Origin of the sequence: Pseudomonas sp. BF-R-01, assembly GCF_019946615.1 — a bacterium.
GTDB classification, from domain to species: Bacteria; Pseudomonadota; Gammaproteobacteria; order Pseudomonadales; family Pseudomonadaceae; genus Aquipseudomonas; species Aquipseudomonas migulae.
The window spans coordinates 1-56518 of sequence record NZ_JAGYFX010000015.1 but is presented as its reverse complement, the minus strand read 5'-3'; the positions used below and the strand labels follow the sequence as shown (position 1 = coordinate 56518).

At 56.9% G+C, this 56518-nt stretch carries 55 protein-coding genes and 2 tRNA genes; 17 read left to right on the top strand and 40 right to left on the bottom strand.

Annotation, left to right across the window (positions count from 1 at the left end):
- Positions 1-282 precede the first annotated feature (282 nt).
- Positions 283-2022, bottom strand: a complete 1740-nt coding sequence (locus KGB27_RS08880) for a dipeptidase (protein ID WP_223554033.1) — start codon at positions 2020-2022, stop codon at positions 283-285.
- 286 nt (positions 2023-2308) lie between these two features.
- Here KGB27_RS08880 and KGB27_RS08875 point away from each other — a divergent pair, with 286 nt between their 5' ends.
- The 11 genes from KGB27_RS08875 (at position 2309) to KGB27_RS08825 (ending at position 15979) form a co-directional block, all read left to right on the top strand.
- Positions 2309-3478 carry a DUF1624 domain-containing protein gene (locus KGB27_RS08875; protein WP_223554030.1) on the top strand — a complete coding sequence of 390 codons (1170 nt, stop codon included), beginning with the start codon at positions 2309-2311 and terminating at the stop codon, positions 3476-3478.
- 338 nt (positions 3479-3816) lie between these two features.
- On the top strand, positions 3817-6378 hold the full coding sequence (gene nirB, locus KGB27_RS08870; protein WP_223480409.1) for a nitrite reductase large subunit NirB: 2562 nt from the start codon (positions 3817-3819) through the stop codon (positions 6376-6378).
- Entirely contained in the window at positions 6378-6755 is a 378-nt protein-coding gene (gene nirD, locus KGB27_RS08865) for a nitrite reductase small subunit NirD (protein ID WP_223554028.1), read from the top strand. Before nirB ends, nirD begins: the two co-directional genes overlap by 1 nt.
- A gap of 40 nt (positions 6756-6795) precedes the next feature.
- Positions 6796-7236, top strand: coding sequence for a CBS domain-containing protein (locus KGB27_RS08860; protein WP_008029579.1), 441 nt, complete (start codon positions 6796-6798; stop codon positions 7234-7236).
- A 251-nt stretch (positions 7237-7487) separates the two neighbouring features.
- Positions 7488-7561: transfer RNA gene (locus KGB27_RS08855), tRNA-Cys, on the top strand.
- 195 nt (positions 7562-7756) lie between these two features.
- Positions 7757-7843, top strand: a tRNA-Leu gene (locus KGB27_RS08850).
- A gap of 172 nt (positions 7844-8015) precedes the next feature.
- Positions 8016-9338, top strand: a complete 1323-nt coding sequence (locus tag KGB27_RS08845) for a tyrosine-type recombinase/integrase (RefSeq protein ID WP_223554026.1) — start codon at positions 8016-8018, stop codon at positions 9336-9338.
- Positions 9339-10737: 1399 nt separating this feature from the next.
- Entirely contained in the window at positions 10738-13068 is a 2331-nt protein-coding gene (locus KGB27_RS08840; RefSeq protein WP_223554024.1) for a nucleoside 2-deoxyribosyltransferase, read from the top strand.
- A 259-nt stretch (positions 13069-13327) separates the two neighbouring features.
- Positions 13328-14581, top strand: a complete 1254-nt coding sequence (locus KGB27_RS08835; RefSeq protein ID WP_223554022.1) for a DUF4071 domain-containing protein — start codon at positions 13328-13330, stop codon at positions 14579-14581.
- Positions 14582-14636: 55 nt separating this feature from the next.
- Positions 14637-15116 carry a TIR domain-containing protein gene (locus tag KGB27_RS08830; protein ID WP_223554020.1) on the top strand — a complete coding sequence of 160 codons (480 nt, stop codon included), beginning with the start codon at positions 14637-14639 and terminating at the stop codon, positions 15114-15116.
- Positions 15116-15979 (top strand): DUF4231 domain-containing protein, encoded by an 864-nt coding sequence (locus KGB27_RS08825; protein WP_223554017.1) that lies wholly within the window; start codon positions 15116-15118, stop codon positions 15977-15979. Before KGB27_RS08830 ends, KGB27_RS08825 begins: the two co-directional genes overlap by 1 nt.
- Positions 15980-16056: 77 nt before the next feature.
- Here the strand turns inward: KGB27_RS08825 and KGB27_RS08820 are convergent, their stop codons facing one another.
- The 6 genes from KGB27_RS08820 to mobH form a co-directional block, all read right to left on the bottom strand.
- On the bottom strand, positions 16057-16524 hold the full coding sequence (locus KGB27_RS08820; protein WP_123334328.1) for a TIR domain-containing protein: 468 nt from the start codon (positions 16522-16524) through the stop codon (positions 16057-16059).
- A complete protein-coding gene (locus KGB27_RS08815) occupies positions 16514-17116 on the bottom strand; it encodes a 7-cyano-7-deazaguanine synthase (RefSeq protein ID WP_020300929.1) in 603 nt (200 codons plus the stop codon). The genes KGB27_RS08820 and KGB27_RS08815 overlap by 11 nt, the downstream gene beginning before the upstream one ends.
- A complete protein-coding gene (locus tag KGB27_RS08810) occupies positions 17113-17811 on the bottom strand; it encodes a DNA lyase (protein ID WP_223554015.1) in 699 nt (232 codons plus the stop codon). The genes KGB27_RS08815 and KGB27_RS08810 overlap by 4 nt, the downstream gene beginning before the upstream one ends.
- The gene (locus tag KGB27_RS08805) at positions 17808-19190 is read right to left on the bottom strand and encodes a toll/interleukin-1 receptor domain-containing protein (RefSeq protein ID WP_223554012.1); all 1383 of its coding nucleotides are present in this window, start codon (positions 19188-19190) and stop codon (positions 17808-17810) included. The genes KGB27_RS08810 and KGB27_RS08805 overlap by 4 nt, the downstream gene beginning before the upstream one ends.
- 73 nt (positions 19191-19263) lie before the next feature.
- Positions 19264-20418, bottom strand: coding sequence for a carbohydrate kinase family protein (locus KGB27_RS08800; protein WP_223554010.1), 1155 nt, complete (start codon positions 20416-20418; stop codon positions 19264-19266).
- Between the two features lie 398 nt (positions 20419-20816).
- Positions 20817-22547: a MobH family relaxase gene (gene mobH / locus KGB27_RS08795; protein WP_223554007.1), complete on the bottom strand. Its 1731-nt coding sequence runs from the start codon at positions 22545-22547 to the stop codon at positions 20817-20819.
- A gap of 612 nt (positions 22548-23159) precedes the next feature.
- Between mobH and KGB27_RS08790 the strand changes: the two genes are divergently transcribed.
- The gene (locus KGB27_RS08790; RefSeq protein WP_223554005.1) at positions 23160-25322 is read left to right on the top strand and encodes a methyl-accepting chemotaxis protein; all 2163 of its coding nucleotides are present in this window, start codon (positions 23160-23162) and stop codon (positions 25320-25322) included.
- Between the two features lie 223 nt (positions 25323-25545).
- Positions 25546-25743: a hypothetical protein gene (locus KGB27_RS08785; RefSeq protein WP_213551390.1), complete on the top strand. Its 198-nt coding sequence runs from the start codon at positions 25546-25548 to the stop codon at positions 25741-25743.
- 132 nt (positions 25744-25875) lie between these two features.
- On the opposite strand, the gene KGB27_RS08780 is transcribed toward KGB27_RS08785, so the two are convergent.
- Together KGB27_RS08780 and KGB27_RS08775 are read right to left on the bottom strand one after the other, a co-directional pair.
- Complete coding sequence (locus tag KGB27_RS08780) at positions 25876-26838, bottom strand: ArdC family protein (protein WP_223554002.1); 963 nt, start codon at positions 26836-26838, stop codon at positions 25876-25878.
- 130 nt (positions 26839-26968) lie between these two features.
- Positions 26969-27298, bottom strand: a complete 330-nt coding sequence (locus KGB27_RS08775) for a hypothetical protein (protein ID WP_223554000.1) — start codon at positions 27296-27298, stop codon at positions 26969-26971.
- A gap of 457 nt (positions 27299-27755) precedes the next feature.
- On the opposite strand from KGB27_RS08775, the gene KGB27_RS08770 reads away from it, so the two are divergent.
- The gene (locus KGB27_RS08770) at positions 27756-28121 is read left to right on the top strand and encodes a DUF3742 family protein (protein ID WP_223553997.1); all 366 of its coding nucleotides are present in this window, start codon (positions 27756-27758) and stop codon (positions 28119-28121) included.
- Positions 28122-28129: 8 nt separating this feature from the next.
- Here KGB27_RS08770 and KGB27_RS08765 read toward each other — a convergent pair whose 3' ends face one another.
- The 5 genes from KGB27_RS08765 to KGB27_RS08745 form a co-directional block, all read right to left on the bottom strand.
- Positions 28130-29686, bottom strand: coding sequence for a conjugal transfer protein TraG N-terminal domain-containing protein (locus KGB27_RS08765; protein ID WP_223553995.1), 1557 nt, complete (start codon positions 29684-29686; stop codon positions 28130-28132).
- A 10-nt stretch (positions 29687-29696) separates the two neighbouring features.
- The gene (locus KGB27_RS08760) at positions 29697-30005 is read right to left on the bottom strand and encodes a hypothetical protein (protein WP_223553992.1); all 309 of its coding nucleotides are present in this window, start codon (positions 30003-30005) and stop codon (positions 29697-29699) included.
- Between the two features lie 4 nt (positions 30006-30009).
- Positions 30010-31392, bottom strand: coding sequence for an integrating conjugative element protein (locus tag KGB27_RS08755; RefSeq protein ID WP_223553989.1), 1383 nt, complete (start codon positions 31390-31392; stop codon positions 30010-30012).
- Entirely contained in the window at positions 31389-32345 is a 957-nt protein-coding gene (locus tag KGB27_RS08750) for a TIGR03756 family integrating conjugative element protein (protein ID WP_223553986.1), read from the bottom strand. The genes KGB27_RS08755 and KGB27_RS08750 overlap by 4 nt, the downstream gene beginning before the upstream one ends.
- Positions 32346-32450: 105 nt before the next feature.
- Positions 32451-32705, bottom strand: a complete 255-nt coding sequence (locus KGB27_RS08745; RefSeq protein ID WP_003174132.1) for a helix-turn-helix domain-containing protein — start codon at positions 32703-32705, stop codon at positions 32451-32453.
- Between the two features lie 169 nt (positions 32706-32874).
- Here KGB27_RS08745 and KGB27_RS08740 point away from each other — a divergent pair, with 169 nt between their 5' ends.
- Positions 32875-33147: a LasR-specific antiactivator QslA gene (locus KGB27_RS08740; RefSeq protein ID WP_223553983.1), complete on the top strand. Its 273-nt coding sequence runs from the start codon at positions 32875-32877 to the stop codon at positions 33145-33147.
- 131 nt (positions 33148-33278) lie between these two features.
- On the opposite strand, the gene KGB27_RS08735 is transcribed toward KGB27_RS08740, so the two are convergent.
- The 10 genes from KGB27_RS08735 to KGB27_RS08690 form a co-directional block, all read right to left on the bottom strand.
- A complete protein-coding gene (locus tag KGB27_RS08735; protein ID WP_090454301.1) occupies positions 33279-33551 on the bottom strand; it encodes an HU family DNA-binding protein in 273 nt (90 codons plus the stop codon).
- A 123-nt stretch (positions 33552-33674) separates the two neighbouring features.
- Entirely contained in the window at positions 33675-36425 is a 2751-nt protein-coding gene (locus KGB27_RS08730; protein ID WP_223553980.1) for a conjugative transfer ATPase, read from the bottom strand.
- A complete protein-coding gene (locus KGB27_RS08725; protein ID WP_223553978.1) occupies positions 36425-36841 on the bottom strand; it encodes a TIGR03751 family conjugal transfer lipoprotein in 417 nt (138 codons plus the stop codon). Before KGB27_RS08725 ends, KGB27_RS08730 begins: the two co-directional genes overlap by 1 nt.
- On the bottom strand, positions 36804-38321 hold the full coding sequence (locus tag KGB27_RS08720; protein ID WP_223553975.1) for a TIGR03752 family integrating conjugative element protein: 1518 nt from the start codon (positions 38319-38321) through the stop codon (positions 36804-36806). Before KGB27_RS08720 ends, KGB27_RS08725 begins: the two co-directional genes overlap by 38 nt.
- On the bottom strand, positions 38311-39123 hold the full coding sequence (locus KGB27_RS08715) for a TIGR03749 family integrating conjugative element protein (protein WP_223553972.1): 813 nt from the start codon (positions 39121-39123) through the stop codon (positions 38311-38313). Before KGB27_RS08715 ends, KGB27_RS08720 begins: the two co-directional genes overlap by 11 nt.
- Positions 39120-39761: a PFL_4703 family integrating conjugative element protein gene (locus tag KGB27_RS08710; protein ID WP_223553970.1), complete on the bottom strand. Its 642-nt coding sequence runs from the start codon at positions 39759-39761 to the stop codon at positions 39120-39122. Before KGB27_RS08710 ends, KGB27_RS08715 begins: the two co-directional genes overlap by 4 nt.
- Positions 39758-40171, bottom strand: a complete 414-nt coding sequence (locus tag KGB27_RS08705) for a TIGR03750 family conjugal transfer protein (protein WP_074844896.1) — start codon at positions 40169-40171, stop codon at positions 39758-39760. The genes KGB27_RS08710 and KGB27_RS08705 overlap by 4 nt, the downstream gene beginning before the upstream one ends.
- A 7-nt stretch (positions 40172-40178) precedes the next feature.
- A complete protein-coding gene (locus tag KGB27_RS08700; RefSeq protein ID WP_020300904.1) occupies positions 40179-40550 on the bottom strand; it encodes a TIGR03745 family integrating conjugative element membrane protein in 372 nt (123 codons plus the stop codon).
- Between the two features lie 17 nt (positions 40551-40567).
- Complete coding sequence (locus KGB27_RS08695) at positions 40568-40807, bottom strand: TIGR03758 family integrating conjugative element protein (protein ID WP_029290855.1); 240 nt, start codon at positions 40805-40807, stop codon at positions 40568-40570.
- Entirely contained in the window at positions 40804-41139 is a 336-nt protein-coding gene (locus KGB27_RS08690) for an RAQPRD family integrative conjugative element protein (RefSeq protein WP_223553967.1), read from the bottom strand. Before KGB27_RS08690 ends, KGB27_RS08695 begins: the two co-directional genes overlap by 4 nt.
- A gap of 307 nt (positions 41140-41446) precedes the next feature.
- On the opposite strand from KGB27_RS08690, the gene KGB27_RS08685 reads away from it, so the two are divergent.
- Positions 41447-41818, top strand: coding sequence for a histone-like nucleoid-structuring protein, MvaT/MvaU family (locus KGB27_RS08685; RefSeq protein ID WP_069787764.1), 372 nt, complete (start codon positions 41447-41449; stop codon positions 41816-41818).
- Positions 41819-42104: 286 nt separating this feature from the next.
- Here KGB27_RS08685 and KGB27_RS08680 read toward each other — a convergent pair whose 3' ends face one another.
- The 12 genes from KGB27_RS08680 to KGB27_RS08625 all read right to left on the bottom strand — a co-directional run bounded on the left by KGB27_RS08680 (position 42105) and on the right by KGB27_RS08625 (position 51677).
- A complete protein-coding gene (locus KGB27_RS08680) occupies positions 42105-42836 on the bottom strand; it encodes a TIGR03747 family integrating conjugative element membrane protein (protein ID WP_161549010.1) in 732 nt (243 codons plus the stop codon).
- A 90-nt stretch (positions 42837-42926) separates the two neighbouring features.
- Entirely contained in the window at positions 42927-45032 is a 2106-nt protein-coding gene (traD, locus tag KGB27_RS08675; RefSeq protein WP_223553965.1) for a type IV conjugative transfer system coupling protein TraD, read from the bottom strand.
- A gap of 9 nt (positions 45033-45041) precedes the next feature.
- Positions 45042-45557, bottom strand: coding sequence for an integrating conjugative element protein (locus KGB27_RS08670; protein WP_223553964.1), 516 nt, complete (start codon positions 45555-45557; stop codon positions 45042-45044).
- Positions 45554-46102, bottom strand: a complete 549-nt coding sequence (locus tag KGB27_RS08665) for a lytic transglycosylase (protein WP_223553961.1) — start codon at positions 46100-46102, stop codon at positions 45554-45556. Before KGB27_RS08665 ends, KGB27_RS08670 begins: the two co-directional genes overlap by 4 nt.
- Positions 46084-46803 (bottom strand): TIGR03759 family integrating conjugative element protein, encoded by a 720-nt coding sequence (locus KGB27_RS08660; RefSeq protein WP_223553959.1) that lies wholly within the window; start codon positions 46801-46803, stop codon positions 46084-46086. Before KGB27_RS08660 ends, KGB27_RS08665 begins: the two co-directional genes overlap by 19 nt.
- A 9-nt stretch (positions 46804-46812) precedes the next feature.
- Positions 46813-47484: a chemotaxis protein gene (locus KGB27_RS08655; protein ID WP_223553957.1), complete on the bottom strand. Its 672-nt coding sequence runs from the start codon at positions 47482-47484 to the stop codon at positions 46813-46815.
- Positions 47481-48023 carry a PilL N-terminal domain-containing protein gene (locus tag KGB27_RS08650; protein WP_223553954.1) on the bottom strand — a complete coding sequence of 181 codons (543 nt, stop codon included), beginning with the start codon at positions 48021-48023 and terminating at the stop codon, positions 47481-47483. The genes KGB27_RS08655 and KGB27_RS08650 overlap by 4 nt, the downstream gene beginning before the upstream one ends.
- Before the next feature lie 106 nt (positions 48024-48129).
- Complete coding sequence (locus KGB27_RS08645) at positions 48130-48876, bottom strand: ABC transporter substrate-binding protein (protein ID WP_223553952.1); 747 nt, start codon at positions 48874-48876, stop codon at positions 48130-48132.
- A 52-nt stretch (positions 48877-48928) separates the two neighbouring features.
- The gene (gene radC / locus KGB27_RS08640) at positions 48929-49423 is read right to left on the bottom strand and encodes a RadC family protein (protein WP_223553950.1); all 495 of its coding nucleotides are present in this window, start codon (positions 49421-49423) and stop codon (positions 48929-48931) included.
- A 100-nt stretch (positions 49424-49523) separates the two neighbouring features.
- Positions 49524-49781, bottom strand: coding sequence for a hypothetical protein (locus KGB27_RS08635; protein WP_223553948.1), 258 nt, complete (start codon positions 49779-49781; stop codon positions 49524-49526).
- A gap of 71 nt (positions 49782-49852) precedes the next feature.
- Positions 49853-50434, bottom strand: coding sequence for an STY4534 family ICE replication protein (locus tag KGB27_RS08630; RefSeq protein ID WP_223553945.1), 582 nt, complete (start codon positions 50432-50434; stop codon positions 49853-49855).
- Positions 50435-51335: 901 nt separating this feature from the next.
- Positions 51336-51677, bottom strand: coding sequence for a helix-turn-helix domain-containing protein (locus KGB27_RS08625; protein WP_223553943.1), 342 nt, complete (start codon positions 51675-51677; stop codon positions 51336-51338).
- 209 nt (positions 51678-51886) lie between these two features.
- On the opposite strand from KGB27_RS08625, the gene KGB27_RS08620 reads away from it, so the two are divergent.
- Entirely contained in the window at positions 51887-52144 is a 258-nt protein-coding gene (locus KGB27_RS08620) for a hypothetical protein (protein WP_133076199.1), read from the top strand.
- A gap of 43 nt (positions 52145-52187) precedes the next feature.
- Here the strand turns inward: KGB27_RS08620 and KGB27_RS08615 are convergent, their stop codons facing one another.
- The 4 genes from KGB27_RS08615 to KGB27_RS08600 all read right to left on the bottom strand — a co-directional run bounded on the left by KGB27_RS08615 (position 52188) and on the right by KGB27_RS08600 (position 56123).
- A complete protein-coding gene (locus tag KGB27_RS08615) occupies positions 52188-54155 on the bottom strand; it encodes a DNA topoisomerase III (RefSeq protein WP_223553940.1) in 1968 nt (655 codons plus the stop codon).
- A gap of 230 nt (positions 54156-54385) precedes the next feature.
- The gene (locus tag KGB27_RS08610; protein WP_223553938.1) at positions 54386-54856 is read right to left on the bottom strand and encodes a single-stranded DNA-binding protein; all 471 of its coding nucleotides are present in this window, start codon (positions 54854-54856) and stop codon (positions 54386-54388) included.
- Positions 54853-55371, bottom strand: coding sequence for a DUF3158 family protein (locus KGB27_RS08605; protein WP_223553936.1), 519 nt, complete (start codon positions 55369-55371; stop codon positions 54853-54855). Before KGB27_RS08605 ends, KGB27_RS08610 begins: the two co-directional genes overlap by 4 nt.
- Positions 55368-56123 carry a PFL_4669 family integrating conjugative element protein gene (locus KGB27_RS08600; RefSeq protein WP_223553934.1) on the bottom strand — a complete coding sequence of 252 codons (756 nt, stop codon included), beginning with the start codon at positions 56121-56123 and terminating at the stop codon, positions 55368-55370. Before KGB27_RS08600 ends, KGB27_RS08605 begins: the two co-directional genes overlap by 4 nt.
- Between the last annotated feature and the right edge of the window lie 395 nt (positions 56124-56518).

The following is a 56518-nucleotide window of genomic DNA, read 5'->3' as shown; positions in this document are numbered from 1 at the left end:
ACTCTTGTTTTTATTAGACATGACTCTCCCGTAGGCCCTCTGTCGGGGCTTGTGCGCGTGCGGGGGAGGTAAGACAGCCGGCAGGATGTGGCGCTCGCAGCCGCTCCGGTGTCGAGAGCGATGCTCGCTCCATTGACCAATGGCAGCAAGAGCAACTTTATTCAGAGATCGTTGCTCTGGAGGCAACGATGATGGCAAGGCGTGAAAAGACTGCTTCAGGAAAGTGGGTCAGGACGTTGTAAACGTCGGACCCGCCAGAGCAGCGGGTCCGAAGGGGAGGGCTTAGAGTTTTGGCAGCTGGCCGATGCGCCCGAACATCTCGGTCACGATTTGAAGGTCCAGCAGGAACTGGTCGACGGTCTTGAACTCGTTGTCGGTGTGGCCGGTGTATTTGACTTCGGGTCGGGCCAGGCCGAACTGCACGCCGTTGGGCAGTTCATGGACCGAAGTGGCGCCGGCCGAGGTGCCGAATTTGTGTTCCATGCCCAGGTTTTCGCTGGCCACGGCGAGAAGCGCCTTGACCCATTCACCCTCGGGATTGCGGTACATCGGTTCGGCGATCGAGTAATCGAAGGCCACCGCAACCTGGGATTTCTTGCTCCAGGCGTCCAGCTTGTCGGCGATTTCGCGCTTGAGCACTTCCGGGGACTTGCCCTTCGGTACGCGCAGGTTGACCGCGAGTTTGAAGGTGTTTTCATCCATCCCGACAAAGGTCAGGGAGGTGGTCAACGGCCCCATGAACGCATCGGAAAAACCGACCGCCAATTTGCCACCCAGATAATCGAGCCCCCAGTTGTCGGCAGCGTAGCGGGCCGCGTCGGTGATGTGGTTGTGCTTGAGGGCGACCTTGCCGTCGAGGCTGTTGATGAACACCAGCATTCTCGCCACCGGGTTGATTCCGGACTCGGGCTCGGAGGAGTGGGCGGAAACGCCGGTGACTGTCAGCGTGACGTCTTTGCCGACGACCTTGGCCGTCACCTCGAAGTCGCCGCCATTGCGCTTGGCGTACTCGGTACCGGCCTTTTGCAGGCTGGCGGCCAGCTCGGCGGGTTTGTCACTCAGCAGGGTGGCGACCGACGCCGACGGAATCTGGTTGGTGGCCAGGCCGCCAGTCATCGAGACGATTTCAGCACCCTTGCCGTCAGCCTTGCGCTTGGGGAAGTTGGCCATGACGGTGCCGTAGCCTTTCTCGGCGATCACCACCGGGTAGCCGCCATCCAGCGCCAGGTTGTAGTTCGGTGTGGGGTTGTGTTCGAAGTAATAGGGGATGGCGTCGCCGCTGGTTTCCTCGGTGGTGTCCACCAGCAGTTTGAAATTCCTCGCCAGCGGCAGCTTTTCTTCCTTGATGACTTTCATGGCGTAGAGCGCCACCACGATGCCGTTTTTGTCATCTTCGGTACCACGGCCATACATGCGATCGCCAATCAGGGTGACCTTGAACGGATCGAGGCGGGTGCCGTCTTTCAGGACCCAGTTTTCCGGTGTCACGGGCACCACGTCGGCGTGGGCATGAATGCCCACCACTTCATCGCCGCTCCCCTCGAGGGAGATTTCATAGACGCGGTTGTCGACGTTGCGAAAGGTCAGGTTGAAGGCCTGGGCCAGGCTCTTGATCTTGTCGGCGATCTTGATGAATTCAGGGTTGTCGTGCTGGGCAACGCCGTCCACGCGGAAGGTCGGGATGGCCACCAGTTCGCGCAGCGTCTCGGTGGCGGCGCTGCCGTATTTCACCCGCGCATAGAGGCCGAGCAGGCGATGGATTTCGTTCTGCTGGTCGGCGGAAAGGCTCTTGTTGTCGAGGAAGGCAGAGATTGCCGTGCCGAGGTCGTCGGTTTTGGCCAGGTCGCTCTTGGCCACGCTTGTCAGGAACTGCCTGAAATCCGTGATCGATGCGTCACTGAACGTCTTGAGAATGGCCGCGCCTTGCTGCGGGGTGATGTTGGCGTGCGCTGCTGAGGTGAACGACGAAAGACTGGCCAGCATCAACGTTGTCGCGGCCAGGTGCTTGAGTGAGAAGTCCATTGTTGAAGGCATTCCTTTGCAGGTGTCTGATTAATGAAACAAAACATTTCAACATTAACACTGTAGGAGCGAGCCTGCTCGCGATGGTTTAAAGGACGCTGCGTTTACCCAGGCAACACGCGTTTTCGTTAACGACCATCGCGAGCAGGCTCGCTCCTACATGGTTTCCTTCTAAATGTGCACAAACTAAAAAAATGCTTTGAGATGTTATAGGGTAACAATATAAGGTGCCCGGCAGGCTGTCCTGCGGGACACGTTTATTCACCCCTTGCGTTGTGAAACATCCATGACCCTTGCACCTTCTCGCTCCACCGGCACGGCAGTTGGCCGGCTTCTTTCCATCGATGCATTGAGGGGCATGGTGATTCTGTTCATGCTGCTCGATCACGTTCGCGAAACCTTTTTCCTGCATCGGCAAGTGTCCGATCCGATGGACATCACCACGACCGAGCCGGCGCTGTTTTTTAGTCGCACGCTCGCTCATTTATGCGCGCCGGTCTTCGTGCTGCTCACCGGTCTGTCGGCCTGGCTGTACGGTGAGAAGTACGCCGGCAAGGCCGACGTTTGCAGCTTCCTGTTCAAGCGAGGGCTGTTTCTGGTGGTGCTTGAGTTCACCCTGGTGAACTTCGCCTGGACGTTCCAGTTTCCGCCGACCGTCATTTACATGCAGGTGATCTGGGCCATCGGCTTGAGCATGCTGGCCCTGTCGGTGATGGTCTGGCTGCCGCGTCCGGTGTTGCTGCTCCTGAGCCTGGCGATCATCGCCGGTCACAACGTGCTGGACGGTCTGCATTTTCCGATCGAATCGGCGATGCACGTGCCATGGGCGATTCTCCATGATCGCGGCTGGATCGAACTGTCCGAAGGGTTTCGGCTGCGCACGTCCTATCCGGTGCTGCCGTGGATAGGAGTCATTGGTTTGGGTTACGCCATGGGCCCGTGGTTCGGGCGAGCGGCGCAGGCCACGGGGCGCCAACGCAAATTGCTGCTGTGTGGCGTTTTGGGGCTGGCCGGTTTCGTCGCACTGCGGCTGCTCAACGGCTATGGCGAGAAGCCATGGAGCGTTGGCGATACGTCCGTGCAAACACTGATGAGTTTTTTCAACATCACCAAATACCCGCCGTCGCTGCTGTTTATTGCGCTGACCCTGAGTCTCGGATGCTTGCTGCTTCTCTGGTTTGAGCACTTGCAGAAGAGTCGATGGTTGCGTCCCTTGACGGTGTTTGGATCAGCGCCGATGTTCTTCTATCTGTTGCACCTTTACGCACTGAAGGTTTTGTATCTCATCGCTGTAGCGCTGTTCGGATTGAATCAGGGCGCGTACTTCGGTTTCGACTCGGTAGGCGCGGTTTGGATCGCCGCAATCCTGTTGGCCATTGCGCTTTATCGCCCGGTCCGGTGGTTCTCCGGGCTGAAGGCCCGACGTCGCGACATCGCCTGGCTCAAATACCTGTAATGCCCATGAATGCACTTTTATAAAGCCGTGAGGCCTCGGTCTGCACTATGCGAAGGCAAAAGTCTGGAGCCTGTTCGCTGCTCGCGCCTGAAAAACGCTGAGCAATCAGCGTTTTCGCGATCTGGCACAAACACTGCAATACACCGGACAGGCCCACCATAAACGCAGTCGAGTGGGCAGCCCCCTCGGTCAACGACGATCGAATCATGGGCAACATCGGTGGATCAGGCATAGACGTCTGGTGCTAACACCGCAAAAGAACAGGCAAAGACGCCTGGAACCGCAAGGTTTCAGGCGTTTTTTTTTGCTTTTTGAACCGTTTTAGCCGGGTGCTTCTTATGAATTCCAATGTTGCCGCGTTGAACAAAGTGCAAACGCTGATCGTGATCGGCAATGGCATGGTCGGACATCATTGCGTCGAGCAGTTGATTGAGCGGGGCGCGCTTGACCAGTATCGGCTGCACGTCTTCAGCGAGGAGCCGATGCGTGCCTACGACCGCGTGCATCTGTCCGAGTACTTCTCGGGGCGTGATGCCGAATCGTTGGCGCTGTCCGATGCGTCGCTTTACCAGACGCCGGGCGTCACCCTGCATTTGGGTGTGCCGGTGCTGGAAATCGACCGCACCCGTCGCCAGGTGATTACCGCGCAAGGCAGCATCCCTTACGACAAGTTGGTGTTGGCCACCGGCTCTTATCCGTTTGTGCCGCCAGTCGAAGGTGCCGAAGGCGATTCGCGCCTGGTGTATCGAACCCTTGAAGACCTCGATGCGATCCGTGCCGCAGCAGCCAATGCCCGACGCGGCGTCGTGGTCGGCGGTGGCCTGCTGGGCCTTGAAGCCGCCAATGCCCTGAAAAGCCTCGGCCTGGAAGCGCATGTGGTGGAATTCGCCCCGCGCCTGATGCCCGTGCAGCTAGACACAATGGGTGGGCTTGCGCTCAAGTCGCAGATCGAAAGACTCGGTGTCGGTGTGCACCTGTCGCGCTCTACTCAATCGATCAGCGCGGGCGAGGAATATCGCTACCGCATGAACTTCGCCAATGACGAGTTTCTTGAAACCGACCTGATCGTGTTCTCGGCGGGCATCCGCGCACAAGATGCGCTGGCCCGGCAATGCGCGCTGGAGATCGGCCCGCGCGGCGGCGTAGTGATCAATGACGAATGCCTGAGCAGCGATCCGGACATTTACGCCATCGGCGAATGCGCCTCCTGGAACGGCAGTCTTTTTGGCTTGGTCGCGCCGGGCTACCAGATGGCGCGCGGTGTGGCGGCACGTCTGTGCAACGACACGGCCGAGCCGTTTCTGGGCGCCGACATGTCGACCAAACTCAAACTGCTGGGCGTTGACGTCGGCTCCATCGGCGATGCCCATGGCAACACGCCAGGCGCACGCAGTTATCAGTTCATCGACGAAACCACGGCCAGCTACCGACGGCTGGTGGTGGATGCCTCGGGCAAGCATGTCATCGGCGCGGTGCTGGTCGGCGACAACAGCTACTACGACACGCTGCTGCAATACATGCAGAACGCGATTGCCTTGCCGGGGGAACCCGCCAGCCTGATCCTGCCGTCATCCGAAGGCGCGCCGACCCTGGGCCCGGGCGCGTTGCCCGAATCGGCCACGGTTTGCTCGTGCCACAACGTCACCAAGGGTTCCATCTGCTCGGCCATCGATGGCGGCTGCACCGACCTGGGCCTGCTCAAGTCTCAGACCAAGGCTTGCACCGGCTGCGGTGGCTGCGCCGGCCTGCTCAAGCAAGTGTTCGAACATGAGTTGATCGCCCGGGGCGTCAGTGTCGACAAAAGCCTGTGCGAACACTTTGCCTATACCCGTCAGGAACTGTATGCGCTGGTCCGCGTAGAAGGGGTCATCACCTTCGAAGAACTGCTGGCCAAACACGGCCGTGGCCACACCGGTTGCGACGTCTGCAAACCGGCCGTGGGCTCGATTCTCGCGTCGTGCTGGAACCAGCCGATCATGGATGCATCGCTGGTGCCGTTGCAGGACACCAACGACACCTTCATGGCCAACATGCAGAAAAACGGCACCTATTCGGTGGTGCCGCGCATTCCCGGCGGCGAAATCACCGCCGACAAACTGATCGCGATCGGTGTCGTGGCGAAAAAATACGACCTCTACACCAAAATCACCGGCGGTCAGCGGATCGACCTGTTCGGCGCGCAGTTGCATGAATTGCCGGACATCTGGGCCGAGCTGATCGAAGCCGGTTTCGAAACCGGGCACGCCTACGGCAAATCGACCCGGACGGTGAAGTCGTGCGTCGGCAGCACCTGGTGCCGTTATGGCGTGCAGGACAGCGTGCAAATGGCCCTGACCATCGAGGATCGTTACAAGGGATTGCGCTCGCCGCACAAGCTCAAGTTCGCAGTGTCCGGTTGCACCCGTGAGTGCGCCGAAGCCCAGAGCAAAGATGTCGGCGTGATCGCCACCGAGAAGGGCTGGAACCTCTACATCGCCGGTAACGGCGGCATGCGCCCGCGCCACGCCGAGCTGTTCGCCACAGACCTGGACGATGCCACGCTGATCCGCTACATCGACCGCTTCCTGATGTTCTACATCCGCACCGCCGACAAACTGCAACGCACCTCGGTGTGGCGCGAAAGCCTGGAGGGCGGCCTCGACTTCCTCAAAGAGGTGATCATCAACGACAGCCTCGGGCTCGGCGCCGAACTCGAATCGCAGATGCAACTGGTGGTCGACCGCTACGAATGCGAGTGGGCCAACGCCCTCAAAGACCCGGAAAAACTCAAGCGCTTCCGGACCTTCGTCAACGATAAACGCCCGGACCCGGACATCCATTTTGTCCAGGAACGCGGCCAACGGCGCCCGATCATGGCCGCCGAACTCAACCTGATCCCTGTCACCGAGGAGATTGCCTGATGAGCCAGTCCACTACCCAACGCATCGATTCCCTGGCCGACAGCGATGTCTGGCAAAACGTGTGCGAGCAGCAGGACCTTGTCTCTAACTCCGGCGTCGTCGTGTGGCTCGACGGCGCACAAGTGGCGCTGTTCTACCTGCCGGGCGCGGAGGGGCGAAGCCTCTACGCCATCGACAACCATGACCCGCAATCCGGGGCGAACGTCATCGGGCGCGGGCTGGTCGGCAGCATCAAGGGGGACCTCGTGGTTGCTTCACCGATCTACAAACAGCATTTCCGTCTTGAGGACGGCAGTTGCCTGGAGTACCCGCAGCAACGTTTGCGGGTCTGGCCGGTGCGGCTTAACGGCGGCGTGGTGGAAGTCGGGCTGGCTTGAGGTCAAGCATCGGCAATGAGCAACGATAGCGGAGGCAACCATGAAAACAGCCGCACAGCTGCTGAAACTGAAGGTCGTGCAAAACCAGCACGTGCATAGCATTGCGCCAGACCAGATGGTGCTTGAAGCACTGAAAATGATGGCCGAGAAGAATGTGGGCGCGCTGCCGGTCATCGAAGCGGGGCAGGTGGTCGGCGTTATCAGCGAGCGCGACTATGCGCGCAAAGTCGTTCTACAGGGACGCTCCTCGGTCGGCACGCCGGTGCGCGACATCATGAGCGCGCCGGTGGTGACAGCCGACAGTCAGCAGAGCATCGAGCGCTGTATGGAAGTCATGACTGACAGCCACCTGCGGCATCTGCCGGTGTTGGATAGCGGCGAGTTGATCGGGTTGTTGTCGATTGGCGACCTGGTCAAAGAGGCAATTGTCGAGCAGGCCGATTTGATCCGGCAGTTGGAGTACTACATTCGCGGGCACTAAGCGGGCCGGGGGCATGCTGAAGCCGTATTGGCGCGCGCGGGCGAAGCGTTGAGCCTGCGTCGCAACATGCAAAGCACCCGGCAAATTTTTTTTGAAATCAAGGGGTTGCCAGCCTTCGGAAATCAGTACATAATTCACGCCATCGAAAGCACTGACCGCTGAAAAAGCTCAATGTTTTCAAGGAGTTAGATCTAGATCTTCTCCAAGACTGTACGCGTTTGGTGTTGTGCTACATGACATCAGATGTTTGAGGCCGAGTAGCAAAATGGTTATGCAGTGGATTGCAAATCCACCTACGCCGGTTCGATTCCGACCTCGGCCTCCACTTTAAACAAGCTCCGTAGATCGATGATTTACGGAGCTTTTTTATTTGCGTTGCCCTGCAAGATTTAGTCTTGAAATGGGCGTTTGCAAACTTGCTTCACCGGGACGGGATGTATATATTTCGTCCTCTGCTGCACAGGCGTCAGAACTGACAGATCATCATTTGTCAGCCATCAGACTGCCTGACCGCGCTACCGCCCGAATGGCGAAACTGGTAGACGCATGGGACTTAAAATCCCCCGCTCGTAAGGGCGTGCCGGTTCGATTCCGGCTTCGGGCACCATCTTGCATTCCACAGAGCGCTTTTGAGTTCTTTGGAAGCCTTGAAAAACCTGCCTTCTGGCGGGTTTTTTCGTTTTAGCATTCCGTCGGATTCTTGTCCAATCTTCTGGAATCCGGTCATTTAGAGGGTAAAGTTAGGGGTAGTCTTTGGTTCGATTAAGGATAGTACCCTTATGTCGCGCACAACTGCTCCGCTTACCGACGCTGCTTGCCGTTTAGCCAAGCCAACAGACCGTCCCTACAAGCTTTTCGACGGCGACGGTCTCTATCTCCTAATCCAAACCAATGGCCGTAAAGGCTGGCGTCTCAGGTACGTAAAGCCTGACGGCCGGGAGGGGTTGACCTCCCTCGGCAGCTATCCTGTGATTGGCCTTGCCGATGCGCGCCAGAAGCGTTTAGATGCGAAGCGAATGCTCGCAGCCGGCATTGATCCCGTTGAGAGCAAGCGTAAAGCCAAAACGGAAGATGCTGTTAACGGCCGTACCTTTGAAAGCGTTGCGTTGGACTGGCACAAGAACATGTCGGCCAGATGGACACCCGACCATTCCAAGAATGTGTTGAACCGTCTGAAAAACTATGTTTTCCCGTTTATCGGTGCCCGCGCTATTGCTGATCTCGATACTTATGATCTGATGCAACCTTTGGAGGCGATCAGAAAACGAGGAACGATTGACGTCGCCTTAAGGGTACAAAGATACCTGCAAAGTATTATGCGTGAGGCAAAACGCCTTCGTCTTATTCCGATAAACCCTGCGTACGATCTTCAGGGCCTGATCAAAGCGCCGCGAGTCTCCCATCGGCCTGCATTGCCCCTATCACGCCTGCCTGAATTGCTGGCACGAATCAATGCCTACAAGGGCCGAGAGCTGACCCGGCTGACGCTCATGCTGTCGCTGCACGTGTTTGTTCGCTCGAGTGAATTACGTTTCGCTCGCTGGTGTGAGTTCGACCTCAAGCGTGGCGTATGGGAGATCCCGGATACTCGGCCGGAGCTAGAGGACGTACGCCATTCAACGCGGGGGACGAAAATGGCGGGCGATGTTCATCTTGTGCCTTTATCGCCGCAAGTTGTGGCCGTGCTTGAACAGATCCACACCCTCACAGGCACATTCGACCTGGTATTTGCCGGTGATGCTAGGGCCTGGAAGCCGATGTCAGAAAACACCGTGAACAAAGCGTTGCGTACCATGGGGTACGACACGAAGACGGAGATTTGTGGTCACGGCTTCCGCTCAATGGCATGCAGCGCACTGGTTGAGTCAGGGCTGTGGTCAGAGACGGCTATTGAAAGACAGATGAGCCATCGAGAGCGGAACAGCGTTCGTGCCGCCTACATTCACAAGGCAGAGTTCATTGAAGAGCGCAGGCTGATCATGAACTGGTGGAGCCGGTACCTTGAGGTCAATCTTCAGGAGCATGTCACCCCTCACGAGTTTGCGAATCAGGCCGACGAGAATGTTACTCGGTTAAACGTAAAACGTAGCGCAATGAAGTAGGCGTACCGGTAATGCTTTGTTGGGGGGGGCGATTAAAAGGTCGTTCGCCAATTGATGTCCTCACTTCGGATAATTTCGACGTGACCACGCGGTTCGTGTGCAGTGCCCTGGGCTCAAGCTGAGGTGTTAACTTCGAGCGGTGGCAAAGGATGTTACCGTTACAGTTGAGTGCTTCTGATGGTCGTTTGTTGTTCTTCGAGTTGCCACTGGAGGGCTGGACTTCACATGCCACCTGAGGCATCGGGAGAAACTCGAAAAATGACGGTCAGCATCTGATTTCTACGGGCTAATGATCACGATATGCTGCCCTTGAGTCGGATTTTTTATTGCGCAGGAGAGCACCAGTTGACAATATCTCGCCCCCACACTCTCTTATCAGCTCTCCATCCCTCTCATTTGGTGGCTGCGTCTCGGAGAGGGTGGGTAACCCGGCCTTCGTGTCGGGTTTTTTATTTACAAGCCAACTACAGCCCTGTGAGTTCACGCCGCTTTTGGCCCTTTTTCGCGCTGCCTTTGGCACCAATCCTGTCTCCTGTCTGATATTTCTCTTCCTTTCTCCGCTTTTTCGCATGTCAGATAGCCTTGCCAAACGCCCTGTTTCCGGGCGATTAGGGTGTTTTTCCTCACCTGTTCCGCGGCGCGAAACCCTGGAAGCTCAGTTCCGATTCTTCGTTCTTAAAGGTCACCATCCCAAATCAGCGAAACCGGCTGTACGTCACGCGGGCCGTGCCTTTGAAGACAAACGGAAGCAGCGAAAGCACCTTTAGGCCGGACTTCCGATTGTGCGCTAGGGAAACGGAACAGAGCGCGGGGAAGCGGGGGAGGGTGGTTGGGCAATCGCCAGGTCTGTGGAAGGTCTCTAGTCGCCGGCCGAGCCCTTTGATCACAAGGCCCAGGGGCCGATTTGGAATCAAACTATCGCGTCCGAGAGCCTTATTCATACCTCCAAATTCGACGTTTTTGGGCCCAAACCGCAGTGCCAAACAGACCGCAAATTCACCCGACTTCTTGCTGTTTTGGTGACAAACCATTTTGCAGGTAGTTGGCACCGATTGAGTGCCGCTGAACCCTCGAAAGATCCGTCGGCCGAGGCTTCTAGCGGTCAGCTCGGAATCTCTTGCAAGGTCCTGGTCGGTGCCAAATCCGCTGCTAACTCACACTCTGTCGTGGAGACGCAAAGCAAGCGGCTGAGAACTATAGCCCAAGAGAGGTGGCCGCTGAACCTGTGACTGCCTGGAAGCCAGGCTACGTGTACGATCCGGAGAGCCTTCGACACCAGCTAGTGGTCTTGATCCTAGCTCTAGCATGTGACGGGCATACTGATAGCCATTTACCATCGGCATGGTGGTCGTTATCCTGAAGACACGAGAACAACCGGTTGTTATTTCAGGGAAAGGATATGAAGGACGTCATTGGCTTTTTTGCTTACGCGTCAACGCCTGCCGAGATAGGGCAAACCATTGAGAGTGCTGTTGCTACCAGCTCAAGAACCAATACGAAAACGGTTGTGTCTACCTGGAGGGCCTTGGACATCGTCGGTCACTTCATCTCTGACGAAGTGCTGGCAAGTATTGATGCAGCCGATTTCCTGGTTGCTGACATCAGTGAGCTAAATTTCAACGTCACGTATGAAATTGGCTACGCCCTTGGTAAATCAAAGCGCGTTCTGCTTGTCAAAAACAAAAGCCTTCAGTCGCAGGGGTTGAAAATTTCCGATGTCGGTATTTTTGACACCCTTGGGTTTCAGGAATACCAGAACTCGCCTGAGCTGAGCGGTTTTTTGAACAACGCGTCAGCCTGGAAATCGATTGACGTGTCTGCTGCGCTCAATCTCAAGGCACCGGTTTATTTGTTGGATACACCGCACAAAACCGACTGGTCGACCCGCATCATCTCGAGGATCAAAAAGGGCGGCTTCATCTTCCGTAACTTTGATCCAAACGAAACTCCCAGGCTTTCGGCCTATGACGCGATCAATCAGGTCGCACAATCCTATGGGGTTGTGGTTCCGTTGCTATCTACTGGGGCGACAGGAGCGGCCATCCACAACATGCGAGCCGCCTTCATTGCTGGTTTGGCCGATGGCATGGGCAAGGCGATGTGCATTCTTCAGTCAGGCGATGAGCCGGTCCCAGTGGATTATCGAGACTTTGTCCAGGTCACCTACCATCCGAATGATGTTAACCGCGCCATTGAGGTGTTTGCGTCCGATGTGACCCAAGCGTTTCAGCAGCTTGAGGCTTCTGGCGCGAAACCCGAGCGGTCATTTATCAAAAAGCTCAACCTCGGCGCGACATCTGCCGAGAACGAAATGCGGGATCTCGAACGTTATTATCTGGAGACCGATCAGTTTCTGAAATCGTTGCGTGGCGAGGCGCATTTGGTCGTCGGTCGTAAGGGTTCTGGAAAATCAGCCATCTTTCTTCAAATCAGGGATGCCGAGCGCGACAAAAACCGTAACAAGAATATCGTTTTGGATTTGAAGCCAGACGGCTACAAGCTCATCAAATTCAAAGAACGCATCCTTCAGTTTCTTTCCGAAGGCACCTACCAGCACACGATCACGGCGTTTTGGGAGTACGTGCTACTGCTGGAAATTTGCTACAAGATTTTGGAAAAAGACAAACAGCGTCACATCCATGATCATCGGCTGTATGAAGGCTATCGCGAGCTCGCCGAGCTGTATCGGGGAGAAGATTACGATTCAGAAGGCGATTTTTCTGAGCGCATGTCGATGCTCATGGAGAAAATCTACTCCGAATACCAATCCAAGTACGGTTCAACCGAAAGCGTCAATCTGAGCTCATTCGAAGTGACCGAACTCCTGTACAAACATGACGTCAAGCAACTCAAACAAAAGCTGGGACGTTACCTTGAGAACAAGCAGGTGCTATGGCTTCTCTTCGACAATATTGATAATGGCTGGCCAACGTCCGGACTGAAGCATGAAGACCTGCTTATGGTCAGAGCTTTGATCGACGCTACGCGAAAAATTGAGCGTCAGTTCAGCAGCGACAACATCAAGGTGCGCTCGGTAGTGTTCCTGCGCAACGACGTCTACGAGCTGCTGGTCAAGGAGACGTCTGACCGCGGCAAGGAAGCCAGTGTGGTGCTGGATTGGACGGATTCTGACTTGTTACGCGAGCTCGTTCGTTTGCGAATCGTGTCCAACGGTCTTGAAGAAGACCTGGACTTCAAGTCGGCCTGGCTGCGGCTTTTTGTAAGCCATTACAAGGGCGAGGAAACGTCTCAGTTTCTGATAGAGCGTTCCTTGATGAGACCACGCTTTCTCTTGAATCTGATCAATCATTGCAAGAGCTTTGCCATCAACCTCAACCACGAGATTATCGAAGGCAGCGACATCGAGAAAGGCATCGCGGCCTATTCAGCGGATCTGCTGCGCGATATTGGCTACGAGCTTCAGGACGTGTCCGATGAGACTGATGGCCTTCTCTACGCTTTCGTCGCATCATCCGCCGACCTTTCTGAGCAGCAGGTGATGGATACTCTCCTTAAGTCTGGGCTTGATCAGCAGAAGGCGAGTCGCGCGGTAGATCTGCTGCTTTGGTATGGATTCCTGGGCATTCGAATCAACTCGGACGATCCTAAGTTTATTTATGATTTTAGCTACAACAAAGCGCTCATGGACGGGGTTAAGAAGAACTCGAACCAAGCGGTCAGTCTTGTAATTAACCAGGCGTTTTGGCCAGCATTGATGATCAACCAATAATCTAAAAATCATCTGCCAGATGGTAGGAATAGCCCCGTCGTCTGCCTTAGCCGCCGTTGGCCTGACAGACCTCAAAACAATGCTCTATGTGCGTCGCACGATTCAGATTTGCCCTTTTGCCGGAGATCGAATTCGCGGTTGCTTCATATCTTTCCAGGGCTCATCGATGAGCCTTGCATGGGCTTAGCTTGTGCTCGAACAGGATCGATAGACAGCCGCGATTTTGATCAAACATTTTTGCGAGTAAGAGATCGCTGTGATGAAGTTATGCTTTGTCGTGATGGGGTATGGCAAGAAAACCGAGTATGAGTCTGGTCGCACGCTCGACCTGAATGCAACGTACGAAACGATTATCGAGCCCGCTGTCACCAGCCGCGGCTTACGCTGCGTTCGGGCTGACGAGATCATGCAGTCGGGACTTATCGACGTAAAAATGTACGACCTGCTGCTCAGGGCTGATCTGGTCATCGCCGATATTTCCACGGGAAACGTAAACGCCGTCTACGAACTGGGAGTACGTCACGCGCTGAGACCGAATTCGACCATCGTCATGAGCGAGGACAAGGGCAAGCTGTACTTTGACCTCAATCACATCAGCACTTTCCAGTATTCGCATTTTGGTGAAGACATTCTTGCACGTGAGGCGCGGCGCGCCACGGAGGCCCTGGGTAACCTGATTGAGGCCGTGATGGCCGCCCAGGCTATCGACAGTCCAGTTTATACGTTCCTGCCCAGGTTGCGCTCGCCGAGTATGTCGGATGAAGAGTTTGAAGAGTTGGTCGATGAAGCAGAAGCCGCTCAACAACGACTTTTTCATCACATGCGCGAAGGTGAAAAGTTGATGCGGCAGAGTCAACATCATGCTGCCAGCGTAGAGTTTGCTGCTGCAAGGGATATGAAGCCTGGTGAGCCTGATATTTTGCAAAAGCTTGCACTGAGCACCTATAAGTCAAAGATTCCTGATGAGCTCGCCGCGCTGCGAGCTGCCATGGAAGTGCTTAGCCCCCTCAATCCTGAAAGCTCGAATGACCCCGAGACTGTTGGCATTGCGGGAGCGATCGTCAAGCGAATCTGGCTGCTTGAGGGTGATAGAGCTTCACTTGACTCAGCTATTGCTTTTTATCGCCGAGGCTTTGAGGTCAAGCGTGACTATTACAACGGCGAAAACCTTGCGCTGTGCTTCGAGTTTCGAGCGCAAATACAAACAGAAGACGCGGAGAGAATGTTCGACTTCATGTGCGCGCAGAAAATCCGTGAAGCGATTTTGAGGATTCTGTTGCCCGTGCTGGAGTCTCCCGATTTCATTGAACGCAGCGACAGACGCTGGGTGTATGCGACTTTGGCCAACTGCTATTTTGCGGTCGGAGACGCCACGCAAGCCGAGACGTTCGAGAATCATTTTATGGGAGCCTTCATTGCTCAATGGGAGGTTGATACTTATCAGGCGGGCAAAAGTCACGTGTTAGCAACCCGAGAGAAACGGCTCGCAGCGCTGGCCCCGGCTCAGCACTAACCGTTTGAGGTTATCGACAATGCTCAACCAACGACTTCAAGAAAGGAACAGCGAAATGGGGTTGCCCAGAACATTCGTCGGCTTCAGCAGCACAGACCGCCACATGTATGAACTGATGGGGGCGTGGAAGAAAAACACTCGGATCGATTTTGATTTCGCCGACTGCCAGTTGAACATGGCGTTGAACTCGGAAGACGAGGATTACATCAAGCGCAAATGCCGGGAAAGGATTGATATGGCCGGCACCTTCGCACTGCTGATTGGCAGGGACACGCGTTCGAAACACAAATACGTGCGTTGGGAGATACAGGTAGCGATAGAGAAGGGGTGCAAGCTCATCGGCATCAACCTGGACGGAGCCCGCCAGGTGAATGCTGATCTTTGCCCTCCCATCCTGCAGGACGTCGGGGCAGTGTTCGTCCCGTATTCCCCTGCCATTATTGCTCATGCCCTGGCGAACCCCACGGCAAGTGAACGTGGCAACTATTTCTATCCGTCAGCCGTGTATCAAAAGCTCGGCTATGAGGTTCCTTGATGCAGATTTCTGATTTCCCTGGTCTCTATCAGGCCGCCGATGAGCTGTCGGGTTCCGCTCAGAAGCATTTTCTTGCCGCGCTGCTCACTAACCTGGCGCTGTTGGTGGTGGCCGCAGTCGTCTCCGTTATCAATTACCCTCACTGGGGTGCAGCGGCCCTGCAGGCGGCTCTTTTAGCCGGCGCATTAGCCAGCTCTGTGTATTTGGCGACACAGCGGCCTGAGCGGCTTTGGTATTCGGGGCGTGCCGTCGCCGAATCAATCAAAACCATGGTGTGGCGCTACGTGTCCCGCGCAGAGCCTTTTCATGAAAGCGACGAGGCGGCCAAGAAGCATTTGCTGGCAAAGCTTACGCAAGTGGTTGAGCAAAACCCAGGCGTGTCGAACAAGCTGCTCACGCATCTGCCGGCCCAGCAAATTACGCACAAGATGAAGCTGATGAGGGCCGGTGATTTCGAAACCCGGCGCGATACGTACATCGAATCCCGGATCAACGACCAACTGGGATGGTATTCACGTAAAGCTAACTTCAACGCCCAGGCCGCCAAGTATTTCTTCATTGCATTGATCGCCGTTAACGCCATCGCTTTTGGATGTGCGCTGATCAAGATCGCCAACGTGGAATACCAATACTTTCCGACTGACGTGCTGATCGCTGTTGCAGCAAGTATTCTGACGTGGATGCAGGCAAAACGCTTCACTGAGCTATCGGCGTCTTACGCACTTACTGCGCATGAGATCACGCTTATCCGTGAACAGGCCGATGAGCTGAAAAAAGATGAGCATTTGTCGACATTTGTAGGTGACGCTGAGAACGCGTTTTCTCGTGAGCACACTCAGTGGGAGGCAAGGAAGGACAACTGACAGCGCCTCGCGCGCGAACGACTACCGGCAGGAGTAGGGCGCTAGTTTCAGAAGCTAAACACCTTCCTGCCGGCAGCTTATTTAAGCTCGTCGGAGAGCTTCGACCAGGGTACGGTTTTGATCTTGTGTTCCGATACCCATTTAGGCTCAGTTCCGCTGAACTGCTTACCGGAATGCACAGCTACAACCTTCTTGCCAAGCTCTAAGCTCTTTTCTACCTCCCATTTCACCCACTTGCTCTGGGCAGTGTCCTTGGAAATGAAGACCACAGTGATAGATGAGCGGTTGATGCGCTCGGCGATCTTGCGCTTGATGTACTCCGCCTGCTCACTGTCGTAGGGTTCGCGGACTGAATGATCATTGAACTCGATGTCATTGTTATCGTTTTTTGCCTGTCCCCTGAGCAGATTGACCTCAGCCATGTCCTCAGTGGCAAAACTGATGAACACGTTGCGCTTGCCCTCATTTAGAGCAGCCTTGGCTTTTTGCTCCAGTGACCTGACATCACCGAGTCGGCTCCATCCACCTGTGCTGCTACCGCCCATCATTGGCACCCTCAAATTTGAATTCGTTGCAGGCGATACAGTTGCCGCACGGCTGTTCTTCACCCAGGTGGCACGAGTAGGTCTGAGAGATGCCTTTCTCGGCTGCCAGCGTCACGACGTCAGGTTTGGTGAACGATGAGAGCGGTGCAAGCACCTTGATATTCCGGCCCATGCATAGAGTTATCATGCGCTCAGCCTCCTCGAGGAATCCGGAGGTCTGATCAGGAAAAAGGCTGGTGCTTTCGTGAAGCAATCCGATGGAGATCGCATCGGCGTTTTTCTGATGGGCGTAAGCGGCGGCGGTTAACAGAAACAGCATGTTCCGGCCGGGAGTGAAGGCGTCGTCAATGATGTGCAAAGTCGGGTCGGTGAGTCCCGAGCGAATCAACCTGCCAAATCCCGACAGACCGGCAATCTCGGGCTCAGGAAGTCCAAGCTTCTGCATGGCCAGCTTGCAGGCTGCGAGCTCTCGGTCGCGGGCTCGTTGACCATAATCTACAAAGAGTGGAAATATCTGCAGGCCTTGCTCCTGTGCCAACTTGGCGACGAGCGTAGAGTCTAGGCCTCCAGAAACCAGTGTCACGATACTCATACTAAAACAGCCTCCTGCTTGCGATTTGCAACGCGCATAACGATCCATATGGCCCAATCCAAAAGACCAACCGGGCAATCCATTTCCCGGGCATGGTCACGAAGCCTGTCTTCATGCCTGCCATATTGATTCAGTCCGGATATGGATACCTGAGTGCCTGAATATATCCCCTGAGCAGACATGTAATTGAGCACGTGCCGATCAAGGATTGCCAAGTCATAAGTAACCCCGCAATTGCGCAAAAACATACTGGCTTGCTTGGGCCCCATACCGGATGCATGGGCCACTAGCCACGCGCGTACGTCACTGACGTCACCACTGATCAGCGCCTTGAGTGAGCCGCCAATGCTTGCTACGGCCGTCCACGTGGACGCTAAGTGACCGGCTTTTGCCCTGGGAAACCTGTAAGTGCGCTTTTTACCGTCGACAACGAGAGGGGTTCTGAGCACTTCAAACAATTTCTCGGCAAGGTGCTCGCCGTGTTGGTTGTTGTGATAAAGATAGCCACGTTCATCGATGGCATCGGCGGCTGCCATAGCGAGCGGGTAGGGGACCTGGCTACTGAGAATGCAGCAAGAAAGCTCCCACCATAGATGACGCTCGTCAGACACTGCGCCGGCTTCGATGCGTGTGCGAATATCTGGACAGACCGCAGCGACAGCTCTGCAGAGCGCTTCAGCGCTATAAGTGGTCATAGAAAAATTCCTGGGAATAGCGATCGAAGCTCGGCGCTTTTCATGCCGGTAACTCCCATTGCGAACGGTTCTTCGCGGCCTTTCGAATACATGTCACGCATGATTCGGCCAAACTCCGCATAATACTCTAGATTGTGGAACGCAACCTTGCCTGCGTAGCCTATGTTGTCGTTTGCCATCACCCTATCCATAAATTCACTTCGGATCCTTTTCGTTTTGAAAAAGTCGAAGTGTTGGAAGTGGTGAAGCCGCTCAAGCTCTGGATCTACCGCAAACCGACACCACTCAAGACCGTCGAACGTGTCCGCGCCAGCGGCCGCCAGTAGTGCAATGCTCCACGGGTTTCCAGTGCCCAGTAGATGAATGGGTTGATAATAGGGCAGCTTGTCCAGTTCATCCCTGATATGTCTGACAGTCAATGCACGCTGCGCAAGGCCCGCACCCAGTTCCCTTTCCGGAATGGCGATGATAGGCGGTTGCAGGTGCTCGGATATCGCCCTGACGATCCGAGGAAGTCTTTCGAGCCCCTTAGGGGTCTGCTTGACGTGAATGATGGGTAGCACCGGAGCAGAGGTGTGCTTGGCGTCACGCTCCACTGCTTTTATGACCTGCCTGACCGCCACTTCGAATTTGTCACTGGGGGTCATGTTGTCAAAACAGAACGCCCAATCGTGTGGCGTATCGGTTAGCGCGCGCTTCAGGTTCGATGGCTTCCACTGTTTGTCATTCAGGCGGTAGGCCTCATAGTTGCCCGAGTCGATGAGAACAAAACCGCCTTGGTCTCGATAGGTCGTTATTTCAGCAATCATCTCGTGTCGCGATTCAGAATTAACCAGGTCATAGGCAGAAACAAGAATCGAGCGCGTCGGATACACCGTTAATGCTTCCAGCGCTTCTACGGGATCGAACTGTGTCTCGTGTGACGAAACAGACATGAAGACATTAGGAAGGGCAAGCGCACCGTCAGCTATCGTGGCTAACCGGACGGGCTTACCCTGAGGAGGTACAACGAGCCCGATTTTCTTCTGCAGCAACTGAAAGCATGAGTGATCTGCTTCGCCCTGCCATGACCGGAAATCAACACTGCTGAAGTGACCATATGGGTACGGCGGATCACTGTCATCCAAAATGAGAGGGACGACCTTCTTTTGATATTTTTCTGCCAAGCTCAACTCGCCAGTGATGGTGTGCTTGTGAGCAAATGAGGAATACAGAGCAACGACGCATTTCGCTTCTTTGAGATTCTCTGTAATCGCGACACTGAAGTCGCCAACTATCAAATCGTCCAGCCACACGCTCCAGGACGCGGAAAGGAGATCGCGAACCTTCAGCGCTGTCTTGCTATTTTCTTTGGCATATATGATATAGACGTCCGCCATGGATCGATCTGGCCTCAGCTGGTTACATTCCGTTGCATGACCCTGCGGGCGATGCCAATTATTGTTTTATCTTTCAGTGAGTGGCAGCGGCTTCGCCAGCAGCCCAGGCTGCGAGGTACATTGCTGTCGTGAAGTCATCCGTTGTCTCTGTTGCAACGGTTAATACACTCGCGGCAGTAGTGCGCTCGTGAAGTGTGATGATCGGAATTGATCGGGCTCGGTCTTCTGCAATTCGTGCCAGGGACTCCACCGACAACTCATCATTTATTACCAAGGTCGCATCCGTATTCCAGCCAGCGTTTGCCACTTCAATCTGTGGACATGTCACATCAACACCCAGTTCGCGCAATGCAAACCGGGCTTCTTCCATCGTGTATCGCTGTCCTAGTGAATCAACACCACCTTCAAGACGAACTCTGCCACCTCTCCAAGATGAGATAGGCTGACGTTGCTTGAGGATGGATTCATCAAACTCGAACGCACGGGTATCGCAATAGACAGATACCGACCGTGACGCCAGATCTGCAGCTTGGTGAGGCGGCAGTTCGCCTTGCGCCCAATGAACCGCAAATACGGCAGTAAATATGTCACCTGTTCCGATTTTAAAAACACTGCTGGAACGATAAGCCGGTATGTGTGAAATCTTGCCTACACCCTCGTAAACTGAGGCACCACGTGCACCTTGTTTGATCACGACAACCTGTGCGCGTTGATTTTTCAGCAGGTGTTGCGCCGCTAAGTGCAACTCATCGATTCCAGTTATCTGGCGCGCTTCCAGTTCATTCATTACTAGGGCCAATTCTCTGGCCGTCGACCCATTGGCTCCAAACGATGGCGGGTTATGCCAGGTTTGCGGGTCGTATACGGCCCGATTCGCCGTGACCACCGCATCTCCCTCAAGAAAGCCGAAGCGCAAAACGGCGTTCCCAGTCACCGATATCGAGTTTTCGCGGTTGATGGACGCGCGCGGTGGCTCAATATGGGGCGAAGAAAGAGGGTGGAAATACGCAAAGACTATTGGCGATGGCCTGGTAGCGGCATGCGTGATGATTCCCTGCGACTCCAGCGAAACCAATGCGGAGCGATCAGCGGGGGAGGCATAAGTGGAAAACTCGACACCCGAAACCAGTGCGTTGGCGGCCAAGGCAGCGCGACCTCCAGAGCCCAGCGTAGAGTCCCAGAACGGTACATCACATAACTCGCGATATAGACCACCAACGATGTGCATTCCTTGCCCTCGGTCAGTCTTACGTCGGATCGGCAGCCAATGCATCGCTTCAGAGACTGAAGTTCAGATGATTTGCTCTTTAACGCATATCGCATCATGCCCTACAAAAAAAGCCTGAAAACCAGCAGCCACATAGTCGCTGCGCGGCGAACGACAACGATCGTCGATTGACTCTTCGGTCGATCAAGCTTACGTCCTCGAGGCCCGATGATGCTGCACGAGTATAGGTGTCATGATGATATTATCGTCAAGCAGGGCGCCCCAAAAAACTTTGAGACTAAGCCAATCAACCATCGAACTCTATGAACTCCTGGAGAGCGGCAACGGAGCGGTTCAGTAATGAGCGCTGCCACGAGTTGATTCTGCATGTCGAGCACCCAATGGGATGCTACGGAGATTTAAGCTTTTTCGAGCTTAAGAAAGGGATTATCGGCAGGTACGGCCGCAGCTTTGAACAATAGTGCTGGTTCTTCTAGCAAATAGCCTTTGAGTTTTGCCTTCTTACGGGGACCTTCGACCTGACAAGCCCAGATATTTAGACCGTCGTCACGCTTCCTGTGGACCTTCAATTTTTCGAATTGCTTCTGCACCCAACGCCATTCTTCAGTCTCTTGATTGGCACCCTGAGAGATACCAGGGAACTCCTGCGCATAGCGTTGGAAGAGACCAGGCGTGACCAGAAATACGCTGCCACTCACCGTGTGGATTTTGGCCTTGCTGTCATTGATGACCAGTTTGTGGCTCAGGATGCTTTCCTTGACCCAATTCAAGAATGCCTGGCCAGGGTTATTCGAAGGAGGATTTGAGATTTCGAGAGCGTTTGCTGACGGTGCATCACGTGCCTCGGGTTCTGCCATTTCGAACATGTCCAGCAACGTTCCTAAGTAGTCGGCATCTTCCGTGGCTACGGGATCTGGCTGTGATGGGCTTTGATCTGATCCTCTACTGACAGCCTTGGGGGCTAGTGGCGATGCCGGAGCGTCAGTTGAGTGGTCATCGACTGCGAAGCTTACCGTTCCGCTGAAAGCTTCAGGCCGGTCTTCGTTCGCCCAAATCAACGCCGGTTGAAGGCGCAGAAAGGTAAAGCTCTGCTGCCAGTTTCCCTGCGTGACAAGCGCGGTCCAGATGGCTTTGCCTTCCGGCGTGGACTCAACCAATCCATGCGATTGCAGTTCGTCGAACACAGCAATGTTGGACGACGGAATGCCTTCTATCGCTTGTGAAAGCAAATAAGCTCGGAGCTTGTCCGTGACTGCCTTACTAACCAGCCACAGGGCGTCCTGGGTCAGCCATCCCGCGGCCCCTGGCTGGTTGAGTTTCAGCTCGTGCTGAACCAGATGACGCAGTCCGCTGATCAAGTGATGTTGCAGCGTATGAATCGGCGCTTGCAGCGCCTTGCTTGGGTTGCCACCGATGTTCTGTGCGGTGGAGACCCGGTCGGCTTGAATCACCAACTCGCCCAGCACGCCGGCGCGTTCGTACTGGCCGGCTAGGACATACAGCAGACTCGCCCACAGCGGCGGAAAGCCACTGAGCCAGTCCAAGATCGGCCGGTCGAGAATCTGGGTGTAGAGCAAACCCGCGGCGGCACCATGCAGGTGATAGTCGCGACCTTTGAGGTAGCGAAAACGGTAGGGCTGATCCAGGGGACCCTGCCAAGGATGCCAAAGACGACCATCCTTGCGTTCGACCTGCAGGTCTACGGCGATCTTGCCGATGTCATGCAGCAGGGCGCCATAGGCGATGCCGGCGGACCAGGCATCGGTCTGGGCGGCTTGGTCTTCGGGCGCGGCGCCGGTGGGAAGCAAATACGACTGGCGCAGTTTCAGACTACAGGCGACCAGTTCCAGTCCATGGTCAAGCATGCCGCCGAGATACGCATGATGGTGCGTCTCGCTGGCCGGGAGTTGCTGGACCTGTTCGGCGTAGCGATGGATCGGATTTAAGTAGAGCTGGGTGAATTGGGCGTGGGAGAGGGCGGTGGATTGCCAGATGCGATCGAGCAACTGACGGCGGTGTTCCGCTGCCAACAAGCTGTGGGCCGACTCGATGGGCAGGTAACCTTCGGCGACGCTCACGGTCGGTGGCGGAGGGGGCTTGTGCCTTTTGCGGCGAAACAGGCTGAGCATCGTGACCTCCGGGAAATGGCTGGGTCAGTGGCCTTTTAGCTTTTTCGGGTAGGGCTCTTACCCTTGAGTCCCCATTCCTTTCCAACCCTTGCCCATCCTTTTGGCTCGTGTCCCTTTGTGCGGCAATAGGAATACCGATTTCTCCAGGTACCGTTTAGTTGCCGAGCGAGGAGGGAGCCGGTTGGTGCTGTGCCATGATTTCGCTGATCGGAGGTAGACAATGATCCAGCGTCATATCGCCGACTAGGAGTGATCGGCGAGGTGATACCAGTTCCCAAGAGGGCGGTCAAATCCATGATCTGATCGAGGTCGGCAGCAATACTCTAGTCGCGCTATCAGCGGTATCGGGTAGTCGTATGCGGCCCTGTTTGTGAGCACGGATCGCATCGCGCACTTATTTGAAACACGAATGTTCCAATCGGATCACTCACTCAATAACCTTCTGCCGCTCTGAGCTCCTACCTAGCGCCGACAACCTTCAGCTTGGGAAGATCCTGCGCAATCCAACTCTGAGTCTAAGTTCTTAAGCATCGGCGATGGATAGCAAGCTTTCGAATTGGCGTGGTAATTGCCTGCAAGTTTGGCACTCATATGTCGTACTTGGGGAAGTGAATGTCGCTATCAAGCAATTCCATGCAGTTATCCTCCGCCGAAAAGCACTGGTTACCCTGGTTTGGCAAGACCGGCAAACTGGCGATGAACTGGTCTTGCCGACTCAATCGGTCTGCCTACCCGGTGATTGAGCAGACATTCGAGGCTATTGCCGAAACCCGAGTCAAATTGCTGCACAACTGGACTCGGGAGCAGTGGGAACACTTGGCCGAACTGGCCGCGACCCTTAGCCGCGACTTCTCCCATCTCGACAATCATCCGCTGCTGGACAAGCTCGGCCAGGCCGAAGACTTTTCCGAACTCTTTGTCGTCGATACAGGCGGCGCAGTCATCGCCTCGACCTGGAGTGGTCATGGCAAAAACAGCCCCTGCGTTCCCAAAGCATTGGCTGAAGGTTTGAAAGCTCCGTTTCTCCACGGCCCCTACAGTGACCCTCTGACCTTGCAGATTGGTCCCTCATCATCGCGCTTTCACGACGAGGTCACGCTGATGTTCCACCAGCCCCTGAAGGCTGACGGCAAAGTACTTGGCTGTCTCTGCGGCCGCGTGCCGAATGATGTCTTGGGTGACCTGATCCAGCGTGAGGCCGGGCATATTTTTGCCGAGTCGGGGGATAACTACCTGTTCATGGTTCAGTCTCGCTTCGACCCGGCGATCCAGCCGGGTATTGCCCTGTCTCGTTCGCGCTTCGAGGACGGTACGTTTACCCACGGCGAGAACCTCAAAACTGGCGTACGGACTCCCTGGAAGACCGTGCAGGTACAGCGCCACACCGAACTGGAACTGCGCTTCACTGATCCGGCGACCCAACAACTGCACCCCGGTGTGCGGGAAACCATTCGCACTGGCTCCAATCTGTTCGTCACCTATCCCGGCTACTCGGACTACCGGCACATTCCGGTGGTCGGCAAGGGCGTTACTTTCCAATTGCCCGGTTCGCCTGACCGCTGGGGCATGATGTGCGAAGCCGATCTGGAGGAAGTCTATCGACGGCGCTCGCTGAGTTACGGTTTGATGAAACCTTACCTGGCAACCATGGTTGGCCTGTTCGCCTGCAATTTCCTGGTCCAGCACTACAGTGGTCTGGAGCAGAGCCTGATCGATGCTTGCGAGACTTTGAGCATGCTGACGGTTGCGGTCCTGTTCAGCACTTTTGGCCCGAAGCGGTTGGCTGCGCGTCTAAACGAAATGACCGGTGTGATCAGGACCATCGCTGAAGGCGAGGGCAATCTGCGTCAGCGCCTCGACACCACGCGTATGGCCAACGACGAGACCGGAGATATGGGCCGTTGGATCAACAGTTTTATCGACCATCTGGATGCGGTCGTCGGGCAGGTGATCAAGGCCAGTCACAGCGTCGGCAAGACCAACCAGCTGATGCTCGGCCGCAGCCAGGAGGCCAGCCTCACCTCCGGCGAAGTTGCGGAGGCGGTGCATCGCATGATGATCATCGTCGAAGAGCAACTGGGCGAGATCCAGCAAGCTTCGGCCAGTGCCGAACAAATGAAGCAAGCGATGGACGAAGTGGTCAGCCGAGCCCGCGAGCAATTTCTCGCGGTACAGGTGGGGACTCAGTCTATTCGCGATGTCGTGGAGCGGTCTTCTTCGAGCGTGCAGTTACTCGACAGCCGGATGGCACAAATCGGCAATATCACCGGCCTAATCAGCGACATCACCAATCAGACCAACTTGCTGGCGCTGAACGCCGCCATTGAGGCCGCCCGCGCCGGCGAACATGGTCGTGGTTTTGCGGTGGTAGCCGATGAAGTCCGAACCTTGGCTTCGCGCACATCCCGCGCCGCCGACGACATCCGGCAGATGGTCGAAGGCCTGCAAAACGAAACGCAAAAAGCAGTGGGCTTTATGGAAAACGGAGTCAAGGATGTTGACAACAGTTTGCGCCTGGCCGAAGAGGCATCCTCGGAAAATGTGCAACTGCATCAGGCAGTGGAAAGCATGTTCAGCATCATTCAACAACTCAATGAACGCAGCCTCGACTATGGTAAAACGATAAAACAGGTTGACCAGTCGTCCGCAGAGATGCGCCAGACGGTGATCGTGCTGCAAACCAGTGCAGAAACGGTAAGGCTTGACGCCAACAAGTTGCAAAAACTGGTGGGGCTGTTCGAGGTGAGCAACAACTCCCGGCAAAGTGCTGCTTGAGGCTTTGTCGCGTACTTCAGAGTACGGCAGATCGGTGAAGAGTACGGGGTTGATCCGGGCCGTCATCGAAACGTTGGCTCATGTCTTTTGGTGAGCAACCCAGGTAATAAAAGACTGAAATATTGCTCACTCTCTTGCTGTGCGGTGAGTACATTGATGATCTAGTTAGTGTTGGGTACGGAGAACTCGGTACACTGCGGTGCAAATTTTTGTGAGTCCTATCATGACCCTCACTGACGCCACACTAGTGCTGCTGCTTGCGGCACGCATCCATGGGACAGACGAAGCCGTCAGGGCCTCGGCGAAGAGCGTGGTCAAGAAGTTGCCGCGCAGTAAACGCGATCTGATCTACAAGGTGATCGACAGCCGAAGTCCGCTCGAACTAGTGGATTTTCTGGCGCAGAACCTGGATGCGGAATGACAGGCTGCGGGTGTGTGCCCATCTCTGATTCTTTGCATCAGAGCCCCGCGGCATGGGGATTTTTCTGGGCGCAGAAAAAAGGGCCCAACTCGCGTTGGGCCCTGTGATGCGATTGCAGCGGTGAGGTAACGATCAAACTCCATCGTTCATGCATCGTGAGTCATCCATTACCATCTGCTTCAGTTGCTGCTCCAGGTTGAGTACATACTCCGAGGCGCTTCGGGCCTGCCCACTGGCGCGGAAGATCGCGCGCTTGTCAGCCTTGAGCAGGCTAAGCCAGGAGTCGATGTAGCCCTCGTGCCTCAGCTCTCCCTGTATACCGGTGTAGGCACATAAAAACGCCGCCCCCATTTCGGCGATCAACTCCTCAAACGCGTAGCCTGGGGAGCCGAACAGACAGGATGACGTCACGCTTTCACGCTGCAACCGAGCGTGATGCCCGGTCCAGTGCGTCAGCTCGTGCAGTGCGGTGGCGTAGTACCCACCTTCATCGTGAAATTGCGCTTTTGTCGGCAGTTGGATGAGATCCCTGACCGGATGGTAAAAGGCTTCGTCTGCAGAACGATGAACGATGTGTGCACCCGAACGTAACAGCAGATTTTCCGCAGCGCTGTTGGGCTGGAAGGGATCACTCTGTTCCGTCTCGAGCAGGGTTTCATTGAGTATTTCGAGTCCCGCCGTTTGCTCGATGTTGAACAGAAAATGCGTCCTGAGTATGCCGAAGTGAGCGACCTTGGGCTGACCGTTTTCATCGAGTACGGGTTGGCCTGACTCGGTCTGTTCCTCGCGCTCCATCGGCTTATAGAGCACCGCCAGGGTGCTGTGCTCACCCTTACGGATATGCCCACCAGCTTTTTTGGCTTGGTTGAAGGTCAGCCAACGATCTTGAGTGAATCCCTGCAACCTGGCCTCGGCCCAGAGCAGCGGTAAATTGATCCCCGAATAGGGACGCCGCGTGATGGCGTTAATGGGGTAGGGGTGATGGTGACCGACTTTAGCTGAGCCACTTGAGGACCAGGGTTTGATCCAGGGAGCAACGCCTTGATCTAACGCGGTAACGATCTTGTCAGTCACGTCTTGGTAGATATCGCGCATGGCAATTTCCTCGAGAGAAAAATGGAGGAACGCCTTGCCCGTCGGGGGAGGGTTCCCCGGTGGGTGATGGGCTGGATTGATGCAGGTCTGCATGCCGTCCGAATGTGGAGGTGGGCGACGCCAATTGCGCTTAGCGCTGGTGTTCTCCTGCAAGTGCTATCAGTAAGGCGGCAGGCTGACCCGGTTCTTGGAGTAGGCTGAGACTCAATTGCAGCAACGGGTCGTGGTCGAAGTGATCGGTTGGTTCAATGTGGACTACCTCGAACAGCACATAGGGCTTTTGTGGATAGGCCAGGTGGGCCTCGAAGGCTGCGCGCAATACGTGGCTCAACCGATCGATCTGCAGCTTCCCAGCGTGATCGGAACGCTCGAGCTGTACTGCGCGTTGCCACGCGCCAGGGGTGAATACGATGGGCAACCGAAGGGTGTTCAGTGTTTCCGGTGTAAGTGAGTCGGGCATGGTATGTCTCCGTTGAAAACGCGAAGAAACCTGTCCCGTGCGGGAAAAGATTTCCCCGCAGTGGGTTGAAGAAAATCAAGAGGGTTTTCCTGACGAGCAGAGTCCGAAAGGCGCTTAGGAGAGCAGTAGGCGTTCATCACCGTAGAAACTGTCACCGTGCGAGCCACCGAACGCTAATCGCACTTGGGGAAGAACCATCACCGAAGTGACGTAGCCTTGAAGGTTCTGGCTACTTGGGCAGGTGCTGTTGATAACAGCGATCCGTACCTTGTATTTAACTGGACGATTTGTATGGGTCAATGACTGTAGAGACGCTGTTTCACGGAGCTTGTCTTCTGTCTTCCAGTGAAGATTTTTCGGCTGGGGCAAACTGATAAACGGTCAGGCACGGGCCGATTTCAGTAGTACGCTATTGCTCTTGTCTCAACCATGAAAACGCTCAGAAGAGGGCGAGACCATGCCGATTCAGCAACCTGTTCAGAGTTCACGTGCCCACCGCTGGGCGTACGTCTGTGGTATGTCGGTGAGGCGTGGTTACCGTAGGTTGAAAACGTTTGAATCCCGCGTGGTTGAGCGTGCGGAGACGGTAGGTATGCCCGCAGGTAAATTTCTTGTTCGCGGGAGTTTTCTGGCTGCCAAGTTGGCTCTGCTCGGAGCATCTATTTTTGTTAGCTTCTGGTTGTTTGTGCTGATGTGCACAATCGTCGTATTAGCAGCTATCCCAATTCAAGATTCAGACACTCCAGGTATTGACGATCTCGATGATCCAATGCATAGAACGTCTTGGCCTGAGCGGTACGATAAATGGGGTTCTCTGAAGTAGCCTCTTGGTTATTTTGAGCTCGATTTACCCGAAACAATTCTTGCACCGCTCATCAACTGAGAGGTTCCGTTAGAGCTCGCTGTCTGTGCTGCGTGGGTTCCCCTACTGAGCATTCCTTCTACGCCTGAACCTACGCTATATCCGGCCCAACTCATGGTGGCTAGAAAAACCATCGGTAGCACGATGAACATCGCCCCCATCACATACTCGATCACCTGCGCCGTGACCGTCCCATCCATAAACCCGGACGTAGGCAGCGATAACAGCACTTGATTGGACGCCGAAACCTGGTTGTACAAGGTGTCGAGCATGCTGGAGTCGATCCAGCGGGCGAGTTCCCACCAGAAACTCAGCATGTGCAGCGTGAACAGCGCGAACGTCACCGTCATGACGGTCTTCAGCTGATAGGTACTGACCAGCAGGATCAGCGGCAGGCTGATGATGACGCCCATAATCAGAAAAGCCTGCACCATCGGCAGGGCGGCGCGTAGCGCGTTCATCGCTGGGAAGTTGCTAAAGGAGCCTAGGGCCAGCCCGGTGTTGGTGGCCAGGTTATTGAGCCCCTGATTGATTGAGCCACCACGAGCGCTGGAGCCATAGTCCTGGTACACCTGTCCGGGCGACATGGACATCGATTGCTGGCGCGGGCTGACCAGCTCACGCAGGGTGGCATCCTCGACCTCGTTGCTCGAACGACCAGTCAACCAACCTTTCAGCTGAGTCAGCAGCGAAGGATCGACCTGCTGGATCAAGCGCTCGCGCAAGCCAACACCGCTATCGTTCCACCACTGCTTGCAGGTGGGGTAGCCCGCGCCATTCTCCAGCCGAGGCAAGGAGACATCGCGACTTTCGTCATACGGCCAGCTGACGCGCGGTGTGTGTGAGCGATCCGTATCGTAGTAGCCAGGCGTATCAAGAAAATAGCTTGAGCCGATCCAGGACGCATCATGACTTTGAGCCTTGTCCAACTGGGGACGGTTGGTAAACAGCCGGGAGCGAGAATAGCCATAGCAGTCGCGGGTGAAGTCGGCGACTTCCTGCAGCAGTACCTGGCTGTCGATGCGCGAGCTGTCGATCTCCATGCGCATCTGCCGGATATCCGGCGCACAGGGGATGGAGGCGGTGGTCGCCGCGGTCACGCCTTTGCTCAAAGCATGCACCAGAAACCACCAGATCGGCACATTGGCGGAGTGTTCGCCAATGGTATTAAAAGTCGTCCCCCAGGCGGTTTCTGCTGGCTTAGCCACACTGATACCGCAGCGCTGGCTTGCCGCATCATCGAACGCCATTGACGTGAGGCTCAACGGAAAGACCGGTGCGCAGCCGAACAACACAACGATGTAGGCCAGCCACAGCCGGTTTTCAATCCGAGGTACCGAGAGCAGGCCCTTGTTGCCTTCATCCGCGCCTTGCTGACGGGCCGACAACCATTCTTGCAAAATAATTGCACCAAAGGGCGCGGCGAACAGTCCAGTGTCGGACAGGACGCTCCAGAGGCCGTTGTTGATGATCCAGGCCAGCAGGGAGAGGTAAAACTCCAGGTAGCTGTTGGTGCTCATGAGCATGGTGGTGACCTCACAGTCGGGTGAACTCGACGACGGTCAAGAGCACGAGCCCTAATGTCCCGATGTGCTTCACACGCAGTCGATCCTGTGGTCGATGTCGGTAGCGCCGAAGCAGATCCCACCAGAGCGCAAAGAGGGCGCCGTAGAGCAGGGCACGCCACCACCGCAGATAGGGTCGTACGGATTCGAATGCCTGCTGCCAGGCCTCGAAACTACCCAACGCAGTGCGGCCGATCCATGCGACCAGTGCGGCGGTGAGGATCATCGCCGCGGCAATTCCCAGACCTGAAAGCAGAGTGAACAGCCGTGAGCGTTTCATGGCTTCACTTGCGCCTGGCGTCGGCGTCATTGAGTCGCCCGGGCTCGGGATCACCTTGCTCGACGGTGCGCGATGCGTCGGCACCCCCTGCATGCCGATCTAGCACCAAGCTGGCGGTATTGGTGGCCAGCATCTGCCGGACCTGCAGTTCGGTCTGCAGCAGGCGAATTTCGCGCTCCAGAGCCTCGATGTTTTTCGTCAAGGCGGTTTGGGCCGGCTCGGCGGAAGCTATATTCGGTTCGTGACTGCCTGCCAGCAGCGTGCGCAGTAGCAGGAGCGCTTTGTCGAGTACGCTGGACAGGGCCGTCTCGCTGGCCAGGCGTCGCGCCAGCAGATCCTGGTCGGGATCGTCGCGCAAGGCTTCGATCACGCCACGGGTCACTGGCAATATTGGGCTCGAGGCTTTAGCCAGATTGTCAGGGGTAGGCGACAGTGAACCGGATAGCAGCCCTTGCAGGGCCTTGAGGCGTTCGCTGTAGGCCTCCTGGATCAGCGGCGTCAATCCGCTGCCCGCGGTAGCACGCAGGGTTTCGCAGCTGTCGCAGGTCGCGACTTCGCTCTCGCCCAACACGCGAACGGCCCATTCGGATTCCTCCTGGGGCGAGGTCCAAGTCTGGCAAATGGCCCCACCCAAACAGTCGCTGCTACTGATCGACGCACTGTCATCCACCGTCCGGTTATGCAGCAGGTTGTAGCCTGCTCGCACCACGTCGGCGGTCACTCGAATGGGTGTCTGCCCATTGCCTCCTGCCTTCGAACCGCCGACCCAGGACACTCCATTGTTGCCGTTACGCGCCTCGGTGTTTTTCACCGCGGCCACTGCATCTCCGCCGGTTTGCTCCAGATTGCCCTGCATTTCTTGGTTCTTGGCCAGCGCACCCCAGCCGGCTTGACCGACCTTGTCCGCCATCTTTTCGGCCATGGCCTGGCAGGTCAGCTTGGAGCGGTCGAAGTCGATACGACCTTGCATGACGCCGTTACTCAGCAACTCATAGAGACCGGGGTTGGCGCGTTGGATGATCAACGCTGGCAGCGACATCACCGCTTGGGTCGCGTTCTGCACGATGCTGCCCATGATCTGCTGGAAACCTTCAGTGACGCCGTTCAGCTGGTTTTGCAGGGTGTTGGTGAGGCTCATGTTTCCGCACATCATGTTCGCTCGCCATGATCCGCCGACACCGAGACCACTGGGTCGGTAGAGCGAACTCGGTGAGCCGACTGCCGAGCCGCCACCAATGGTGTACATCACTCGGTCGTCGAGTACTTCGCCTTGAGTGCCCAGGCGGTAATCGCCTTCGGCGGCGTGGACATGGAGGACAACGGTCAGCAGTCCGTAGAGCAACAGACTCACCACGCCCAACCAGGGTCGTGCGAGAAACCGACTCATGACGCACCGCCTTCGAAGTCGATGCTGAACAGAAAGGTCTGCCCCTCGCGCTTGCAGCAGCTATAGGGACGCCACAACGACCAGGCGTAGCCGCCATGCGCACTCTGTACCGAATCACCGGGGAAGATGGCGCATGTCGGTTGAACCTGAGGGTAGAGCAATTGCCATTTGTGGGTCGAAGCGTCGTTTTCAACGATCGGGCCAGGCGGCCAGTAGCCGTCGCGTTTGGCGGGCGTGAGCGGTACATACACATGCGGCTGCCCGTTACGGGTGATGACATCGCCGGCCCGTTGCGCCATGACTGCGGCCGCCTTGAAATCGTCGGGCTGTACCAGGAAGCCCTGCCGGGGGTAAACGTTGCCCCACATGTTTTCCGAGGCCTGACGACCAATTTCACGGATCCCCGGCACGAGGGATTCGGGGTAGAAACTTTCCGGGATGCCCTGGCGCCAAGCCAGTGAGTCCAGGGTGCTTAGGTAGTAGGGCATTAGTGCGGTAGCACCGCTGGCGCAGGCATAACCGGATTGCGAGGCCAGTTGCGTTACGGCCCAGCCACCGGGGTGGCCGATACCGTCGACGTTCTTGAAGCGGGGCAGGTTGTCACGGCGGGTGTTCGGCGTGATCAAGTTGCCGCCACCTGCCGCACCGCTGATGGGGGAAGAGAGGGTGGCCATCTCGGTCCAGGGGTTATTGCCGGTGGTGGCGTAGCTCGAGACCACCAGTTCAGGAATGAAATGACGAACCTTGGTCGAGGTTTTGACCTTGCAGCCGAAGGGCGTGCAGAGGAGCCAGAAACAAATGCCGACGACCCTGTAGTCGAGACAGCCTGGAGAAAGCACAGAGGACGTGATGCTGCCGCTGTCCAGCGCCACGCTTGGGCCGCACGTCAGCAGGAGGCTTAGCGCCAAGGGCCGTAGCTTTGTGGGCGGGATTGACGAGCAGGCAACAGGCATGATCCAGGCTCTCGGTGTATGGCCTGGGCAGGTTCGGTTAGCGACTGAAGACTGTCAGTGGAAATTATGAAGGCGGATCTATCGGGTTTGTGAGACGTGAGACTATTATTTGACGTGAAGGGCGCTGCGCAGGATATCGGGTTCCACAAGTAACTGATCTGCGGTAATTTCGAAAATATTGGCGAGCTTGCACAGGACCAACAGCGACGGATTGCCCGTGCATCGTTCGATTTGACTGACGTAGGTGCGATCCACCTCGGCCATGAGCGCGAGCTGCTCTTGGGTAAGGTTTTTCACGCGTCGCATCAAGCGGATGTTTTCCGCCAGCTGCAGACGAAGCTGTTCGTAGTCTTGAGTCATGCGCGCAAATTGCGCCTTGAGGGACTCTCAATCCACGGGATATAGTCTACATTTGCATTGATCTAGGCCATTTGATGCTCATGCCGGTTATCGAGCGTTCATTTGGTTTCGTTAAGATTTTCTAGGCTGGACTCTGCGTCTAACAATAAATCAGAAATCTAGGGTGTGTATGGACGAAAACTACATTTCAATTCCTGCGGCGGATGGTTGCCCAAGTCTTCTGACACCTTGGGGCAGCGAATTTGCCCCAATGATCGAACGTGGCGTGCAATGTGCTAAGGCTTGGCTTGATACGCCTGGCGAGATTCCACTGTGGTGGGAGCTGGCGCAAGCGCGCAAAACCTTTCCTGTCGGTGACTGCCAGGATGCCTTTGAAGCCGGATTCCTGTTGAGGATTCAGCAGCGGCTCAGCAGTGTGCCACCCAGCCCAAATCAAAGCTGAGAAAAAAGACCTTTAAGACGCGTTCATACTCATGGCTTGAACGGCTCCCGTTGTTCAGCAAGCGTTTCGGCTGCTGAAGCCCCAATACCAGCGCTCTCGCAGAGTTGGTATTGGGTAGTCGCTGCCAGCGTCTAGTTAACCGCGTCTTTCAGCGACTTACCGGCTTTGAAACTAGGCGTCTTCGCGGCTGCGATCTTGATGGTGGCCCCCGTTTGAGGGTTACGGCCGTCGCGCGCTGCACGCGCTTTCACCGCAAAGGTACCAAAACCAACCAAGGTGACGTTCTCACCGCTTTGCAATGCAGTGGATATGATGGTTGTGAGGGCTTCCAGCGCGCGTCCGGCAGTGGATTTCGGGAGGTCGGCGGAGCTCGCTATGGCCTCGACGAGATCGTTTTTATTCATGTATGACTCCTTCTGCTGGCTGAATGGTGACGAGTAATCTACTCAGATAGTTCGGGCATATCCAGCACAAAACCGCTCTCCAGCCCTTGTAGATGTAACGCTATTTGGGCTTCAGATCGATACTTACGTCCCGATTCCACGGGCCTGGTCAATGCGCTCAGCTACCTGGAAAGCCGCGTCCAACTCCGAGCAGCCGTTCTCCTGCATCAGTGTCCAGCGCTCGGCTTTTTCCTCGGGCTCCGTCATGGCCAGGGCGAGATAGAGACTGGGTGGTACGGCTCGAAACAGCGTTTCGAGTTTTTTCGACAGCACGACCCCCTCAGTGTATTTACCCGGCTCTTTACTGGCGGAGAGCAGCAAGGCTTTCTGTGCTGGCGTGAGTTTCTTGAACCGTGCGATCTCTTCGATTTCCGAGGTCGGCATGTTTAAACAAATCCACCATTCGATCATGTTGAGCATGGTCTGCGCAGCAGCGGGAAAGTCAGCAAGGTTTTGCGTCGCCAGCCAGAACCAAGCGCCGAGCTTGCGCCACATCTTTGTTCCCTTGACCACGAATGGCGCCAGCAGCGGGTTTTTGGTGATGATATGGCCCTCGTCGGTGACCATGATGATCGGCCGACCCAAATACTGATCGCGCTCAGCAAGGTTGTTCACGGTGTTCATCAGGCTGATGTAGCTGATGGACATCTGCGCCTCGTAGCCTTCGCGAGCGTAAGTGCCGAGATCGACAATGGTCACATCGCTCTCGGGCCAAGGTGTCCCCTCGCGATCGAACAGTTCACCCTCGAAACCCTGGCAAAACAGGTCGATGGATTCCCCCATTTCCTGGGCGCGCTCGCGACGTTTCTCCGGTAAGTGCGGGTCAGCGGCGACGCGCAGCAAGGCGTCGCGCACGTCGCGGGTCAGTACCTGGCGGCGTGCTGTGACACACGTCTGTGCCGCATCGAGAATGCACTCGCGGATCAGGCTACGATCGGCTCGACTCAGGCGGGCTTCTTCCTTGGCCTCGCCGCCGGTGATCATCAGGCGGGCGGTGATTTCCAGTTCGCCGAGAACATCGCGCTGGTCTTCGTGACTGGTTACCACCTCATCGTCCAGCTCATCGATCGACAGACTCGCCACCTGATCCGGCTGCTCGACCAGGCGCCAGGCATCGGCGAACGGGGCGAGACTGACCGAGGCGCCTGGTTTCAATTGGACCTTGTTGACCGACAGGTCCTGTGTCGCGAAGTAGTCTCCCTGCAAGCCGAATGAGTTGCCGGCCTCGACGATAAACAGGCGAGGGCGGTACACGGCCATGACCTGCATCAGCAGGGTAACCAGGGTGGCCGACTTGCCGGCGCCGGTGGGGCCGAACAACAGCAGATGGCCGTTCATTGCCCGGTCTAGACGTGACAACGGATCAAAACTCAACGGCGAGCCACCACGATTGAACAGGGTGATGCCCGGGTGGCCGGTGCCGGTGCTGCGGCCCCACACCGGAACCAGATTCGCCAGGTGCTGGGCAAACATCAGGCGGGTGTACCAGTTGCGCGTGTCGCGGGCCGGGTTGTAAGCCATCGGCAACCAACGCAGGTAGCTGTTGCAGGCGGCGACCTCATCGCCTTCACGTACCGGTTGTAGCCCCGCGCCCAATAGCGCGTTAGCCAGGCTGACCGAGCGCTGGTGCAATTGCTGTTCATCGTCACCGCGCACGTAAAACGCCAGCGTGCCGCGGTACAGCTTGTGCTGACGGCCAATGATCGCGCGGGCCTCTTCGACATCCTGACGGGTCTGGGTCGAGGCCAGGTTTTCACCGATGGCTTTGCGCGCCAAGCGGTTTAACTGGTCCTCGAGCACATCCTGCGGTTTGACCACCAGGGTCAGACTCATCACCGTGCCTTCAGGTAACTGGTCGAACAGGGCGTTGACTGCATCGCCCTTACGGGTTTCTCCGGTGAGTTGACCAATCAAAGGCGCCCGCCGCAGCTTGTCCACCACCATCACCCGGTGGGGCTGATCGTCGAAAAACCAGAGCCCGCGCTCCACATCCGAACGCGGTTCGTTGAAGAACAGCCGTTCGGCAAAGTCATGATCGAAGGGCAGTTCCAGCGACTCGCCATCACCTGACTCCGGATAGGCCACGCGTTGGTAGAAATCCTCGGGTGCTTCATCGGTGAGCCTGGGCACCGGATTGAACCAGGGCACTAACCAGGCATACAGACCTCGGCCATCGACTCGCGTCGATTGCACCCCGCACGCCTGCAACGAAGCCGCAATACGTTCGCAAGCCTGTTGCAGGGATTGCACCGGGGTGAGTCCTGCCTCCTCAGCGTCAGACTTGAGCCAGCGATAGACCACCAGGCGCACCCGGCGGTTGTTGCCGCGCCAGGGCAGGCGCGTCACCACCTTATCCTCAAACAGACCACCGGGCTTGGCGATGGCCTTTAGATGGCGGCGGCTGAGCTCAAAATACGCCTCGGTGAAGACCGTGCCTCGCGCGCGGTCCTGAATATAATCGGTGAGCTGGGTCAGGTAGGGGGTGAAGTCGTTGTCGTCCTGGCAGAAAAATTGCGCCACCCAAGGCGCTTGATCCAGCTCGTCAAAGCTATCCTGCAGGGCGTCTTCAAGGGCATCGCGGGCCGCCATCAGCCAATCGGGTTCGCGCCCTTCGGTACCGATAGGCAGCAACTCGAACACCGCACCCACCGAGCGATTGTCATCCAGTAGAAAGCACTGCTCGGTGTCGAGGTATTCGACCCACGGCAGATGATCGGTGAAGCTGGGATTGTGCGCATAGAGTGCAGCTTCATCGGCCAAGGTCGCGCGAGGGCGCAATGGGTGGCGCCAGGCTTTCCACGCGGCAGTGCGGTTGCCCGAATCACCGGTACGCACTAAAAATCTTCCTGACGTTCACCCGGTAATGCGTACTGCACATGTTGGTAGAACGGAAAGACAGTCGAGTAACCCGGAACCGGTGCCTGCTCGGTACCGCTCAAATGCGGATACACGTACAGCACTAGATCGGGATTGGGCAGGCGCGGGAATAGGTTGCGGATCTCGTTCGCCGCGGTGCGCGTGTACGGTTCCTGGAGAGCAACGGAGAAATCTGCTTGAGTCAAAGGGCGGCGTAACTGCTGCCGAGCATCCAGCAGTTGCTGCTGAGTGCCTTGCGAACCGGCACCGTTCCAGATGTCCAGCATGGTTTGCTCGCCATGGGGCAAAAGCGTCTCCTTGTCGGTGGAACACCCCGTCAGGACCCAGCAGATCAAGCTAATCCAGGTCAGACAGAGAAGCATGGTCTTTTTCATGGCGAACGCTCCGGCCCCTGGGCTCGTAGTCGATAGTGATCTCATGGTCGAGGTGCAGTGCGACCTGGGCGGCCGGTGGCACGTACACGGCAGCGAAGGCTTCGCCATACAGTTTGTTGACCCACTCGCGGATGTCGCTGACCCCACCACTGAGAATTGAATTCAGCGCGCTATTGCCACTGCTGCTGGTGACCCCGAGCGTACTGCCACCCGAACTGATCACGCTGCTGTTGTTCTGCTCATCCCCGAGCAAAGCGGCAACACCGGCGCCGGCGGCAGTGATCAAGCTCTGGCTGCCGAGGTACTGTTGAGCGTTCGAGCGGCGCTCACCGGCAATGCAAGGAATGCCATACGGATCGGACAGGTAACCGAGTCCGCCACGAATATTGTCGGTGTTCGAGCTCTGGGTGGTGGAGGCATTGCGGCTGGCTACCGCCTTCGGCTGAGGCACCGTGCGGATGGTGCCATCGGTAAACACAAAGGTGATTGACTCGACCTGTCCGCGTACGCAGGACAGGGTCCAGTCACCGGACGCCGTGCCGCTCATCACGGCCCCCGCGACGTCCGGCAGGTCGATGCCGTTGGCGGTCAGGTTCTCCGGACCGACCAGCACCTTGAAGGGATAGGGGTCATTCACGGTGCCGTCCACCGGGACTCGGCCGATCAGCGCGGTCATGGCGACCGAGCCCATCAGCGTGGCGTTTTCGGGGATCGTGTAGACCGGCTTCGCGCCTTCGGTACGATCAACGGATCGCGTCAGGTCGCGCTCACCCTTGGTAACTGCACGTAGCTGTTTCTGGCTGCGATCAATCGTGTTGTCTTTCAAGCCTTCCAGAGAGTTGAAAGCGGTAGGCAGGCTCAGTGCGGAGGAAGTCGTGGTTTTGCCTCTGGCGTCGGTGGACGGAGCATCCGAGGGTTCAATCCACTGCAGCGCATCATTGGTAGAGTGTCGCCCTTCGAACTGAGCGCCGTCGCCGGGCTCAAGCCCCAATCCGAGCGGCATGTCCTTGCTTTTGCCAGCCAGCCCCGACAACTGTTCCTGCAATTGCGTCAGCAGGCCGCGAGCCTGACGACTGTCTTGTTCCGCTTTGAGTCGGGCCTCGTTGGCGTGGCGGCGGCCTTCGTCGACCTGCTGGGTCACACTGCCAAGCGCGGTCTGGATACGCGAATCGACACTGTTTTCCCGCTCGCGTAGGCGGTTGTTTTCCGTCTGCAGTGAGTCATTGTGTTTCTTCAAACCGAGCATGTCGCTGCGCATGGCCTTCACCTGGCCGACCAGGGTGGCGACCGTGTCGCGTGGGGTATCGCCCGCAATGCCGAGCGACTTGGCTTGCTCGGCGGATAATTGAATATTGCCCTGATCAACTGGGTGCTCTGGAGAAGGTGTGCTGCCACCCGGGACCCAGGTTTTCAGGATGATCAGCACCACGCCCAGCAGCGCAGCCGGTACCAGCCATTTGAGCAAGGCGTTAGCTTTCATCGTCAGCACCTCGCGCAACGGGCGGGAGCAGCACGGCGCGTTCGAGGCCGGCACCGCGAGTGACGAGGTAGGCGAGCGTGGTGTCTTCAGCACTGCCGACCGGCCCGAGAAAAGCATGCTGGAAGGCCGCGGCGAACAGCGTGGCCTGAAGCCGACGTGGATCGAGTTGCACCGTCGCTGAACCACGATTGCGCAACTTCACCGCCGTCACCCAATAATCACCGAGTCGCCAGGCGGCGATGGGTGTGCTGGCCACGTTTTCGGTCGGCAGCAGGTTTGGCAGTTCGCTGCGCAGCGTGAGCGGGACGCGGCGTACACCGGGCAGGGACACCACGGTGCGCAACGGCGCGTACAGGCTCTGTGCGGCGTAGCGCGTCAACGCGACCGGGATTGGCGTACGTTCTGGAACAGGGGCGGTGCTCGATTCAGCCTCGGTAGCTTGCACCTGAGCATTCTTGAGAATACGCACGGGCTCCAACGGTTGATCACCAGGCGTGGCCGCGATGTCCAGGAGGATGATCTCACCCGTCGCGATCGATTGCAGTTGCAGGCGGGTCGGGGCAATGGCTTCCGACGCGCGCAAGTACAGCGTGCCGCCGGTTGACTGCACGCGTAGCTTGTCCGTCAGGGTTGAGGGCACGCCGACTCGAACAGCCTCATCGACAAAGATCACCCGCTCCTGATTGATCACCAGCGGGACCGCAAGGGGGAGGCGCTCCCAGTGCATCAACTCAACGGCCTGCGCTGCAGCTCCCCATAACATCAGTACGACGGTGAGTCCCAGGGTAGGCATCCGCTTCATGGTTCACCTCCAGGCAGGGAGATTTTTTGCGGCGTGCCCTGGTAGCAATCCAGTGCCAACCCCCACTTATTGCGTTCGGGGTCCAGATCAAAACGCATCACGCGTAATGGATAACGCACCACCACCCGTTTCACCGGTTCGGCGGCGTAATACTCATCAGCGTTGAGGTCTAGCTTGACCAGCCAGCTGTCGCGGTCGAGTTGCTTGACCCTGAGTTCCGGATCTTCGCTGTAGCCTCGGCCCAGAATTTCGTAGACGCCACGCACCCGCTGGCGCAGTTCGCCGGCGGCCTTGCGGTACTCGTAGTCGCCATCGAGGAAGGCCTTGCAGGAGGGTGTCAAGTAGGACTGCAAGCCATAGATGGCGCGGCGATAATCCTGCTCGCCATCCGAAGGCCAGCGGTTGAGTTGGCCAAAGATGTACAGGGCAAAGGCATACACATTCTCTGGGGGGATATCCCACCACTTGCGCGTGCTGCCCGAGCGCAGATCCGGGGGGACATGCACGGTCAGATCGGTCGGTGCCGAGCGCCAGCCATACCAGAGTCCGGCACAGACCAGGGCAAGGATCATTACCGCCAGACGCAGGCTGAAGATATGGGCCTGTTGGGCATCCACCTTGTTCCGAAAACGACTCATGGTTGCCACCGTGACAGGGCAGGGCGCAGCCGACGTGAACGGCGGACCGTCCAGGCACCGGAGTGGAGGATCAGACTGCCGCGACCCAAGCGCCAACGGCTGGCGAGCATCCATTCGAGTTTGCGGTACAACCAGGTCTCGGGGCGAGCCCGTTTGGCCCGGCGCAGTAGCGTGCCACCGGCCAATAACACCAGCGCCATGCCGGCGATCATGCCGGTCGGCGCTATGGCAATGGAAGCGGTGGCAATCGCTAGAGGGACGCCCAGCAGCAGGCCAATGACGGCGCCGGTGCCGAGTGCTACCCACATCTCATCATTGGTCAACCCTCGCAATACGGCGGGATCACGATTGAGTCGCTCTGGAAGAAAGACCAAGGTGCCGTCGGCAAGGCGTTCGATAGTGTCGTTCATGCCGACCTCACAGAATGGCGGCCGCCTTGGTCAGGAACCAGATGATGATCACCACCAGCAGGGCACCGATGCCGACCACTGCACCCAAGTCCTTCCAGGTCTTTCGTTGGTTTTGCACGTCGGCGTACACGGTCAACGAGTGCCACGCCACCCCCAAGAAAGCGAGTAGGGCGATCAGCAGACCGAGCAGGATGCCGCCGTCGTAGGCATAGTTTTTGATCGTCTCGATCAACCCGGATCCTTCGCCGCGCGAAGGGGCTTCCATGGTGGGGAGCTCGGCAAAAGCCAGGCTTGGGCCGAGCACCAGCAGCAGTCCGATCAAGCGCTGGCTCGCACGATCACGCAGGTTGTTTTTCAGAGGGGTAAAGCACTTGAGCATGGCGGCGATCTCCTGGGTTAGGACAGGGTGAAGAACATCAAAACCAGCAAGGTGAGCAGCACGCGTGCGGCGCTGCCGCCGAAGGCTCCAAAGCGCACGCTGCCGCTCGCCCAACCCCGGTAAGCCGTCCACATCACCCAGGCGCACCACAGCAAGGTCAGCACGAGAACCAGGGAAAGCCACAGCGTCGAACTGCTCTGCGGTGCGAAGCCGGCGGCGTTTTGGAACGCAGCGATCTGAACGTCAGTCATGCTCATGGCGAGGGCTCCGCAATCGGAGTGTCGAGGCGGTAATCACCGACCAGTTCACTGGGGTCGCGGGGTTGCACACGGGAGGGGTACAGATAGCTCTGCACCCCTTGGCGGATGCGCTGAATGTCCTGGGTCAGTCGGGGGTAGTCGAATCGATAGCGTTCGATTGGTTCAAGGGTACGGGCTGCCTCCGCTCGCGTCGCAAGGCGTTCGAGAGTGTCGAGTTGCTGCTGGACTAGGCTGAGCTGTTCCTGCTCATGAGTCGATGCGGCATAGCCGCTGACATGAGCGATGGCCAGTGAAAGGAATAACAAGCAGCGAAAGACGGTAGTCGACATGATGCTGGTCCATGTGGAGATGGCGCCAGCATCAAGTTAGGGGTTGAATTACTCAGTATGAAACGCGAGATGGGATGTATCGCTTTTTTGGAGGCGAGCGGAAGAAACTTACCCACACATACACTAGCAATCGATTGGGCGAAAAAGAGAGCTCAGTCTAGCAATCCTTCCCCATTAGTAATGTGTTGCTCATAGGGCAATGAGTGGATTCACTTCTGCTTGAAACGCGTATGGGTGACGAAGAGTCAATCATCGCTTAGCATGGGGGCGTTCACTTCTCATTTCCCTAACCTGAAGGAAGTTTCACATGTCTCGTTTGGCTGAATTTCGCAAGCTTGAACAACAACTGGCCGAACAGCTCGCAGAGCTCGAGTCGATGAAAAGTGACTCCGGTCTGAAAAAAGAAATGGAATTTGAGAGCAAACTACGTGCGTTGCTTGGCGAGTACGGCTTCAGCTTGAAGAACATCATTGGCATCCTGGATCCAGAGGCTGGCCGTCGTACCTCGGCACCAATAGTTGCCTCCGTAAAGGCCATCCGTAAGGCTCGCGAAGTGAAGATTTACAAGAATCCAAACTCGGGTGAGGTGATCGAAACCAAGGGAGGAAATCATCGACAACTGAAAGAATGGAAAGTCGAGTTTGGCGCAGACGTTGTTGACTCGTGGCGTACTCAGTAAGATCGGTTTGATGACCAAGGGCCTGTAAGGGCCCTTTTTTATCGGTGAGAATGATAAATCCAGAGTGCAAGTCTTGACCCGGTCCTGCACCAGTTTAATTGCTGGTTAGATCCTTGAATTTCGCCCAAATCTTGGAAGCCTACATTTCATCTGATGCTCTAACCCATAATGGGAGTCGAGGACGACCTCTAGCAGTTTTATTTGCATTCGTATGGCGTGTCAGTTTTGGGTCGCAGGATAACTATCCTGGCATCGGGACATGTAAAGAATAACTGGTTTTTCCGAATCAGAGATACTTCTTGAATGTCGTTGCCGTGATTGCCGTAATGATGCCGAGCATCACAGCACAAGGGAAAAACACAGCCATGGGATTGAGCGAAAAGGGTAGGGACAAGTAGATAACCCAGGGCACGATCAGCAGTGGTATCACGGCTCGTTTAGCTCGATGGTAGACAAAGCTACTTTCTCGCCCTGCGCCAAATTTACGTAGGTCCCGGCGCATCAGTCCATCGACAAAACCAGTGAACATGGCCAGCAGAAACAGGGGGATGGCCAGGACCAGAATGGTAAGGCGCACCACGAAGGTAAAGGTGACATACACAGCCGTCAGCATGAAATCCTCAATGGTTACGTAGAACTGGTTAATCCACTCCCAGAAGCCATTGCCATGGTTAGGCCCCCGCGCCTGCTGGGCAAAATCTGCAAAGCCGGTCTTGACCAACAACCACTGATTGAGAAAATCCAGTAACTGGATGATCGTTTGCCCAGGCTGCTGGAGGATGAGTGAAGATTTGAAGTGTTGGCTAAGCCAGCCCAGTTCATTGGTCAGCATGGCCTGGCTGTGCCGCCAGCCCTGATCGCCCCAAAAGAGCAATAGGCCTGCAAACTCGATCAGGATCGAGAACAGCAACGAGGCGATCAGTACACCAATAATGCGTAAAACCAAGCCAATCACCGAGACGATTAATCCTGGGCGCTGGATTGGTTGTGGCGGCGTGTTCTGGGTGGAAGTCGCCATCGTTCACTCCATTGTGCGTTGCAGAGTCGATGCCATCACGATCCTTCTGGATAGTTTTCTGCTGAGTCAAAAACCTGCAGCAGGGGCGGGCTACCCGACCTGATCCAGATCGAAGTTGGTAGTTGGGCCGCCACCGCTTGCGCTCCACCATTGCCCCGCCTGCGCGTTATAGGTCGCCCGCATTCGCTGGGTGAGCTCCTGCAGGTCCTTGGGCATGGCATCGTCGTTGGAGGGTTTTGGCAACGGCATGCGGACTTTCCAGAGCTGCCCACCGGCCTGGAAGGAGAACATTTGCCCCTTGGGTAAACTGACGATATGAGCCGGCTCGATCAAGGGCACGCTGGTGCTACTGACGCGGTCTTGCGAGGAGGACGTGAAGTCCGTGTTGGCCTCAGGATCGGAGGTGTCGGTGGCACCCGACACCAGGGTCTTGGTCAGCACGTTAACCTTGGGCAACTGTTGGGTGAGCAGTTCCGCAGTGGCGGTTTCGCGCACCCGCAGTATCTGCAGGGTGTTGAAGTTACCAATGACCTGGCCGGCCTTGGCTCGGTTGCCGATTCGCGCTTCGATATCGCTCAGGGTTTGGGTGTAGGCCGTCACCTGGATGCCGGCGCCACCGCCCTTGTTGATCAGCGGGATGAACTCATCGCCCATCAACTCATTGAACTCATCGGCGTGCAGGTTGATCGGCAACTTGTCACTATTGTTACCCGATTGGGGCAGACCATGGTCAATGCCATGTTTGTAGATGTGGCCAGCGACCGAGACCAAATCGGCAAACATGGAGTTGCCCACAGCGGCGGCCACCTCGGCGTCGGTCAGCGCATCCAGGCCGACGTAGACGATCCCGCGTTTTCGGATGATCTGCATCCAGTCGAAGATCGGCCGTGGGTCGTCCAGATCGGTGTAGTCGGGGGCCAGCAGTTGGGCTGTCTTGCCTGTGGTGAGTTTCTCCAGCAGCGGCAGTAGCGAGGCCACGATTTTGTCGAAGTAAGTACGGTCATAGCGAACCGCCGAACGCAGTCCATCCAACACAGGATCGAATACCCGTTTCACCGCCAGGTACTGCTCGATGGCCACGACACGCTTTTCGCGCCCGATCATATGTCGGGGAATGTTTTTTTCGGTGAGTTTGCCTTCAAGCTGGACGATCACTTCCCACGCCTTCGGGTCAGTTTTGGCGAAAAACTGCTGGGCGTATTCGATGAACAGTGCGTCGATGTTGACCACATGCCGTTGGATCTGCAGGTAGTCCGGGCGTCGACCCAACTCGATCAATGCGCGGGCGATGATGTTGACGAAACGCCAGGCAAACTCACGGAAGGCTGCAGAGTTACCTTCACCACTGAGCTGCCCAGCGATGCGCGATGCCACCTCCGAAATGCGTCCGAAGCGTCCCACGGCGTTGTAGCGGGCGGAGATCTCCGGCCAGCCCAGATGGAACACATAGAACTCCTTTTCCCGACCGGCTCGTTTGGCTTCGACATACATCCGCTTGAGCAAGTCAGCATCGCCTTTCGGATCGAAGACGATGACCACCTCATGTTCGATGCGATGAATGTCCTGGGTGATGTACACCTCGGCGAGTCGCGTCTTGCCTACACGGGTAGTGCCGAGCACCAGGGTGTGTCCGACCCGTTCGCCCAGCGGCAGACTGACTTCCGTTTCATTGGGCTCGACCCCATGCAATAGTGGCGAGCCACCTACCGGGGGCAAAGGGCGCAACGGATTGAACGCACTGTCCCAGGCCGTTACTCGGGCCAGTATCGAGAGTGGAAACGGTGCATGCTCCAGGCGCCTTTCGAGTCCACGGGCCAGACGGTAGCTGGTCGGTTGGTCGACATAGTGGGCGACCGCCGGATCCTGGGCCTCGACCAAGCGCTGGGTGTGTAGACGGGTCCAGCGAAAGCCGCGACCCATGAACAAATGCTTACGGCTAACCGGAATCTGCCGACTGGTCAGTTCGTAGCGGGGCAGTCGGCGGATATTGCGTCGATAGCGCAACACCTCCCAGGCTTGGCGCAGCCGGATCAGGCCGAACAGGGCATAGGCCAACGCCGCAACCCGACCGATCTCGGGTGACAGGGCCACAGTCCAGGGCGAGTACACGCACAACACCGCGGCAGCGATGCAGATCGCTACGGTGTACAGCTCCACCGCTGGCCGGAGCTTGGACTCCATCGCATGCTCGGCCATGACCTGGACTCACTGTACCAGTGAGGTGGCAGTGATCAAGACGGGATAGTGCTCAATCTGCAGGCGGGTGGCGATGTCGTTACCGTTGACCGGCAGGATGGTGATGCCTGGAGCAGCTGCTCGAATCCGGGCCAGGGCTTCATTATCGACCACTTCGACGGCGAGGCCCACCGCGCCCATTTCCTGCAGTTCAGGAGCGCGTTGACGCAGCCAAGTCAGCGACTGGGGATCGTCACCAACCAGGAAAAATGGCTGTAAGCCCGGCATGCTCAGGGCGCGAGACGTGATCTGGCCGGGGCTCAAGTGAGAGCTGCGGACGGGCAGTATCCAGGCTTCATCGGCAAACGTGGACAGGTCCGCATGCATGGCCCGATCAGGCTGGGTCCTGTTGTTTATTGGCGGTCTGGAAACTTGAAAATGGGGCCGGGTGAAGTCGCTGGGCTGCCCCCCAGCTATGGTTAGCTCCGGCTGGGCGAACGGTGCCAAGAGCAGGAGGAAATAACAGGTAAGAGATATGGGCTTCATGGCGATGTGCCCTGTTCGAAGGAAGCCAGCAACCGTTCGAGTTGCCGGGAAAAACCTGCGCGGTAACGTGCGGCCGGCGCTCCTCCTGCCGGGCGGTGATAGCGTCCGGCAGTTGACACCCAATCACCGGTGGCGGCGTGATGCTCCTGCAACAGCGCGGCGGTTACGGCGAGATTTCGGTAGGGATCGAGGGCTTCGCAGGGACTGGAAAAACGTTGCCCGTGGTAACCCAGGTTGGTTTGTCCAAGACCGACATCGACCCGCTTGGAGTCATGCAGGGCGAGCGCCTGAAGCAAGGCGTGACAGGCGGCCTGGCGAGTGGCGAAGCGGTAGGGTGTTCCGGCGATGTTCAGGGTCCAAGGCCAGGGCAGCAGTCGACCACGGACGCGGATACCACTCTCCTGCAGGGCAATCGCGAACAGCACCGTAGAAGGGATGTCGGCGTCATGCGCCGCCAATTGGTAGGCAGGAGGCGGAAGTTCGTCAGCCTGGACGGCGAGCATTGTCAGCATGAGCGCAATACCACTCAGTCGAGGCGTTGCCATTGTCCATTCACCTGTTGAAATGTGGCAGGCAATGGCCCCGGGGCACCCAGGTTGAACCAGCGACCACGGTCATGGTTCAAGGTGATCTGCTGGCGTTGGACCTTGACCGGATCGATGTCCGCTTGCCGAGCCCAGCTACGGACGCGTTCATCCTGGCCTTGGCTGCCCACCAGGTAGATATCGAACGCCGTGTCGCTGCTTTGCAGACGCTGCGCTTCGTCGGTGCACGCCTGGCAGTGGTCCTCCACAAACAGGGCCTGGCGCGGCATGACCGATGAGCTGGCAGGGGGTGGGGACGCCATGCCCTGGATCGGCAGCAGCCCGGGAAACAGCTTGGTCCAGGCCGCGGTGTAAGCGTTTTGGTAAGCCAACTCGCGCTCGGCGCGTTTGGCTTCCAGCGCTACCTGTAATTCGGCATAGCGCTGGCGCTCTTGGTCGGTCTGGGCTTCGACCCCGAGTGCGGTCAACGGATCGAGGTTCGGGCTCCAGAAACCGCGCGGGCCGGCTTGGATCTGTTCGAAGCGCGTCCACTCCTGCTCCGTCAGACCCCAGCTCGCCGCCTGTTCAGAGTCAGAGCGCCCCAGGGGAGCGGACTGCGTGTCCTGGGTCCGTGACTGTGTCGTCATGGGATTGCCCATCGCTGCTCCTGTGCTCAGTAGCGAAATGAGAAAGACGACGGTGGGCAGTAGCGCTCTGTTCATGATTGCGTCTCAAGGGAGGTGCACGGTCTGGTCTGGCTGAGCCGCCACTGCGAAGATGGCTGAGTTCGGTTCCAGCACTTTCAGGTGCCAAGTTCCGAGCTGCTCGCCGCTATGCAGCAGCCGAACATCCATGAGCGAGCGACTGTCATGAGGAGCGACCACCAGAAAGCGCTCACCACCGCGGGACTCGACACTCAACACTGAAAACGGCGGCGAGAGCGGGGTGGGTTTGGGGTGAGCGGTCTGTTTCGGCTTGGCCACGGAAGACGTCGATGGTGGAGTTGATGGCTGGGTCTTGAGCTCCACGAGCTGCTGCTCGACGTGCTCAAGGCGTGCGCGTAGCGCTGTCATGTCCGCTGCGGTGGCGCGGGCTGTCAGACCGTCGCGCAGTTCCTGTAATTCTTGCGCCCATTGATCCAGCATGGGGTCGAGGGTATTGGCCTGTTGCTCACCGGTATCGACCATCTGCTTCAGGTCTTTCAGCGCGTACTGCAGTTTTTCCTGTGCATCCTTGAGGGCGTTTGCATCACGTTGCAGGGGGTCCAGGGTTTGTTGGTATTGCGTGTTCGTGCTCTGCAGTTCGGCCACGCGTTGATACTGGTCATACAAACCACCGCTCAGGCCGGCGACCGCCAAGCAAAGCAGCCCAATGATGAGAGTTTGAAACGTTGAGGCTTTCATGGGCGTGCCTCCAACAGATGGGGCGAGACGGGTGTGATCAGCGCGACGCCGGCCTCCGTTTTCTGCTGTTCGAAGCAGACCGAACGGCTGACTTCGTCGGTCGTGAGTTGCCAGGCGGGGCCAGCGAGCACGTGCAGCGCGCGGCGCAAAGAAATCGGGCCGAGCCGGTAATGGGCTGCGGGCAGAGGCCGGGTAAAAAGCACCTTCACTGGCTCGGTGGCAGGACAGAGCGAATAGCCCGAGCGTTGCAATACGTACTGCAACGTATCCTGCACCGAAGGGCTCAGGCTGGACGGGATGTACACGTCAATGATTTGGGCGAGAAGATCGCGTTGCTCCGTGGTGGGCTCGGTGCTGACCAGCGTATAGCGGCCATAGCGGAGATCTCCCGGATGGCTTCCTTCGGCTGCGCCCTTCAAGTACTGGGCTCGATTGGAGCCACTGTCGATCTCTGGATGGGGCGGCACTGGGTTGGGGATTGGTGCGGTGCAGGCGCTCAACAAACCCAGCAGGCAGACAGGCGTGAAAAAACGCTCCATGGAAAAAACCTCATGTTAGATTCAGTGCAGAACCTGACATGAGGTGAAGGAGCGATTCAGTGAGAAAGTTGATTCAAGGTGGGTCGTGTTAACGATGAACACGTTGCTATTCATCGAAAATGGCGAGCCCATCCAAGACGGTAGCGTCGGGGTCGAAGATCAACAATCGCACATCCGCCAATGCCGCGAGGTACAGCACCTCGATCAACGCTACTGGCGTACCGGCATCGAGTTGCTCTTGCCTCAACGAAGAGTAAGGACGGCTCTCAATCTTCAAGAGGTTAGCGTCGGTCCAGGGTGTGCCGATCAGTTTGCAACCGATGCCGTGGCAATCCGGCAACGGTAAAAGCTCAAACAATAGGCCGGTTTGCCTCGGAGCGGAGTGACTGACCCACCCTTCCAGATAAAGCATCGCTTCGTCGGGAAGGTGTGCGGTGCTGATTTCCCAGGCTCGGCTGTAGTGTCCCGTTTCGAAACTCAAGCGGTGGACCATGGCCTGGGCTTCTTCCAGGGCGTACAGATCGCTGACGTGATGCTGCTCGTTGAACATTTCGCCAATCACGGCGTAGATCACTTGGCGCACCAGCCCGGTGGACGGGCAGCGTTCATCCAACTCATCTGGGATAGATTGGCCTTCGCTGATCAAGGCGAAATCGTCATTGAACAGGCAGGGGAACAGTTGCAGCTCATGGTCGGGCAGATGGGCCTGTGAGTCGTGCACGGGTCGAAAGCAGGGAGGGCAGTCGTCTTCGTAGGTGATCAGTAGCAGCCGTTCGATACGAAGGTTGTCGTAACCGCGAACAAACGGGTTTGAGGCCATCAGCAGGGCTGGGGCTTGGGGGACGGGGCTCATGAGAGTTCTCCAGAATGAAAATGAACAAGGCGCCCGAAGACGCCTGTGAGGGTTAAAGCCAGCCATGTTCGGCAAGGGAGAGCGGACGACCTTCACCCACGATGAAGTGATCCAGTACGCGCACTTCGATCAAGGCCAAGGCCTCTTTCAACCGTGCGGTCAAGACGCGATCCGCCTGGCTGGGTTCCGTACAACCTGAGGGGTGGTTGTGAACAAAAATGGCGGCCGCAGCGTTATGCGTTAAGGAGCGCTTAACGACTTGGCGGGGGTAAACGCTGGCCCCATCAATGCTGCCGTGAAAGAGCACTTCGAACGCCAACACGCGGTGCTGGGTATCGAGAAAAATCACACCGAAGACTTCATGCTCTTGTGGCGCAAGATGCAGTTTTAGGTATGAGGTCACGGCGTCAGGTGACGTCAGGTTAGGGCCGCGGGTGAACAGCCGACGATCCAGAATATGCAGCGCTTCGTCGATCACTTGGTTTTCTTGGATGATACGATCAGCCTCGACATCCAAGGTTTCAATCAGTGAGAGTTGGGTGTTCATGGGGGTACCTCCGAAGGGAACAATCAGGGGTACACGCCCGAGGGGAGTGGTGTCCCCGAGGTGGGTGTGGAGTCACGGGCGTTAGCCGATGACGCGCTGTTTACAGCCGGGTGAATCGGTGGCGTTGACCGTGTAGGGGCGAACCACAGCCGTCGCAGGGCAATGGGGAAAAAGCTTTTATTCCCCAGTCGGCTGCGGGATCAAAGTCGGCACTGATGGGCATCAACCGAACCAGTCCACGATGTAACGCGGCGATGCGTTGTTCGACCTCATCCTGCGAGTGATACAGCGATAATGTGCTGTAGTCCTCGTAAGCCGCAGCGAACAGGCAGTCGTCGCAAAGCCAGAAGGATTCCATATTGGTTCTCCTGTGCGGATTGAAGAAAAGGCGCTCGGGGGAGCGCCTTGATGAGGAACATCGTGGGCCGTTCAGACAGACTGATCGGTACGGGAGGCATCACGGCGGGCCGTGCGGTGAGCAGCTGGAGATTCAGGTTCGACCCGAGCCTCTGTTGGGGTTTCGATCTCCTCAGCTTCGGCATCAGCTGATGGTGGGGATGGCTTACTGATTGGCGCTTGCTCAGCAGGTGCTGTTGCTTCCTGCCTGGCGGGCGCTTTGTACTCGAACGTGCCGTTGACCTTGATCCAGTCGATGAACAGCAAACGACCTTTCAGGCTGGCGCCCGGTTGGCCTTGTTTATCGCCTTTCTCATAGAGAAACGGATCGATCCACAGGTCGCCGATACGGAACGACAGCAAGACCTTTTTCTCGGCGTTGACCGCGTCCATATAGAGACGAATCAAACGTTCAGCTTCGCCTCCAGCGACCTTGCAGTCGAAGCGGGTGTACTCCACGGCATCGGTGGCACCGTGCAGGGCGGCGATATCGCAGGCCATGAATGGCTGGCCGCGGCGGACTTGGACTTCACGAACACGATTGAGGTAACCGATACCGACGGTGTGCAGGTTGAAGTAAGTGGTCGCTTCTTGGGATTGGTTGGCGTGGGCCATGGTGGTTCTCCTGTTTCAAGGGGAACGGCGACGCACAGGCCCTGACGGGGAAGTGAGCCCCCGTCAGGGTGGGTAAGGTGAAGGCGAGCGATGAAGGACTTGGCACCGGCAAGCCGATGACGAGCAGAACTTTGCGTCTGGGGGAATAGCGATGCAGCAGAGGAACGTCTGCGGTAGTGCTCCGCAAACCTGGGGTAGTGGGCATTCATCACCGCTGAGGCGGTAACCGTGCGAGCTTCCGAACGCTGATCACACTTGGGTAAACCACCACGAACGTGGCGTAGCCTTGAAGGTTCTGGCTACCTGGGCTGGGCTGTCAACGACAGCGAACCACGCCTTTGTATAAGCCCGTTACAGGGGAGCGTCAAGACGCTGCAACGCAGTTTTTTATGGCCGGAACTCAGTGGCAGTCACTGGAATGAAGAAAATGAAGAGTGAGCCTGACGGGGCGCCAGGCGAGGAACAGAAAAGCCACCTTTGACGGTCTTGTGCAGTCGACAAGCTCCTCGCAAAGCTTGGTTTAACTGCATCATGATTCGCCAACCGACCCTTTTCGTGGCCTGGGTCGGAACATGCTGGCACGCATCCGCGCACAAAGGGTGCCCAGTGTTTCCCCGGTGGGCTCCGGGGCTGAATACGATCGCCGAGACGGATGACCACTATTGCCGGGTAGAGGCAACAGTGGTCATCCGCCACCGTGATCAGGTCGAGCACAAAACGGGAACGAAATCCCGTAGAAGAGAAGGCTCCGAACTCTAAGAGTCCGACCGAGCTACCCGGAGCGAATCGGTCTTGGGTTGCCGTTGGCGATGATCCTGAGGCACTACAGCAGAGAGGGTGGGAGCACGTCAAGGCAGAGGACGCACCCAGCGGTCCCTATAGCGAATGCGAGCGAATGAGCTCACTTGTTGCCAAGATGAGCGGCCAATTGTTCGATGGTTGCCAAGATAAAGGCACGGTCGTTTTCTTTCAGTCCGCTCAGCAAGCCCGCAATCATCTGGCCTTGGTCATGGGGGCGGTTGCTCGACTCCGTCAGCAGTTCATCCATCCGACAGTCGAAAATGTCAGCCAGTTGCATCAGCTTGACCACGGAAAGCTCCACCACACCACGTTCCAGGCGCGAAATGGCTTCACTGCCGATCCCTAGGCGTTCAGCCACCTCTTCCTGGGTCAGATTACGCTCGGTCCGGTGCTTCGCGATCATGCGCCCGATTTGGGCTTGGGTTGGATGTTTATGTGCCAAGTGATGAGTTCTCCAGTTCAACCCAAATGGTTGAGCAAAGACCCATTGACATGAACATCCTTAACGGTTGAGTATCGACTTGTAGGGTTGTTATATTGGCTGAAATTGCTGTGTAATGCGACGTGGCTTCTATTCCTCCAGGAATCAGAGTCCGAGGTGGCCAGTGAGAGTGAACGGTCTGATAGGGCCAAGCTGAGGGACGGTTGAGCATGGAAGAGGAGAGCAAGAACGTCATGGATCTGATCTGGGATCGAACACTGGAGCTGTTCATCAGGATCCATGATTACCCTGAGAACCCCGAACACTTCGACAGCCTTGTTCATTGGCTCAACGAAAATCCTGCGCACCTGAAAGCGTTCAACGAACTGGGGCAAATATGGATTTCGACAGGCATCGCCTTGGCCCGTGAAATCGGACAACCGCTAAGCGACTTAGAGAGGGATCAGCCGCCGTTGATGATGCACTGACTCGTACATCGTCCCCAATATCATGTTGATCTCCAATGGCGTGTCATGGGTTACGCGCATCTTTTCTGATCGGCACAGTGCCCTTGCAGACCGGGTAGTGGGAGCATGACCAGAACGGCCCTGATTTCCCCTTTCGCCTGAGCATTGAGGCGTTGCAAGTGGGGCAGGCCGGACCGGCTTCGATAGGCATGGCTAAAGTAAGTGAGCGGCAGCGTGCGACCAACTGCGCAATCCAATTCGCCTGCTTGGCGACGAATGCATCCAGGGTCAGGCGTCCTGCTTCGATTTCGTCCAGAGCCTGCTCCCAGATCGCGGTCATACCCGGATCCGCGACTGCAACGGGTACCGCCTCGATCAGGGTATGGGCCGCTGCGGAGGCCATTAAGGCGCGTTTTTTCTTCAGCAAATAACCGCGATCAATCAACCCCTTTATGATGCCGGCTCGCGTGGCTTCGGTGCCGATACCGGTGGTGTCGCGCAGTTTCTGTTTCAGGCGTGGGTCGTTGACCAGTTTGGCTACATTTTTCATCGCCTTGATCAGATCGCCCTCGGTGAGAGGTTTGGGAGCGGCAGTGCGCATGGACTTGAGTTCGACGTCGTCCACTGCGCACTGAGTACCCTGTTGCAAGACGGGTAAGACTTGGGACTTATGACTGGGTTCATTCTCCTCGGTGTTTTCGCAGAGCAAGCCTTTCCAGCCCTGGACCAGGATCTGTTTGCCAACAGCGGTCAATTGTTCTTCGCCACACTCCAGTTCGACCTGGGTTCGATCAAACTCATGATGTGGAAGAAATTGCGCCAGGTAGTGGCTACGGATCAGTTCGTAGACTTGGCGTTCTTGTTCGGACATCCGCGCCAGGTTCGCCGGCTCGATGGTGGGGATGATGCCGTGGTGCGCGGAGACCTTGGCATCGTTCCACACACGTGAATGCAGTGATCGATCGAGTCTTCCGATTACGGGCTGCAGCGCGGGATCCGTTTTGAGCAGGGCATCGAATACCGTGGGTACCTCGTTGAACATACTCTCTGACAAATAGCGGCAATCGCTACGCGGATAGCTGGTGGCTTTGTGGGTTTCATACAGGGCTTGGGCGATGTTCAGGACTTCCTGAACACCGAGCCCCAGCTTGCGCGAGCAGACTTCTTGCAGCGTGCTCAGGTCGAAGGGCAGGGGCGGCGATTCTCGGAAATGCTCAGCCTGCAACGAGAGTACTGTGGCGGTCTTAATGCTAGAGATCGCTTGGACCGCGTGATGAGCAAGCGCCTGCTGCAGGCAACGACCGGCCTCGTCTCGCCCTGAGCTGGGTGGTGACCACGACGCGATGAATGGTTGCCCCATGGAGGACAGGTGCACCTCCAGTTCCCAGTAGGGCTCCGAGACGAAGCTGGCAATCGCGCGATCTCGATCGACCACCAGACGTAAAGTGGGTGTCTGGACGCGTCCAACCGACAATACGCCGTCGTAACCCGCCCGCCGTCCGAGGAGAGTAAACAAGCGACTGAGGTTCATCCCGATCAGCCAGTCGGCGCGGCTGCGGGCGAGGGCTGAGTGATAAAGTGGGAAGGTCTCCTGACCGGATTTCAGCGAGGACAGTGCTTTGCGAATTGATGTTTCGTTGAGTGCAGACAACCAGAGGCGCTGAACGGGGCCTCGATACTTGCAAAGCTCCAGTAACTCGCGGGCAATCATTTCACCTTCGCGGTCGGCGTCGGTCGCGATGACGACCGTGGACGCTTCACTGAGCAGGCGCTTAATGACTTTGAATTGTGCCGCAGTTTTGGGTTTGACCTCGACCTTCCATTGCGTGGGAATGATCGGTAGATGATCCAACGACCAACTCTTGAATTGTTCACCATAAGCTTCAGGTGGGGCTGTCTCCAGCAGATGGCCGATACACCAAGTGACGGTTGTCTCGGGTCCGATCAGGCAGCCATCGCTGCGCCGGCTGGCTCCGAGAACCTTGGCGATATCACGACCTTGGGAAGGTTTCTCGCAGAGGAAGAGACGCATAGAACTACTCCGGATTGAGTTCGGAGCAGAGTTGTTGGAAACAGCAGTTGCGAGATATGAGAAACCCGAATGGCGGATTCCTCATATTAGTCGGTGAGGGCAGGCTTGGATGGGCCGAGGCTGCTACCTTGTTGTAACGTGGGCAACAGGGTGGGTCTTCACGAGCAGCGAGTAATAACTGGCCAGCAACTTCGCGCAAAGGCGCAATTTTGATGCCTGAAGTCAGTCCGTCAGTCCGACGGTGGCTGTCCTCTGCGCTTTCTGGGTTTCGACGTAGCTGAACTGGCCTGCTCTGTATTTTGCCCGACGTGTGTCGCAGATGCCGCCGGCTCACTGGATCGTTCCCGCATGACCACGCTGTGCACTCGGTGGGGCAGGATGCCCACTCGACGGGCCTCGATCTTGAAGGTCACGCGCGCATTGTCTTCGCTGTCCTCCCACTCATCGCGCACGGTGCGGCCTTCGACCAACACGCGCATACCTTTCTGGTACAGCGTGCTCCAGTGTTCAGCCTCGCGGTGCCAGAGCTCAACCGGCGCCCAATAGCCGCCTCGATCTTCATAGCTGCCCTCGCGTGGCACGGGGTTGTCGAAGTACACATTCAGCCGCAGCAAACGCCGTGGCTCGTCATTGCCTGACGGAAATTCCTGGAACTCTGGCGCACTGCCGATATTGCCTTCGCCGACAAAAAAAGTACTCATCGTGATACCTCTACTGCGGTTGTGAACTGGCGCAGCAGCCGTTCGGCACTGTCCATTTTGATCGCGCAGGTCGTGGCCTGGCGGTAGAGCGAATGCACCACACTCATCTGTAGGTTCAGTGCGATGCGATTGCATTCGAAACGGCGCAATCCCTCGCGTACGACCTGCGGCAAGATTTTGTTGGAGACCTGGCGTTCCCAGACCGAGACCCCCATACGGGCAAAGTCACGGGTGCGCCAACGCAAAAAGGTGCTGCCAGCGCTGGTGTTCTGCAGCACCAATCGGATATCCAGCAGTGAGTAAGGGGGCTGTCCGGCTTGCTGTACAACAGCCTCCATCAAGTCACATAACTGCGCCTCGATTTCCCTCGCCATCTGCGCCAGTTGCTCCAACTCCCCCTTACCCTTAAAAGGTTTTAAAAGGCCTTTTAGGGAGGCTGCGTGTTCGAGCTGCCGATAGGCATCCTGTGTCAACGCTTCGAAGGGCATTGGTTGAGCCGAGGTTAGGAGATTCATACTTCGTCCTCCAGCTCATCCACTGTCGCAGATGGCTCTCCCGCTTCCTCTGCCAACGCGTCAGCGTCATCCACTGCCACAGCACCACGACGAATGATTGGCGGCGCGAACTGGGAGCGACGAATACCCTCAAGGATGTCCATCGGGGGCAAACCCAATTTCTCGATGGCCGCAATGGCCCGGGCGTTGTTCGCCGCCATGTCATCGCGCGTGACGCCGGCATGCCGATAACGCTGCGCCTGGCCGAACAGGCTGCGCAGCAGATGGGCACCGTCGTCGATCCAGGCTTCCATGTCGACGCGGCCGATCAAGGCGGTGTGATGGGCCAATAGGGTACGACGCACCAGGGTGTCGTAGTCGGTCAGCAGATAGACCGCCAGAAAACCCAGCTGGCTGCCGATGTACAACGGCAAGGTGACAGGGTGGATGTTGAGGTTGTCACTCATGTCGATCTGGGTCGGCAGGTCCTGTCTGATCCGGTCCAGCTGTTGGGTCAGTTCCAGCATCCCTGCCTTGGCCTGTATAAGTTTTTCTTCGAGTTGCACTATGGCCCAGTCGGCATAAGGATCGTCCTGGGCCGCGGTTTGTTTGATCAGGTTGGTGACGCTGATGTAGCCAGCCATACCCATGATCGAGTGGACGCCTTCGCGTGCGGTCCGACCTTGCCAGATACGGGCGGCGTGGTGAGTGTGCAGAGTCAGGGTGATACTGCTGCGCAATGAACCCAGGTTGAGTTGATAGTGATCGGCCACGGTGTTGTCCTCGCATAAGCTTGGACGGAAACGTTGCGATAGATGAGGGTCAAGGGCAGCTAAAAAGCTGAATGTGGTCTGTTCGGTTTGGTTTAAGAGGGCTAATTATGGAGACATCAGTAGATTTGATGCCAGTGGCATCAAATCCATTGACGTCTACGTTCATTAGAAGAGATGTCCCGGCTTTTCCCTAAGAGTTTCATAGTTTGGTCCGACGTGTTCGTAGGTTGGAACTCCATGGATTTGATGCCGCTGGCATCAAATCTACTGACGTCCAGGGCGTTTTCCACGCAATTGGCGCAGCTCATTCAGGCACGCTTGGGCAAGGGCAGAAGCGGGTTCGCCCTGTTGTCGAGATGGCCGCGAGGGGGCGGGTGGGGGCCTGTCTCTTATAC

Excerpts from the sequence above, each read along its gene's own strand:
- KGB27_RS08745 (WP_003174132.1), bottom strand. The coding sequence starts at position 32,705 with ATGACTCAAGACTACGAACAGCTTCGTCTGCAGCTGGCGGAAAACATC.
- KGB27_RS08665 (WP_223553961.1), bottom strand. The coding sequence starts at position 46,102 with ATGGCAACGCCTCGACTGAGTGGTATTGCGCTCATGCTGACAATGCTC.
- KGB27_RS08720 (WP_223553975.1), bottom strand. The coding sequence starts at position 38,321 with ATGAAAGCTAACGCCTTGCTCAAATGGCTGGTACCGGCTGCGCTGCTG.
- mobH (WP_223554007.1), bottom strand. The coding sequence starts at position 22,547 with ATGCTCAGCCTGTTTCGCCGCAAAAGGCACAAGCCCCCTCCGCCACCG.
- KGB27_RS08840 (WP_223554024.1), top strand. The coding sequence starts at position 10,738 with ATGAAGGACGTCATTGGCTTTTTTGCTTACGCGTCAACGCCTGCCGAG.
- KGB27_RS08755 (WP_223553989.1), bottom strand. The coding sequence starts at position 31,392 with ATGAGTCGGTTTCTCGCACGACCCTGGTTGGGCGTGGTGAGTCTGTTG.
- KGB27_RS08820 (WP_123334328.1), bottom strand. The coding sequence starts at position 16,524 with ATGGGCGGTAGCAGCACAGGTGGATGGAGCCGACTCGGTGATGTCAGG.
- KGB27_RS08815 (WP_020300929.1), bottom strand. The coding sequence starts at position 17,116 with ATGAGTATCGTGACACTGGTTTCTGGAGGCCTAGACTCTACGCTCGTC.
- KGB27_RS08790 (WP_223554005.1), top strand. The coding sequence starts at position 23,160 with ATGTCGCTATCAAGCAATTCCATGCAGTTATCCTCCGCCGAAAAGCAC.
- KGB27_RS08765 (WP_223553995.1), bottom strand. The coding sequence starts at position 29,686 with ATGCTCATGAGCACCAACAGCTACCTGGAGTTTTACCTCTCCCTGCTG.
- KGB27_RS08825 (WP_223554017.1), top strand. The coding sequence starts at position 15,116 with ATGCAGATTTCTGATTTCCCTGGTCTCTATCAGGCCGCCGATGAGCTG.
- KGB27_RS08845 (WP_223554026.1), top strand. The coding sequence starts at position 8,016 with ATGTCGCGCACAACTGCTCCGCTTACCGACGCTGCTTGCCGTTTAGCC.
- KGB27_RS08880 (WP_223554033.1), bottom strand. The coding sequence starts at position 2,022 with ATGGACTTCTCACTCAAGCACCTGGCCGCGACAACGTTGATGCTGGCC.
- KGB27_RS08750 (WP_223553986.1), bottom strand. The coding sequence starts at position 32,345 with ATGCCTGTTGCCTGCTCGTCAATCCCGCCCACAAAGCTACGGCCCTTG.
- KGB27_RS08770 (WP_223553997.1), top strand. The coding sequence starts at position 27,756 with ATGCCGATTCAGCAACCTGTTCAGAGTTCACGTGCCCACCGCTGGGCG.
- KGB27_RS08620 (WP_133076199.1), top strand. The coding sequence starts at position 51,887 with ATGGAAGAGGAGAGCAAGAACGTCATGGATCTGATCTGGGATCGAACA.
- KGB27_RS08775 (WP_223554000.1), bottom strand. The coding sequence starts at position 27,298 with ATGCCCGACTCACTTACACCGGAAACACTGAACACCCTTCGGTTGCCC.
- KGB27_RS08780 (WP_223554002.1), bottom strand. The coding sequence starts at position 26,838 with ATGCGCGATATCTACCAAGACGTGACTGACAAGATCGTTACCGCGTTA.
- KGB27_RS08700 (WP_020300904.1), bottom strand. The coding sequence starts at position 40,550 with ATGCTCAAGTGCTTTACCCCTCTGAAAAACAACCTGCGTGATCGTGCG.
- KGB27_RS08715 (WP_223553972.1), bottom strand. The coding sequence starts at position 39,123 with ATGAAGCGGATGCCTACCCTGGGACTCACCGTCGTACTGATGTTATGG.
- KGB27_RS08680 (WP_161549010.1), bottom strand. The coding sequence starts at position 42,836 with ATGGCGACTTCCACCCAGAACACGCCGCCACAACCAATCCAGCGCCCA.
- KGB27_RS08605 (WP_223553936.1), bottom strand. The coding sequence starts at position 55,371 with ATGAATCTCCTAACCTCGGCTCAACCAATGCCCTTCGAAGCGTTGACA.
- KGB27_RS08670 (WP_223553964.1), bottom strand. The coding sequence starts at position 45,557 with ATGAAGCCCATATCTCTTACCTGTTATTTCCTCCTGCTCTTGGCACCG.
- nirD (WP_223554028.1), top strand. The coding sequence starts at position 6,378 with ATGAGCCAGTCCACTACCCAACGCATCGATTCCCTGGCCGACAGCGAT.
- KGB27_RS08645 (WP_223553952.1), bottom strand. The coding sequence starts at position 48,876 with ATGAGCCCCGTCCCCCAAGCCCCAGCCCTGCTGATGGCCTCAAACCCG.
- KGB27_RS08785 (WP_213551390.1), top strand. The coding sequence starts at position 25,546 with ATGACCCTCACTGACGCCACACTAGTGCTGCTGCTTGCGGCACGCATC.
- KGB27_RS08635 (WP_223553948.1), bottom strand. The coding sequence starts at position 49,781 with ATGGAATCCTTCTGGCTTTGCGACGACTGCCTGTTCGCTGCGGCTTAC.
- KGB27_RS08740 (WP_223553983.1), top strand. The coding sequence starts at position 32,875 with ATGGACGAAAACTACATTTCAATTCCTGCGGCGGATGGTTGCCCAAGT.
- KGB27_RS08615 (WP_223553940.1), bottom strand. The coding sequence starts at position 54,155 with ATGCGTCTCTTCCTCTGCGAGAAACCTTCCCAAGGTCGTGATATCGCC.
- KGB27_RS08735 (WP_090454301.1), bottom strand. The coding sequence starts at position 33,551 with ATGAATAAAAACGATCTCGTCGAGGCCATAGCGAGCTCCGCCGACCTC.
- KGB27_RS08650 (WP_223553954.1), bottom strand. The coding sequence starts at position 48,023 with ATGGAGCGTTTTTTCACGCCTGTCTGCCTGCTGGGTTTGTTGAGCGCC.
- KGB27_RS08760 (WP_223553992.1), bottom strand. The coding sequence starts at position 30,005 with ATGAAACGCTCACGGCTGTTCACTCTGCTTTCAGGTCTGGGAATTGCC.
- radC (WP_223553950.1), bottom strand. The coding sequence starts at position 49,423 with ATGAACACCCAACTCTCACTGATTGAAACCTTGGATGTCGAGGCTGAT.
- KGB27_RS08685 (WP_069787764.1), top strand. The coding sequence starts at position 41,447 with ATGTCTCGTTTGGCTGAATTTCGCAAGCTTGAACAACAACTGGCCGAA.
- KGB27_RS08710 (WP_223553970.1), bottom strand. The coding sequence starts at position 39,761 with ATGAGTCGTTTTCGGAACAAGGTGGATGCCCAACAGGCCCATATCTTC.
- KGB27_RS08655 (WP_223553957.1), bottom strand. The coding sequence starts at position 47,484 with ATGAAAGCCTCAACGTTTCAAACTCTCATCATTGGGCTGCTTTGCTTG.
- KGB27_RS08875 (WP_223554030.1), top strand. The coding sequence starts at position 2,309 with ATGACCCTTGCACCTTCTCGCTCCACCGGCACGGCAGTTGGCCGGCTT.
- KGB27_RS08805 (WP_223554012.1), bottom strand. The coding sequence starts at position 19,190 with ATGGCGGACGTCTATATCATATATGCCAAAGAAAATAGCAAGACAGCG.
- KGB27_RS08830 (WP_223554020.1), top strand. The coding sequence starts at position 14,637 with ATGGGGTTGCCCAGAACATTCGTCGGCTTCAGCAGCACAGACCGCCAC.
- KGB27_RS08690 (WP_223553967.1), bottom strand. The coding sequence starts at position 41,139 with ATGTCGACTACCGTCTTTCGCTGCTTGTTATTCCTTTCACTGGCCATC.
- KGB27_RS08660 (WP_223553959.1), bottom strand. The coding sequence starts at position 46,803 with ATGAACAGAGCGCTACTGCCCACCGTCGTCTTTCTCATTTCGCTACTG.
- KGB27_RS08630 (WP_223553945.1), bottom strand. The coding sequence starts at position 50,434 with ATGGCCCACGCCAACCAATCCCAAGAAGCGACCACTTACTTCAACCTG.
- KGB27_RS08800 (WP_223554010.1), bottom strand. The coding sequence starts at position 20,418 with ATGCACATCGTTGGTGGTCTATATCGCGAGTTATGTGATGTACCGTTC.
- KGB27_RS08610 (WP_223553938.1), bottom strand. The coding sequence starts at position 54,856 with ATGAGTACTTTTTTTGTCGGCGAAGGCAATATCGGCAGTGCGCCAGAG.
- KGB27_RS08860 (WP_008029579.1), top strand. The coding sequence starts at position 6,796 with ATGAAAACAGCCGCACAGCTGCTGAAACTGAAGGTCGTGCAAAACCAG.
- KGB27_RS08810 (WP_223554015.1), bottom strand. The coding sequence starts at position 17,811 with ATGACCACTTATAGCGCTGAAGCGCTCTGCAGAGCTGTCGCTGCGGTC.
- KGB27_RS08725 (WP_223553978.1), bottom strand. The coding sequence starts at position 36,841 with ATGAAAAAGACCATGCTTCTCTGTCTGACCTGGATTAGCTTGATCTGC.
- nirB (WP_223480409.1), top strand. The coding sequence starts at position 3,817 with ATGAATTCCAATGTTGCCGCGTTGAACAAAGTGCAAACGCTGATCGTG.
- KGB27_RS08695 (WP_029290855.1), bottom strand. The coding sequence starts at position 40,807 with ATGAGCATGACTGACGTTCAGATCGCTGCGTTCCAAAACGCCGCCGGC.
- traD (WP_223553965.1), bottom strand. The coding sequence starts at position 45,032 with ATGGCCGAGCATGCGATGGAGTCCAAGCTCCGGCCAGCGGTGGAGCTG.
- KGB27_RS08705 (WP_074844896.1), bottom strand. The coding sequence starts at position 40,171 with ATGAACGACACTATCGAACGCCTTGCCGACGGCACCTTGGTCTTTCTT.
- KGB27_RS08835 (WP_223554022.1), top strand. The coding sequence starts at position 13,328 with ATGAAGTTATGCTTTGTCGTGATGGGGTATGGCAAGAAAACCGAGTAT.